Annotated in this window: 63 protein-coding genes (2 of these 63 only partly in view); 14 read left to right on the forward strand and 49 right to left on the reverse strand. The window is 45.1% G+C overall.

The features are described 5' to 3' along the window. Positions 1-343, reverse strand: the beginning of a protein-coding gene (locus QL234_RS16245; RefSeq protein WP_281558867.1) for a hypothetical protein. It extends 392 nt beyond the left edge of the window; only the first 343 of its 735 coding nucleotides appear in the window; its start codon is at positions 341-343; its stop codon lies off the left edge, out of view. Positions 344-594: 251 nt separating this feature from the next. On the opposite strand from QL234_RS16245, the gene QL234_RS16250 reads away from it, so the two are divergent. Next, positions 595-1,470, forward strand: a complete 876-nt coding sequence (locus QL234_RS16250; RefSeq protein ID WP_281558868.1) for a universal stress protein — start codon at positions 595-597, stop codon at positions 1,468-1,470. Positions 1,471-1,523: 53 nt separating this feature from the next. Here the strand turns inward: QL234_RS16250 and QL234_RS16255 are convergent, their stop codons facing one another. Continuing rightward, complete coding sequence (locus QL234_RS16255; protein WP_281558869.1) at positions 1,524-2,093, reverse strand: YSC84-related protein; 570 nt, start codon at positions 2,091-2,093, stop codon at positions 1,524-1,526. Between the two features lie 315 nt (positions 2,094-2,408). Here QL234_RS16255 and QL234_RS16260 point away from each other — a divergent pair, with 315 nt between their 5' ends. Continuing rightward, the gene (locus tag QL234_RS16260; RefSeq protein WP_281558870.1) at positions 2,409-3,947 is read left to right on the forward strand and encodes an outer membrane protein transport protein; all 1,539 of its coding nucleotides are present in this window, start codon (positions 2,409-2,411) and stop codon (positions 3,945-3,947) included. Positions 3,948-4,064: 117 nt separating this feature from the next. Here the strand turns inward: QL234_RS16260 and QL234_RS16265 are convergent, their stop codons facing one another. The 6 genes from QL234_RS16265 to QL234_RS16290 form a co-directional block, all read right to left on the reverse strand. Further along, positions 4,065-4,961: a transporter substrate-binding domain-containing protein gene (locus QL234_RS16265; protein WP_281558871.1), complete on the reverse strand. Its 897-nt coding sequence runs from the start codon at positions 4,959-4,961 to the stop codon at positions 4,065-4,067. Positions 4,962-5,069: 108 nt separating this feature from the next. Continuing rightward, on the reverse strand, positions 5,070-5,612 hold the full coding sequence (gene def, locus QL234_RS16270) for a peptide deformylase (protein WP_281558872.1): 543 nt from the start codon (positions 5,610-5,612) through the stop codon (positions 5,070-5,072). Between the two features lie 156 nt (positions 5,613-5,768). Further along, positions 5,769-7,871 carry a S9 family peptidase gene (locus QL234_RS16275; protein ID WP_281558873.1) on the reverse strand — a complete coding sequence of 701 codons (2,103 nt, stop codon included), beginning with the start codon at positions 7,869-7,871 and terminating at the stop codon, positions 5,769-5,771. Between the two features lie 102 nt (positions 7,872-7,973). Next, positions 7,974-8,354, reverse strand: coding sequence for a VOC family protein (locus QL234_RS16280; protein ID WP_281558874.1), 381 nt, complete (start codon positions 8,352-8,354; stop codon positions 7,974-7,976). A 58-nt stretch (positions 8,355-8,412) separates the two neighbouring features. Beyond that, positions 8,413-10,248, reverse strand: a complete 1,836-nt coding sequence (locus QL234_RS16285; RefSeq protein WP_281558875.1) for a protein kinase — start codon at positions 10,246-10,248, stop codon at positions 8,413-8,415. A 672-nt stretch (positions 10,249-10,920) separates the two neighbouring features. Further along, on the reverse strand, positions 10,921-11,493 hold the full coding sequence (locus tag QL234_RS16290) for a response regulator (protein ID WP_281558876.1): 573 nt from the start codon (positions 11,491-11,493) through the stop codon (positions 10,921-10,923). Between the two features lie 170 nt (positions 11,494-11,663). Between QL234_RS16290 and QL234_RS16295 the strand changes: the two genes are divergently transcribed. From QL234_RS16295 to QL234_RS16305, 3 genes are read left to right on the forward strand one after another with little or no spacing between them, the layout of a single operon-like run. Further along, complete coding sequence (locus QL234_RS16295) at positions 11,664-12,968, forward strand: HD domain-containing phosphohydrolase (protein WP_281558877.1); 1,305 nt, start codon at positions 11,664-11,666, stop codon at positions 12,966-12,968. A gap of 10 nt (positions 12,969-12,978) precedes the next feature. After that, positions 12,979-13,524: a heme NO-binding domain-containing protein gene (locus QL234_RS16300; protein WP_281558878.1), complete on the forward strand. Its 546-nt coding sequence runs from the start codon at positions 12,979-12,981 to the stop codon at positions 13,522-13,524. A 3-nt stretch (positions 13,525-13,527) separates the two neighbouring features. Then, positions 13,528-14,526, forward strand: coding sequence for an ATP-binding protein (locus QL234_RS16305; RefSeq protein WP_281558879.1), 999 nt, complete (start codon positions 13,528-13,530; stop codon positions 14,524-14,526). Between the two features lie 11 nt (positions 14,527-14,537). Here the strand turns inward: QL234_RS16305 and QL234_RS16310 are convergent, their stop codons facing one another. The 12 genes from QL234_RS16310 to QL234_RS16365 form a co-directional block, all read right to left on the reverse strand. Next, entirely contained in the window at positions 14,538-14,975 is a 438-nt protein-coding gene (locus tag QL234_RS16310) for a nucleoside deaminase (protein WP_281558880.1), read from the reverse strand. Positions 14,976-15,107: 132 nt separating this feature from the next. After that, a complete protein-coding gene (gene minE / locus QL234_RS16315) occupies positions 15,108-15,386 on the reverse strand; it encodes a cell division topological specificity factor MinE (protein ID WP_281558881.1) in 279 nt (92 codons plus the stop codon). Position 15,387: 1 nt separating this feature from the next. Continuing rightward, complete coding sequence (gene minD, locus QL234_RS16320; RefSeq protein ID WP_281558882.1) at positions 15,388-16,197, reverse strand: septum site-determining protein MinD; 810 nt, start codon at positions 16,195-16,197, stop codon at positions 15,388-15,390. 24 nt (positions 16,198-16,221) lie between these two features. After that, positions 16,222-16,974 (reverse strand): septum site-determining protein MinC, encoded by a 753-nt coding sequence (gene minC / locus QL234_RS16325; protein ID WP_281558883.1) that lies wholly within the window; start codon positions 16,972-16,974, stop codon positions 16,222-16,224. 434 nt (positions 16,975-17,408) lie between these two features. Then, positions 17,409-19,229 (reverse strand): alpha-amylase C-terminal beta-sheet domain-containing protein, encoded by a 1,821-nt coding sequence (locus QL234_RS16330; RefSeq protein ID WP_281558884.1) that lies wholly within the window; start codon positions 19,227-19,229, stop codon positions 17,409-17,411. Positions 19,230-19,465: 236 nt separating this feature from the next. Beyond that, a complete protein-coding gene (locus QL234_RS16335) occupies positions 19,466-20,245 on the reverse strand; it encodes a pentapeptide repeat-containing protein (protein WP_281558885.1) in 780 nt (259 codons plus the stop codon). A gap of 118 nt (positions 20,246-20,363) precedes the next feature. Then, on the reverse strand, positions 20,364-21,575 hold the full coding sequence (locus tag QL234_RS16340) for a hypothetical protein (protein ID WP_281558886.1): 1,212 nt from the start codon (positions 21,573-21,575) through the stop codon (positions 20,364-20,366). Positions 21,576-21,950: 375 nt separating this feature from the next. Then, positions 21,951-22,142 carry a DUF2892 domain-containing protein gene (locus QL234_RS16345; protein ID WP_044836230.1) on the reverse strand — a complete coding sequence of 64 codons (192 nt, stop codon included), beginning with the start codon at positions 22,140-22,142 and terminating at the stop codon, positions 21,951-21,953. Between the two features lie 260 nt (positions 22,143-22,402). Beyond that, on the reverse strand, positions 22,403-23,797 hold the full coding sequence (locus tag QL234_RS16350) for a GEVED domain-containing protein (protein ID WP_281558887.1): 1,395 nt from the start codon (positions 23,795-23,797) through the stop codon (positions 22,403-22,405). Between the two features lie 160 nt (positions 23,798-23,957). Beyond that, positions 23,958-24,239: a hypothetical protein gene (locus tag QL234_RS16355; protein WP_281558888.1), complete on the reverse strand. Its 282-nt coding sequence runs from the start codon at positions 24,237-24,239 to the stop codon at positions 23,958-23,960. Then, a complete protein-coding gene (locus QL234_RS16360) occupies positions 24,236-24,451 on the reverse strand; it encodes a hypothetical protein (protein ID WP_281558889.1) in 216 nt (71 codons plus the stop codon). Before QL234_RS16360 ends, QL234_RS16355 begins: the two co-directional genes overlap by 4 nt. Further along, the gene (locus QL234_RS16365; RefSeq protein WP_281558890.1) at positions 24,448-24,948 is read right to left on the reverse strand and encodes a hypothetical protein; all 501 of its coding nucleotides are present in this window, start codon (positions 24,946-24,948) and stop codon (positions 24,448-24,450) included. The genes QL234_RS16360 and QL234_RS16365 overlap by 4 nt, the downstream gene beginning before the upstream one ends. A 176-nt stretch (positions 24,949-25,124) precedes the next feature. Here QL234_RS16365 and QL234_RS16370 point away from each other — a divergent pair, with 176 nt between their 5' ends. Both QL234_RS16370 and QL234_RS16375 read left to right on the forward strand, forming a co-directional pair. After that, positions 25,125-25,622, forward strand: a complete 498-nt coding sequence (locus QL234_RS16370; protein ID WP_281558891.1) for a hypothetical protein — start codon at positions 25,125-25,127, stop codon at positions 25,620-25,622. Positions 25,623-26,079: 457 nt separating this feature from the next. Then, positions 26,080-26,694: a hypothetical protein gene (locus QL234_RS16375; protein WP_281558892.1), complete on the forward strand. Its 615-nt coding sequence runs from the start codon at positions 26,080-26,082 to the stop codon at positions 26,692-26,694. 282 nt (positions 26,695-26,976) lie between these two features. Here QL234_RS16375 and QL234_RS16380 read toward each other — a convergent pair whose 3' ends face one another. From QL234_RS16380 to QL234_RS16390, 3 genes are all read right to left on the reverse strand, one after another. Further along, positions 26,977-27,345: a DUF1428 domain-containing protein gene (locus QL234_RS16380; protein WP_281558893.1), complete on the reverse strand. Its 369-nt coding sequence runs from the start codon at positions 27,343-27,345 to the stop codon at positions 26,977-26,979. A gap of 154 nt (positions 27,346-27,499) precedes the next feature. Next, a complete protein-coding gene (puuE, locus tag QL234_RS16385; protein ID WP_281558894.1) occupies positions 27,500-28,402 on the reverse strand; it encodes an allantoinase PuuE in 903 nt (300 codons plus the stop codon). Between the two features lie 199 nt (positions 28,403-28,601). Next, positions 28,602-28,898, reverse strand: a complete 297-nt coding sequence (locus tag QL234_RS16390; protein ID WP_281558895.1) for a hypothetical protein — start codon at positions 28,896-28,898, stop codon at positions 28,602-28,604. Positions 28,899-29,361: 463 nt separating this feature from the next. On the opposite strand from QL234_RS16390, the gene QL234_RS16395 reads away from it, so the two are divergent. Further along, positions 29,362-30,942 (forward strand): hypothetical protein, encoded by a 1,581-nt coding sequence (locus QL234_RS16395; RefSeq protein ID WP_281558896.1) that lies wholly within the window; start codon positions 29,362-29,364, stop codon positions 30,940-30,942. Between the two features lie 281 nt (positions 30,943-31,223). Here the strand turns inward: QL234_RS16395 and QL234_RS16400 are convergent, their stop codons facing one another. From QL234_RS16400 to QL234_RS16470, 15 genes are all read right to left on the reverse strand, one after another. Next, positions 31,224-32,333, reverse strand: coding sequence for a hypothetical protein (locus tag QL234_RS16400; RefSeq protein WP_281558897.1), 1,110 nt, complete (start codon positions 32,331-32,333; stop codon positions 31,224-31,226). A 98-nt stretch (positions 32,334-32,431) separates the two neighbouring features. Next, on the reverse strand, positions 32,432-32,839 hold the full coding sequence (locus tag QL234_RS16405; protein WP_281558898.1) for a hypothetical protein: 408 nt from the start codon (positions 32,837-32,839) through the stop codon (positions 32,432-32,434). Between the two features lie 92 nt (positions 32,840-32,931). Further along, on the reverse strand, positions 32,932-33,213 hold the full coding sequence (locus tag QL234_RS16410) for a hypothetical protein (RefSeq protein WP_281558899.1): 282 nt from the start codon (positions 33,211-33,213) through the stop codon (positions 32,932-32,934). A gap of 333 nt (positions 33,214-33,546) precedes the next feature. Then, positions 33,547-34,470 (reverse strand): hypothetical protein, encoded by a 924-nt coding sequence (locus QL234_RS16415; RefSeq protein ID WP_281558900.1) that lies wholly within the window; start codon positions 34,468-34,470, stop codon positions 33,547-33,549. Positions 34,471-34,540: 70 nt separating this feature from the next. Beyond that, positions 34,541-35,299 carry a restriction endonuclease gene (locus QL234_RS16420; RefSeq protein WP_281558901.1) on the reverse strand — a complete coding sequence of 253 codons (759 nt, stop codon included), beginning with the start codon at positions 35,297-35,299 and terminating at the stop codon, positions 34,541-34,543. 437 nt (positions 35,300-35,736) lie between these two features. Continuing rightward, a complete protein-coding gene (locus QL234_RS16425; protein ID WP_281558902.1) occupies positions 35,737-36,477 on the reverse strand; it encodes a hypothetical protein in 741 nt (246 codons plus the stop codon). A gap of 269 nt (positions 36,478-36,746) precedes the next feature. Beyond that, positions 36,747-37,376 (reverse strand): hypothetical protein, encoded by a 630-nt coding sequence (locus QL234_RS16430; protein ID WP_281558903.1) that lies wholly within the window; start codon positions 37,374-37,376, stop codon positions 36,747-36,749. A gap of 35 nt (positions 37,377-37,411) precedes the next feature. Continuing rightward, the gene (locus QL234_RS16435; protein WP_281558904.1) at positions 37,412-37,726 is read right to left on the reverse strand and encodes a hypothetical protein; all 315 of its coding nucleotides are present in this window, start codon (positions 37,724-37,726) and stop codon (positions 37,412-37,414) included. Further along, positions 37,704-38,039, reverse strand: a complete 336-nt coding sequence (locus tag QL234_RS16440) for a helix-turn-helix domain-containing protein (RefSeq protein WP_281558905.1) — start codon at positions 38,037-38,039, stop codon at positions 37,704-37,706. The genes QL234_RS16435 and QL234_RS16440 overlap by 23 nt, the downstream gene beginning before the upstream one ends. 319 nt (positions 38,040-38,358) lie before the next feature. Then, positions 38,359-38,520, reverse strand: a complete 162-nt coding sequence (locus QL234_RS16445; protein WP_281558906.1) for a hypothetical protein — start codon at positions 38,518-38,520, stop codon at positions 38,359-38,361. Positions 38,521-38,640: 120 nt separating this feature from the next. Next, entirely contained in the window at positions 38,641-38,883 is a 243-nt protein-coding gene (locus QL234_RS16450; protein ID WP_281558907.1) for a hypothetical protein, read from the reverse strand. Then, a complete protein-coding gene (locus QL234_RS16455; protein ID WP_281558908.1) occupies positions 38,880-39,425 on the reverse strand; it encodes a type VI secretion system amidase effector protein Tae4 in 546 nt (181 codons plus the stop codon). Before QL234_RS16455 ends, QL234_RS16450 begins: the two co-directional genes overlap by 4 nt. A 299-nt stretch (positions 39,426-39,724) precedes the next feature. Then, the gene (locus tag QL234_RS16460; protein ID WP_281558909.1) at positions 39,725-40,204 is read right to left on the reverse strand and encodes a hypothetical protein; all 480 of its coding nucleotides are present in this window, start codon (positions 40,202-40,204) and stop codon (positions 39,725-39,727) included. 254 nt (positions 40,205-40,458) lie between these two features. Then, positions 40,459-40,938 (reverse strand): hypothetical protein, encoded by a 480-nt coding sequence (locus tag QL234_RS16465; RefSeq protein WP_281558910.1) that lies wholly within the window; start codon positions 40,936-40,938, stop codon positions 40,459-40,461. Between the two features lie 172 nt (positions 40,939-41,110). Next, a complete protein-coding gene (locus QL234_RS16470; RefSeq protein ID WP_281558911.1) occupies positions 41,111-41,725 on the reverse strand; it encodes a hypothetical protein in 615 nt (204 codons plus the stop codon). A gap of 499 nt (positions 41,726-42,224) precedes the next feature. Here QL234_RS16470 and QL234_RS16475 point away from each other — a divergent pair, with 499 nt between their 5' ends. Beyond that, the gene (locus QL234_RS16475) at positions 42,225-43,676 is read left to right on the forward strand and encodes a glycosyl hydrolase family 18 protein (protein WP_281558912.1); all 1,452 of its coding nucleotides are present in this window, start codon (positions 42,225-42,227) and stop codon (positions 43,674-43,676) included. A gap of 97 nt (positions 43,677-43,773) precedes the next feature. Here the strand turns inward: QL234_RS16475 and QL234_RS16480 are convergent, their stop codons facing one another. From QL234_RS16480 to QL234_RS16505, 6 genes are all read right to left on the reverse strand, one after another. Continuing rightward, a complete protein-coding gene (locus tag QL234_RS16480; RefSeq protein WP_281558913.1) occupies positions 43,774-44,373 on the reverse strand; it encodes a Crp/Fnr family transcriptional regulator in 600 nt (199 codons plus the stop codon). A gap of 239 nt (positions 44,374-44,612) precedes the next feature. Beyond that, on the reverse strand, positions 44,613-45,881 hold the full coding sequence (locus tag QL234_RS16485) for a hypothetical protein (RefSeq protein ID WP_281558914.1): 1,269 nt from the start codon (positions 45,879-45,881) through the stop codon (positions 44,613-44,615). 66 nt (positions 45,882-45,947) lie between these two features. After that, positions 45,948-46,154, reverse strand: a complete 207-nt coding sequence (locus QL234_RS16490) for a hypothetical protein (RefSeq protein ID WP_281558915.1) — start codon at positions 46,152-46,154, stop codon at positions 45,948-45,950. A gap of 366 nt (positions 46,155-46,520) precedes the next feature. Continuing rightward, positions 46,521-48,116 (reverse strand): dihydrolipoyllysine-residue acetyltransferase, encoded by a 1,596-nt coding sequence (locus tag QL234_RS16495; protein ID WP_281558916.1) that lies wholly within the window; start codon positions 48,114-48,116, stop codon positions 46,521-46,523. Between the two features lie 10 nt (positions 48,117-48,126). Continuing rightward, positions 48,127-49,104 carry an alpha-ketoacid dehydrogenase subunit beta gene (locus QL234_RS16500; protein ID WP_281558917.1) on the reverse strand — a complete coding sequence of 326 codons (978 nt, stop codon included), beginning with the start codon at positions 49,102-49,104 and terminating at the stop codon, positions 48,127-48,129. A 2-nt stretch (positions 49,105-49,106) separates the two neighbouring features. Continuing rightward, a complete protein-coding gene (locus tag QL234_RS16505; RefSeq protein ID WP_281558918.1) occupies positions 49,107-50,288 on the reverse strand; it encodes a thiamine pyrophosphate-dependent dehydrogenase E1 component subunit alpha in 1,182 nt (393 codons plus the stop codon). 477 nt (positions 50,289-50,765) lie between these two features. Here QL234_RS16505 and QL234_RS16510 point away from each other — a divergent pair, with 477 nt between their 5' ends. The 4 genes from QL234_RS16510 (at position 50,766) to QL234_RS16525 (ending at position 52,248) form a co-directional block, all read left to right on the forward strand. Beyond that, positions 50,766-51,014 carry a type II toxin-antitoxin system ParD family antitoxin gene (locus QL234_RS16510; RefSeq protein ID WP_044836260.1) on the forward strand — a complete coding sequence of 83 codons (249 nt, stop codon included), beginning with the start codon at positions 50,766-50,768 and terminating at the stop codon, positions 51,012-51,014. Then, positions 51,014-51,319 carry a type II toxin-antitoxin system RelE/ParE family toxin gene (locus QL234_RS16515; protein ID WP_281558919.1) on the forward strand — a complete coding sequence of 102 codons (306 nt, stop codon included), beginning with the start codon at positions 51,014-51,016 and terminating at the stop codon, positions 51,317-51,319. The genes QL234_RS16510 and QL234_RS16515 overlap by 1 nt, the downstream gene beginning before the upstream one ends. A gap of 142 nt (positions 51,320-51,461) precedes the next feature. Then, positions 51,462-51,950: an energy transducer TonB gene (locus tag QL234_RS16520; protein WP_281558920.1), complete on the forward strand. Its 489-nt coding sequence runs from the start codon at positions 51,462-51,464 to the stop codon at positions 51,948-51,950. 115 nt (positions 51,951-52,065) lie between these two features. Further along, the gene (locus tag QL234_RS16525; protein WP_281558921.1) at positions 52,066-52,248 is read left to right on the forward strand and encodes a hypothetical protein; all 183 of its coding nucleotides are present in this window, start codon (positions 52,066-52,068) and stop codon (positions 52,246-52,248) included. Between the two features lie 148 nt (positions 52,249-52,396). Here the strand turns inward: QL234_RS16525 and QL234_RS16530 are convergent, their stop codons facing one another. From QL234_RS16530 to QL234_RS16550, 5 genes are all read right to left on the reverse strand, one after another. Next, positions 52,397-53,767, reverse strand: coding sequence for a cytochrome c peroxidase (locus QL234_RS16530; RefSeq protein ID WP_281558922.1), 1,371 nt, complete (start codon positions 53,765-53,767; stop codon positions 52,397-52,399). Between the two features lie 278 nt (positions 53,768-54,045). Further along, complete coding sequence (locus QL234_RS16535) at positions 54,046-55,059, reverse strand: AraC family transcriptional regulator (RefSeq protein WP_281558923.1); 1,014 nt, start codon at positions 55,057-55,059, stop codon at positions 54,046-54,048. A 214-nt stretch (positions 55,060-55,273) separates the two neighbouring features. After that, entirely contained in the window at positions 55,274-56,350 is a 1,077-nt protein-coding gene (gene astE, locus QL234_RS16540) for a succinylglutamate desuccinylase (protein ID WP_281558924.1), read from the reverse strand. A gap of 118 nt (positions 56,351-56,468) precedes the next feature. Next, positions 56,469-56,906 (reverse strand): SRPBCC domain-containing protein, encoded by a 438-nt coding sequence (locus QL234_RS16545; protein WP_281558925.1) that lies wholly within the window; start codon positions 56,904-56,906, stop codon positions 56,469-56,471. Beyond that, positions 56,903-57,256 (reverse strand): metalloregulator ArsR/SmtB family transcription factor, encoded by a 354-nt coding sequence (locus QL234_RS16550; RefSeq protein ID WP_281558926.1) that lies wholly within the window; start codon positions 57,254-57,256, stop codon positions 56,903-56,905. The genes QL234_RS16545 and QL234_RS16550 overlap by 4 nt, the downstream gene beginning before the upstream one ends. Positions 57,257-57,424: 168 nt before the next feature. Here QL234_RS16550 and QL234_RS16555 point away from each other — a divergent pair, with 168 nt between their 5' ends. Continuing rightward, positions 57,425-57,671: the 5' portion of an SRPBCC domain-containing protein gene (locus QL234_RS16555; protein WP_281558927.1), read on the forward strand. Its footprint extends 185 nt past the window's final position; only the first 247 of its 432 coding nucleotides appear in the window; its start codon is at positions 57,425-57,427; its stop codon lies beyond the right edge, outside the window.

Below are 57,671 nucleotides of genomic sequence, written 5' to 3' on the forward strand. Positions count from 1 at the left end.
AGGCGCTAAAATTGGCATCAAAAGAATAGGCCGGCCCGGTCATAGGTTTGATCTGCTTTAAGGCTGTCAGTAATTTTTCCGGCTTTTCAATGGCTCTTGTTTCATTATTTACGGTCAGTTGACAATCACTATCGGCGCCGTAAGGAGGAAATTCTTTGGCAAATTCACTACAGCTGATCACGCCGTTAACCAGGTAAGCGGGACCGGTTTGCGTTTGTATTTCCCTTGCAGCATCTAAAATTTCACTGGCATCTACAGCACGGGTTTCATAGGAGAGGCCTTGTGCATAACTGGTCGTTGAAACCATTAGCGCCAAACTCAATGCTGATAAATAACTTCTCATTTTATATCCTTAAAAATTTATTAAATTCGCTTTGCAATATCAAAGCAATACCACTTCATACAAACTCTTTTTGTACAAACAAGGTTAATATAGCGTTAATTTATTATAAATTAATGACAATAAATGAAAAAAAGATGAATGTTTGATGTCGCTCAAGTTATCGGCCAAGGCAAAGTCACACTCGGGCAAGCGAATATTGAACTCGGAGACTATAATTACTAGCACATGAAACCATCTGAAAAGAGCCGGTAATGAAAAAAATTCTTGTTATTCTGGAGCAGGATCAAGAGGACCAATATGCCTTAGAAAGAGCGGTTTTAATGGCTGAAAAACTCAAGGCAAGGGTGCATGTCTTAATTTGTTGTTATCAGGAGTTAAGCTGGATCAATAATGTTTTCGGCATGATGGAAAACATCCATATCAAAGAGAAAATTATTGAACAAAAAGAGCTCTGGTGGCAAGACTATGCCAAGCCCTACATCAACACGGTATTGATCAGCCATGAAATCATTTGGAGCAAATATTTCGTTGATTCCATTTTAGAGCATTGCCAGACGCACGAATATGATTTTTATGTCAAAAGAGGCCACCGCAGTGAAACCCTCTTTTATACCCCCTCCGACTGGCTGTTGCTGCGAAAAAGCCAAATCCCTTCCTATATCGTGGTGGAAAAAGAACGTAAAAGCGCAGACGCTGTTTTACTGGCCCTGGATTTTCTTGCCAGCAGTACCGAGAAACAACAACTGAATAAAAAGCTGCTGGAGTTTGCCCGTGACTATGCCGATAAAATGGCGATAGAACTTCATTGCTGCTTTGCGATTTCCCCGCCTAAAGTGTTGTCCGATACCGGCTTTATCGACCCGGAAGAATATGCGCAAAAATCCACGGCACTGGCGAAAGAAACCGCCTCCGTTTTGCTTGAACCATACCAGATTGCCCAGCAGCACCAGCACATAAAAATTGGCTCTTCCGATAAGGTAATCACAGGCATTGCGCAGAAAATCAATGCCGGTGTGATCATTATCGGCAGCATGGGAAAAAGCGCGATGAGCGGCAAAGTGATCGGCAACACCTGTGAGCAGGTATTGCATATCAGTAAAAAAGACGTTTTGGTGCTGGGTTTATAAACCGGCCCCTGTTTTCTTTTATTGCCGGTTTAGCGGAGGAGCGGGTTCCAAGGTCAATTAAGGGCTTTATCCTGCCAGAACTTAATGCCCTTCACCGTCGCTTGCAAGGCTAAGCCGCTTTCGGTAAAAGAATATACCGTCACATCACCATAATGGGCTTCACCTTCCACCGATGCCCCTTTATCAGCGGCTTTGGCGGCAGCATCGGCATGGCCGCCAAAGCTCCAGCCACTGTTGATAAAATCATTTATCGCCTGGCTGTTATGAAAAACCAGCACCAGGCGGTAATCTTTCGCTCCCAATCCCAAGCCGACACCGCCTTCAGCCATATTCATATAGGTATAGTGACCGGTGCGGCGGTTTTTAACCACACCATAACCCGTGCCTGCCGACACCAATAATAAATTAATACTGGCGTTGCTAAACACCGCATATCCGGGGGCGGCATTAATTTGCGCCCGTGTATCGGGCTTTTTCGCAAACAGTTGCGTAAGTACGCTGTCTTTCATTTTGAGGATTTGCTGCTGTTTTTCCGCCTTAGAGCCGTCCCCCATAGAGGCACAACCGTTCAGGACTAAGGGTAAAGTTAAGATAATGACAGTCAGTATTCGTATTGAGGGCATAATGGTTTCCTTTTTCTTGTTAAGAAAAAGTCTAGACCAGAACATAAGACTTTAAAGATATTTGAACAGATATCACAGGAAAGACAGGTATATATTCTTGCTGCCCTACTTTAACGGTTATCCCCGACTCAAAAACCTGCCTGAGATGACAAAGCTAAGCTGCTGACTTTATTTTAAGCACTTGCTCATTATTTAAAACCTTTAAGGGCAAAATAACAGCGTTCACTTGCCCTGCCGCTATCTTCTTTTTACATATCCGACCAGTTTAGCTATATTGCCGCCACTTTAAGTATTTACTCTAAAAATAACGATAAAATGACCAATCACAAGATAAAAATTGCCTTAACAGCACTGGCAGTTTCCAGCACCTTAACCGCCGGGGTAAACGCCGCCGGTTATAAATTATATGAACAGTCCACCAGCGCTATGGGCAATGCCTATGCCGGGCGCGGCGCACAAATTACCGATGCCAGTGTCGGTTTTACCAATCCGGCCGCGCTGATCCATCTCAAGCAGGCACAATATTCTTTCGGTATCAATCTGATAGATGTTGACGGCAAGTACCGTAATGCCCGGGCCACCAGTGCAGCCGGTATGCCGGTAAGCGGCGGGCAAAGTGATAATATTGGCGGTATCAGTGCTATCCCCCACTTTCATTATTACCAACCACTGAGTGAAAAGCTGGGATTAGGTCTGTCCCTGGCGGTGCCTTTTGGCACCAAAAGCGATTATGACGATGACTTTGTCGGCCGTTATTTTGCCCAAAAAACCGAATTAGATGTCGTCGCACTGCAAGGGGCACTCAGTTATCAGTTGACGGAGAAATTATCCATCGGCGGCGCCTTAGCCCTTAATTACGCCAAAGGGACTTTAAGCAAATATAAAGATCACGGCGGCTTATGCGAGCTCGGTGCAAATATCAATAATACCTATGCCCAGCTCAGCGGCGGCGCCTTTAGCGATGTTGCCCAAGACGCTTATTGTGACAGTGTTTACCAGGTAAAAGGCGACGATATTCAGCCGGGTTATACCTTAGGTTTGCATTACGCCATCACAGATCAACTTAAACTTGCCCTGAGCTATCATTCTGAGGTTGACTATACCCTGAAAGGGGATTCAAGCATTTATAATACCCCGCTCAGTGGCGAGTTTGTCCCTTATAGCCAAAACCCGGAGCAATACTGGACAGTGCCGACCATTGCCGGTGTAGTCAACGGGCAAAAGTTACCGGCGATAGATTTAACCACAGGAAAACAGGCGATCAATGCACCGAAAAAAGAAGCGTCCAAGCTGAAATTGCATACCCCGCAAAGCGTAGTGTTCAGCCTGGACCATCAGTTTACTCAAGCGTTATCCTTCCAGTTTAGTGCCACCTGGACCGAGTGGAGCCAGTTCACCGATATCACCATAATGTCGGATGTTGATGAGATAAGCGATAAAACCATCAGCACCAGCACCCAGATGCCGGAGAACTTAAACAGTGAAGGTTATATCGGCTACATCCCCGAGTACTGGCATAATACCTGGGCTTATGCCCTGGGAGCGACCTACCGGTATAGTGATGAGCTCACCTTAAAAGCCGGTTTCGCCCGCGACTTTTCACCGGTGGACAGCAAATACCGCAGCGCCCGCATTCCGTCCGATGACAGAAGCTGGCTCACCTTAGGTGTACATTATCAATCCCAGAAAAAATGGAGTGCCGACTTTGCCGCCGGTATGATGTTTATGGATGACTCTTCGGTGTTGGATCATGAATATAACGCCCAGGATAACCGTATTTATCAGTCCGAATATCAGGCGGATTATTCTATCAAGGCTTATGTGCTTTCTATGCAGTTGAATTACTTTTTATAAGCAAACACTTTTTTAGCTCCGGCCTGCCTGATAGCTAATGGTTAACAAAAATCCCCGGCTTTGCGCCGGGTATTTTTTCCCGTTCACACGGGTGCGCCAACGCTAAAAACAAGCCGGCTATAACATCAGACCATGGCGCTGTAGCCAGTTATCCACCAGCTGTTGATAACTGCCATCACGTTTGCTTTCAAGCAGTATCTGCTCAAAACGCCTGGCAATCCCCATTAACCCCGGATAGTTGGACATCTTGGCAAAAGGCATAGGATAACCTTTAGAAAACAAAACATTATCATAGTAGCTTATGCTGTCTTGCAGACCTAGGGTGTTGATCAGATACAGGCCTATGGATTTGTCATTGATCACCACATCCATACGCTCAAACTCGATCATTTTAAACAGCAATTCAGGTGTCCGGACACCATATAGCTGTTGATGGTAATCCCGGTTATCGGGTATATAACTGGCAGCCCCGTTTTGGTAGGGAAAGGCGGACCAGAAGCTTTTATGGTAGGAATAGCCGTTGACGATACCAATTTTTGCCCCAAGCTTTTGCATTTCGGCGTAACTGCCCAGCAGCGGCCGCTTTTTCGACTTTTTAACAAAAAACACATATTCGCTGACCCAGAGATCCTGCTGCGGATACCACAAATAGGGTTTTCTCGGGGCTTTGCGTGAAGCCGACATAATCGCCTCCGCCTGCCCTTTTTTAATGGTATTCCAGGCGCTGGACCAGGGCTGCTCGACAAATTTGACCGGTATTTTCATCTTGGCAAAAATATATTTGACGATATCGACATTAATGCCATCCACCTGCCCGGTTTGTTCGTTGAAAAACTGCCAGGGGGGAAACGGGTGAGACAATACCAGCAGTTCAGGATGCGCCGGGGTCTGCAGTGCCGGCTCCGAAGTGGCAGAATAAGCCCGGCAGGAAATGACAAACAATAAAATCAACAATATCAAAATAGCAAATATACGCTGATTATTGCGGCTCATGGCGCCTCGATAAAAAGTCATGTAAAACAGCTACAACATGGAAGTAACTTTACTACCATTTTAGCAGGTCAATACCTGGCTGTTTCACTCAAGGCCATAAAGGGCCCCCAGCAAATATCAGATAAATGATCACCTGTTTGCCTTTAACCGGGAAAAATACACCTCTTCGGCCACCACATCCGCCATTGACTCTACCCGGTCGAGCCAGGTTTTTCCCGTGAGGTGATCATATTCGTGTTGAAAAATACGTGCCAAAAAACCCTGCCAGCTAAGGCGGTGCTCTGTCCCCTGTTCATCCTGATAACTAAAAGTCACTTGCCTGTGCCTGGGCACCAGGCCCCTTAATTTCGGCACACTGAGACAACCTTCCCAGTCTTTTTCCATTTCGGGCGAACAGGAGATGATTTTCGGATTGATCATCACCACAGGCAACATGTCCGGCGCATCCGGATAGCGCTCATTCGCTTTTGAGGCGATGATCATAACCGCCCTTGGGTCAAACACCTGGGGAGCGGCAATGCCGATGCCACCGGCCGCCAGCATGGTCTGCTTTAATTTTGCAATAAAAGCGGCTAACTCCGCATCTGAAAAGTCCTCTACGGCTTGTGCGCTTTGGCGTAAAACCTCTTCACCCAGCAGGGCTATTTTCATGGCTTGTTTGTCGCTTGGCATAACATTTCCTTCTTTTGCTTTTGCTGCTTGCCACTATCCGGCAAGGTTCACCCTAATTCTTGTCTATAAAAAATGCCGGCAAACACAGCTTACCGGCATTTTCTCAGACATTTTAGCACGCTGCAATTAACCTGCTAACCTGCCACTTGCTTATCCTTATTCCTGGCTATGCTTGCTATCGGCATCACGGTACTTTTCAAACCAGGCAAGGATATGGCCGACTTTCTGGATAAAGTTACTGGGCCGGGCATAAATGCCATGGCTGGCTTTAGGAATACGCACCATAGCGGTATCGACTTTTTGTAACTTTAATGCCTGATAATATTGCTCGGTTTCACTCATGGGGGTGCGGTAGTCCTGCTCGCCCGTCATCAGCATGGTCGGAGTTTTAACATTGCCCACCAAAGATAACGGCGAATGCTTCCATAAATGCTCCACCTGCTCCCAGGGTTTGCCCGGCATCCAGTACTGGCTGAAATAGGGGTAATAATCTGCGGTCAGGCTAAAGCTGAGCCAGTTGATCACAGGTTTTACCACCACGGCGGCACGGAAACGGTCGGTTTTACCGACAATCCAGGACGTCAGTACGCCGCCGCCGGAGCCGCCGGTAACAAACAGCTCCTGTTCATCGATATAGCCCTGGTCAATCACACCGTCAACCACATCCATTAAATCGTTATAATCCTTGGAGGGGTAATCGTGATGGATCAAATTGGCAAAATCTTTGCCATAGGATGTACTGCCCCTGGGATTGGCCCATACCACGACATAACCTTTGGCAGCCATCAGTTGCAGCTCGGCGGCAAAGTTAGGACCATAGGCAGCATGGGGACCGCCGTGGATTTCCAATATCAGCGGATATTTTTTCTTGGCGTCAAAGCCCGGCGGCAAAGCGATCCAGGACTCGATATCGCGGCCGTCAACAGAAGATTTTACCGTCAAGGCTTGCACCTCGGCCAGAGATTTATGCCCCAGCAAGTCTTCATTTAAACGGGTCAATACCGTTTCATGGCCCTGGCGTTTTCTAAACACCAGATCCGACGGCCGGCTGCTATCCCCTTTGGTATACACTAAAGCGCCGTTTTTTCCGGCGCGGAAATTACCTGAGGTATAAGGGCGTCCAAGGAATAAACCGCCAAGTTCAATATCCAGCTCGCGCCGCTTACCGGACATATTGACATAACTGACCCGGCGCAGGCCATGGTCGTCATAGGAAAAATAAATGCCTTTGCCGTCCGTTGACCACTGAAGATCCTGGATATTACGGTCAAGTGTTTCCGTCAGGTTAACCGCGTTGCTGCCGTCTTTGTCCATCACGTACAGATCTAAATTCTGGCTGGACATTTTCGTGTCTTCAAAGCTCAAATAAGCGATTTTATCGCCTTTGGGATTAACCACAGGGCGGCTATCCGGACCCGAGCGGCTGGTGAGCGCCTTGATACTGCCGTCTTTTACCGACACCTGGTAAATATCCGACTCCAGCGGGCGGTATTCCCAGTCGTCGTGACGGTTGGCGGAGAAAATCAGCTGCTCGCTGTCTGCCGACCAGCTGATAGTGCCGTTATGGTGATAATCCCCCCCGGTAATTTCCCTGGGGGTACCGCCGTTTGCCGGCACTACATATAAATGGCTGTAGCCGGGTTTGCCATAACCTGCACCGTCATTGCGATAGATAGTACTGTCGATATATTTGGCTTTACCCGCCCATTTGGCTCCTTCAGGCTTTTCCGGCATGTCTTTGAATAAGGTCGTGCCCTTGCCTTTTTTAAACATGGAGAATGCCAGCCACTTACCATCCGGCGACCAGGAAATATCTCCCGGGGATTGCAATAAGTTGGTGATGCGCGCCGTTTGTCCGCTGTCGAGCCAACGCACATATAACTGGCTTTTACCTTCGACCGAAGAAATATAGGCCAGGCGCTTACCGTCGGGTGAAAACCTCGCCATACGGTAACTGGCTTTACCCGAGAGTAACGGCTTGTGGTTATTGCCGTTAATATCAACCTGCCACAGATTAGTGCGGGTACCGTCGGACATGATATCCATTGAGCGGCGCTCATAGATCAGGGTTTGGCCATCCGGGCTGAGCCTTGGCGAGGCGGCGTATTCAAGTTCAAAAATATCCTTATAATCGAGCATCTGCGCCTTGCCGGCTGCCGCCTGGTGCTCCGCCATGGCGCCAGTCGCCGTTAAGGTCATCACCGCCAGGGCCAGGCCTTTGAGCGAAGTGACCAGTGTTGTTTTATTATTGCTTGCCATTATTATTATTTTTCCTGCCAATGAAAGTGCATAAATTAAACACAAGTTAGCACAAGACAACAATGCCAAAATTGTAACGCATTGTTATGCCCTGTTTTTATACTATTTTTTATAGTAAAGGGCACAGGCAGCCCCGGCAGGATCCTTGATCACCACATAACGATCTGCTCCGCCCATCGACTTGATTTCGGTCAGCAACTCGCCCCCCTGTGCCACCACCTGCTTTGCCGCCTGCTCTATGTCTGCCACCAAAAAATAAGGTAACCAACTGGCCGGCAAATCCGCATTTACCCCGCGGGCATGGCAGATGCCGGTTACAGGCTCATTGGTTTCAGGATGGTTCATGGAATAATCGTTATACTCCCCCATGTCTACCGCTTCTGCCTGCCAGCCGATCACCTGCTGGTAAAAGTCTTTTACTTCAATGGCATTGCCCACGGTTAAGTCTATCCATGCCAGTTCACCGGTTTGTTTCTTGTTCATGTCTTGTTCCCGTTAATAATTGGTTCAACCTTAGGGTCTGTTTAACATATAACGGCGGTCAACTTTTAGCCACTGCCAATTTAGGATTTTTCGGATAAAATTTATCGGGTAAGACATTAATATGTTCAAAAAAGCGGGTATCTTTATAGGGCAATTTCATAAAGCCCGAGATCCCTATGCCGGTAATGGTAGGTAATAACTGCAGCAACTCCGCCAGGCACTGGGTGAATTCCTCAACCTTATCGTGATTAAGCAGCATCAGGTAACTGTGAATTTTAAGATGGGTAGGCAGCACCTCGAAAATGATACAGCCGGTGTGGTGAATAAGGTTCAGCCGCGCCAGCACCGCCATAATATCATCCGGCAGGTGCAGATATTCATCGGGATCTTTACCGTCTTCAAAATAGGAGTGCAAGCGGGTGACATCGTCCATTTCCGGTACCGGACTGACATCAAAGGGAATTCTTTGCTCAGGGGAGGCAATAAACATATCGGTTTCATGCTCGCGCTCAACATGCAAGGTATAACGGGCATTAAACAAACAGCTCTTGAACATACCGATATGGAAAATGCCCTGGGCCAGATGCACCATGTTATTGACCGCACTTTGAAAAGAGGCTTTAAGGGCCTGGTCGAACAGGGTCAGGTTGGAATCGATATAAACGCCGTCTTTTTCCCAGCGGATCGCAAGCCCCCCTACCACGGGGAAATTACCTAAGCGGCTTACCGCGGCAATAAAGGCTTTTTCGGTATCCCCCATGCCCATTAGAAAGTTTTTATAGTATTTTTCCAGCTGGACGTCATCAACATCACTTAAGCCTTCTTCTTCCGACGAGGCCCGTAAAAACGACTTACGCGAACCATAAACCACGGTATCTATGTCTTCGTCTGTGTGTTTCACCCAAACCGGCACCAGCGGCTCTTCGCTATATACCGTCGGCTCATCCGCCAATACCAGCTGTTTAAAATAATGCAGATGCGAGAAAAAATAATCCCCCGCCTGACGGCGCATTTTCGCGCAGTCGCTGAGCATGCCGTCAATCACCTTGGCCAATGCCTTGGGCAAACCGAGGGAGCTGGCGGGAATAACCTTGCTGCCATAACGGCACGACTGGCCGGAGGCCAGGGCATATAAGGTCGCCGCCAGACCCTGCTCGTCAAAACGCGGCGAAGACAACCCGCCTTCAAGCTGCTCCGGGCCGATAAAATAAACATCGCCGAGACGGGCATTGGAATTTTGCAAGTCGCTGCTCATCAAATCCATCACATTATTGGCGGTACTTTGCCCGAAGATATCCATCTGGGCAGTGACCGACGAGCCCCAGTCCACCAGGTAGACCTTGCCGTCGCTCTCGTCATAGACCACGTTTGAGGGTTTGATATCCCCGTGCACATAAGGTTTGCCGCCGTCATGGCTTTTACTGGTACGCAGATACAATAAAATCTCCGCCAGCTGAATGGCAATATTAACCACCAGCTCGGGACTGAGCGGTCCCAGCTTATGGGACAGGCGCTCCAGATCCAGTCCCGGCGCCCGGGACATCTGCAAAATCGATTGCCGCTTGATTTTATGAAAGTCGATCACCCGGGGGATTCTCGGATGGTTTAACTCCCCCTGGATATCGGCTTCATCCGCCAAACGGTCCTGGACATGCTGAGGCAGGGTGATGCGGGAAAACTTAAACACAAACGGCTTGCCTTCGCTGTTTTCACCGTTAAAGACAAAACCATAAGCCCCCTTGCCCAGCAAAGAAATATTCGCATACCCCAGTTGTTTAAGTTGTTGCTGACAAAGCTCCACCCATTGCTTTAACTTTTCCGCATCCTTGTGGCTTAACAGATAGATCGACTGCTCTTCGGCAATGTAAAAATGTTGGAGTTTTTTCGCTGTCATGCTTTTCCTGTACCCGGGGAACACCTGCTTAACCTGAACAGGTGCGCTAAAAAGATATTATATCCTGCAGATATCCAAGCAAATTACACATTTATCAGGGCAACAACAAGGGCTAAAACCGGATCCGCTAAAAAAATTTCCACATGTCATATTTTCTTCACACTGTTAGCTTATCCTGCCCCTGCTTTGAAATTTTACTTCATTGTTTCTATCCCTGGATTGCAGTGGCTTGAGGTAAAAATATTAAATAGGTCCTTTTTTAATATTTTTAGTGCACCCTTAAGTCACTGCCATTTGGACGCTATTTGTCGAAATGGACATATCGATACCCGCTCTGCCACTGGCAGAGCGTTTTTTTATTTGGCTGACAAACTTTTCTCTGCCAGCCACATTATCCCGGGAAGAATTAAAGAAAACCAAATCACTCACGTCGCCACTTTATAAAGATAATGTGCTGCCAGCCAGAGGATCGATGATAAAGCCCGGGTCTGCGTATTATTATTTGACAGCAATGATTCCGACAATATGCTGCTCGATGCGCGGCGATACCCGGAGTGATTATCAGGCTTTGCCCCCTCAGACGCGCTGGAGATTTTTCCCAAACCGTAACATTGAAAGCGGCATAGAACCGGTGCCGAAAATGCAGACGCTGGATGTGAAAACAAAAAAAGATCAATCGTTAACGGTTATATCCACTAAGCTGTTGGCCACTGCCAGCAACCTTTGATTATCAAAAGGTTTCGCTAATATCGCCCCGGCCCCCATAGCTTTAGCTTTTTGCAATTGTTCCTCGTTACAACCGGAAAGCACCAAAACAGGGATTTTGCTAAGTTCGGGATTATTCGTCAGCACCTCTAATACCGAAAAACCATCCATACCCGGCATCATTAAATCTAAGGTGATTAAATTCACTTTAGTATCGGCAAGCGCCAAACCGGCCTGAAACCCGTCCCTGGCATGAATAATATGCCAGCCATCACGGCGCATCACCCGGGTGATGGCATTGGCCATTTCTTCATCATCTTCAACCACCAGCACCCGTTTTTCCCGGGATAACAACTCTTGCGGCACCGGCATCTGGTTGCGAGTTAAAAAAGCCAGGAATTCTTCTTTTAATACCCGGTTATTACCCCTGCCCGGTAATTTATAACCCTTTAAATACCCTTGCTCAATCCAGCGAATCACAGTTCGTAAATGCACCCCGCAATATTTTGCAATCTGCCCGGTGGAAAAGGATTCGTTCATTTTTTTACCTGTTTTCTGTGATTACATGTCATTTAATCTATACTTTAAACATATGTCACATATGTCACATAAGCAATATTTTCACAATGTAAACATTTTCAATGCAAAACCGGCGGCGGATAATATAGTTAACCGCCTGATAATTAACATGATAATGAATAGGTGGTATTATGAGCAATGTTGTTTCCGCCCCTCAGCCTATGCTGTCCTTATTATTACTTGACGATGAGCAGGATATCCTCAATTCACTGCAACGCTTATTGCGTAAGGACTATCAGTTAATTTGCTTTACCCAGGCCCATGATGCCCTCGCCTACCTTGAAAGTAATAACGTCGACATCATACTGTCGGATATGAGAATGCAAAACATGAACGGCGCCGAATTTTTATGCTTGTCCCGTCAGGTACAACCCGATGCCATGCGCTTATTGATCACCGGTTATAGCGATATTGACTTAACCATTGCCGCCATTAACGACGGCGGGGTTTACAGCTATATCAATAAACCCTGGGAGAATGAAAAGCTGAAACTGACCTTGGCCAAGGCCGCCGAGCACTATTTATTAAAAAAAGAAAAACAGGCATTAAGCGAAAGCCTTGCCCGGGCCAACAACAGCTTACAAAGCTTAAACCAGTCGCTGGAAGTTAAAGTGACGCAACGGACCCAGGCACTGCAGCAGAGCAAACAAAAACTGCAGCAAAGCTTAGCCACGCAAAAAGATTTGCTGCATGATGTAATCGACATGATGGCAGCCACCATAGAATACCGCACCGGCTTTTCCGGCAGCCACAACAAACGCATTGCCCTGCAAAGCCGGGCTGTTGCCGCCCGAATGGGCATGGAAGAAGCACAGTGCCGCCGCATATATTTATGCGCCCTGCTGCATGAAATCGGCATTATAGGTTTAAGCGATGCGGCCCTGGCAAGCACGAATGTTACCGGGACACAGCTTGACGATGCCTTTATGGCACATCCTGTTATCGGCGCGGAGATAGTGGAAAAAATAAAGCGCCTGGCACCGTTAACCGAAAATATCCGCCATCAAAACGAGAACATCGACGGTAGCGGCCGCCCGGCTCACCTGTCCGGCAATGAAATTCCTGTCGGCGCACGCATTATCCGCATAGTCAAAGATTTTGATTTCCTGATCGCCGGTAAGCATAACAATAACAAACTGGCGGTGGCCAATGCCAAAAAACGTATGAATGAAAAAGCCGGCAGTGACTACGACAAAAGAATCCTGGAGCATTTTTTCACCCTGCTATCGCAAAGGCAGCAAGATGAAGAGTCGGAGATGCAATACAGCCTGGCCCTGGAAGAGTTAAAACCCGGCGATGTGTTATCAGAAGATCTGGTGCTGGAAAACGGCAACATTATGCTGACAACCGGGCAGGAAATTAACGAATCAATGATAGAAAAACTGCGCGAGTACGAACACAACTTTAATACCAAAATAACCCTTTTTACGGCATAGGAGAAAGACTGTGCAAGGTTCAATCTACACTGCCCTGGCCGATATGATAGTCGAGCAGATGGGAATAGAAAAATGGAATGACTTATTATCGCAGACCCGGCCCGCTTCGGGCGGGATTTATACCAGCGGCGAGCAATATGAAGACAGCGAGCTCGTGAATATCCTGGTATTGCTGGCTGAAGAAAAAAACATCCCGCTTGAAAAAGTGGTGGAAAATTTTGGCCGGTATTTATTTAAAAAGCTCTACGATACCAGCCCGGTTGATGTCTCCAAACTGGACAATTTAAAAGACTTCCTGCTGGCAATAGACCAGGTTATCCATGCCGAGGTAAAGCGACTTCATCCCAATGCCTACTTACCAAAATTTGAATACGAGCAAAACACGCCGAACACCCTGACCATGTATTACAGCTCCAAGCGCAAGCTCTGCCACGCCAGCGTCGGCTTGATATTAGGCGCGGCGAAACAATTTAATGAAGCCATTGAAATCACCCACCCCGAATGTATGCACCGGGGAGCATCGCGCTGTAAATTAATTATTCACTTTAAGGATTAAACAGTGAGCCAGACCAGCCCCTATAAAGAAGCGTATGAACGCGAGCGCCAGGCCAGATTGCTTGCCGAAAAACTGCTGGATGAAAAAACACGCCGTTTATATGAAAACTGCGCCACCCTGGAGCAAACCCTAAAGACCCTGGAAGATACCCAGGGGCAGCTTATCCAGGCAGAAAAACTGGTTTCGCTTGGCCAGCTCGCCGCCGGGGTCGCCCATGAAATCAATAATCCGGTGGGCTTTTCCCTGAGTAACCTGAGCACCTTAACAGACTATGTTCAATCCCTGCTCAGCCTGGATGCCCTGGTGCTGGACAACCTGCCCGCTTTGGCTGATCACCCGTTAAGCAAGCACTATCAGCAACTCAGGCAAGAGCAGGATATTGACTTTATCCGCGGCGATATCAGCCCGTTACTGGCAGAGACCACCGATGGGTTGCGCCGGGTAAGTGACATTGTTGCCAATCTCAGGCGGGTCAGTCATAGCGGCGAATTGGAAAAAGAACAGCAGGACATACACCAGCTTATTGAAGAGTCGATAAAAGTTGTCTGGAACGAATTAAAATACTGCCTGGAAGTGAAACGGGATTTTGCCCGGCTCCCTAAAGTGACCTGTCACGGCAGTGAAATTCACCAGGTATTGATCAATATGTTTTTAAATGCCGCCCACGCCTGCGAAGGCGGCGGTAGGCTGTTGATCAAAACCTCTTTAACGCAAATTAAGCACCGGGCCTATATCGCTATCGATATTTGCGATAACGGCAAGGGCATGTCAAAAGCCACCAGTAAAAAAATCTTCGACCCCTTTTTTACCACGAAAGCGGTCGGTAAAGGCACCGGACTCGGGCTGTCCATTGCTTTTGCCATTATTGAAAAACATCAGGGAAAAATCACCGTCAACAGCGATGAAGGCAAAGGGACCACCTTTACCATTTACTTACCGGTAGAGCCGCCAAACGCAAATACCCCGGGGACAGCCTCAACCCCTACAGCAACCAAGGGCTGAAGCTTGAGCGGTTACTCACCGATATCTTCATTCCATAACTGCGGGTTTTCTTTGATAAAATTCGCCATCATCTTGATAGTGTAATCATCTTGGACAATATCGAGTTTTACCCCGCGAGATTTCAGCAATTCCTCTTCCCCGGTGAAATTGACATTTTCAGCAATCACCACATGGGGAATACCGTAAAGTAAAATGGTGCCCGAGCACATGGCACAGGGTGAAAGCGTGGTATAGAGAGTAGAGTTTTGATAGACGGAGGCGCTTAATCGCCCGGCATTTTCCAGCGCATCCATTTCCCCGTGTAAAATCGTACTGCCTTTTTGTATTCTGCGGTTATGGCCGCGGCCGATGATTTTGCCATCATGCACCAATACCGAGCCGATAGGAATACCGCCTTCCTGCCAGCCATGCTCCGCTTCTTCAATTGCTGCTTTTAAAAATTCATCCATTGTTATTTCCCCTTAAAAGGTACATCTTTTATTCTTGTCGTAAAAGAAAGGCACTGACCCTGTAAAGTCAATGCCTTAATTATATCGCGCTTAAGAAAAATAGCTTAGCTCACGCCAAAGCTTGCTAGCGCGTTATTTGCTGCCGTTTTCATCCTGAAGCTCAATATTAAGCTCCAATACATTTAAATCACCGTCTTTTTTATCGACATTCACCGATAAGCTGTTTTCCGATACCGGGATATATTTGCGCAATACCGCCAGCAGGTCTTCCGTTAACTGGGGCAAATAGTCTGGCTGCTTGTTTCTTTGGTTGCGCTCGTGGGCCACAATGATCTGCAGCCTTTCTTTGGCTTTAGAGGCTGTGGAGACCTGTTTTTCCTTAGAGCGTAAAAAGTAATCCAGTAATGCCATATTAACCCCCGAATAAACGGCTGAAGATGCCTTTTTTCTGTTCGCTTAAAAACCTGAAGTCTACCGTTTCCCCCAGAATACGGTCCACCGCGTCCTGGTACGCCTGACCGGCATCACTTTCGGTATCGAAGATCACCGGCTCACCGGCATTGGACGCCTTAAGCACCGCCTGAGACTCGGGAATAACCCCCAACAGCGGAATAGCGAGAATCTCTTCAACATCTTCCACGCTCAGCATTTCCCCTTCACTGACACGTTTGGGAGAATAACGGGTTAATAACAAATGTTCTTTAATCGGCTCAAGCCCCTGCTCGGCACGGCGGGAGCGGCTGGATAACATGCCTAAAATGCGGTCTGAGTCACGCACGGAAGAAACTTCCGGGTTGGTGGTCACTATGGCTTCGTCGGCATAATAAAGCGCCATCATAGCACCGGCTTCGATACCCGCCGGGGAGTCACAGATAATATAATCAAAGCTTTCACCCAGCTCTTCCAGCACCTTACCGACGCTTTCTTTATTCAGAGCGTCTTTATCCCGGGTTTGCGAAGCGGGCAGGATAGATAAAGTATCAACGCGCTTATCCTTGATCAATGCCTGGTTCAGCGTTGCTTCACCATTGATGACATTGACAAAGTCATAAACCACGCGACGTTCACAGCCCATAATTAAGTCCAGATTACGCAGGCCGATGTCAAAGTCAATCACTACCACCTTATGACCCTTTAACGCCAACCCTACGCTGATGGCGGCACTGGAAGTTGTTTTACCAACCCCACCCTTTCCTGAAGTTACTACAATTACTCGTGCCATAAAACGCACTTCCTCTATCAAAAATTAAACGAGTTTTGACGACGCCAGTTCGGTGTCGGTCAAATATATATAGGCGGGATAACCCCAGTCCTGCTCCATTGATTCGCTCAGCCAATAGTTGCCGTTAATAGACACCAGCTCGGCTTCCAGGTTCTGGCAATAAATTTGCGCCTGGTGATGCCCTTTGGCACCGGCGATAGCCCGGCCGCGCAGGGCGCCATAAATATGAATATTACCGTCGGCGATCACTTCCGCCCCGGCAGACACCGAGCCGATGATCACCAGGTTCTGATCTTTTGCGTATAACTGCTGCCCCGAGCGTACCTGCCCGCGATGCACCTTGTCGCTGAACACACTGGTGTGGGGAACCTGTCCGGAACTCTCATCTGCTTTATCACTAAGCGCTGCATTACCGGCATCTGCCTTTTTTTCAACCTTGGCCGGGGCCGCTTTTCTCGGCGCCGTTTTTGCGGCATTGATAAAAGACAAACCAAGCTCGCGAATATGTTGTTTTTGCCCGGCAGCAACCACCCCGGTAAAACCGACAAAATTAAAGTTTAATAATTCCACCAGGTTTTTAATGGCCTGATAATCTATGTCGTTATCACTGTTAACCTGGTCGATATTAACCGCCAAAGGCACCAGATGAAAAAAGTCCGGCGCCTGGGCTATTTTGGCTTCGAGATCCCTGCAGATATCGCTAAGTTCAATGGTTTTCAGATGTAAAACAGAAAGGGTAAAACTTGTACCTTTAAATTCAACAGTGGCATCAGCCATAGAGGACAACTTCCTACATAAGTAAATTGGGATGTCTATATACATCTAAAAAAAATTTATCTTATAGCTTGTGCGGTGCAGAGGCAATGGCCCTGGGTGATATTTCATCGTAAATGACGATAAATTCAGCAAAGATTGCGATAAATCCTATTCTTGGGCTTTTGCCTGCCCGGGATTGCTTAGCGAAAATGAGTTCTTGGTTTACGCCTGATGCATATAAGTTGAAAGACACCCCCGTATAAATCCAGCTCTTTGGCTTCCTGCCTCCGCTGGATACATACTTCCTGTATTAACCCAGCTCTCTGGCTTGCTGCCTCCGCCGGATACATACCTCCTGTATTAAAAAGGGCTGATATGCTCAGCCCTTTTACACAGGTTAAAGTTTGCCCGGGGGAAAATAATGGCAGCATTACTTTACCCGGCCAGCCACAACACTAAAAATTATGAAACTCAGCGCCGGCTTCCCCCCGGCGAAACACATTAATTTTACCGCACTGGGCAAAGTGATTTCCGCTGGCATAGGGGGTGCCAGCCTGACTGACATCCGCTTCCCAGCCGGGGCCATTGCTGATATAAGTTTTCAGCTCAAACCAGCCGTTGACGGTTTTACTGCAATCCATTTGCACATCCAGCATCCAGTAATGGTCGCCGTAGTTGTTTAGCACCTCTTCACCGAAACCGTTTACCGCCACCGTCATTTTCGTGCCCCAGCTGTCCGGCCAGACATTGGTGGTCCAGTCGGCGGCGGTGCCTTCGGCGCCTGCGCCCTGCCCGTTTTCGATGCCGTACCAGTCAAGATAGTTGTCGTTGTTTTTCCAGGCCAGCGTAGTGGCATTGCGTAAATTATTATGGCTGATCGGCAGTGCACATAACTTGTTTGCTTCGGTACAGTTTAACCCCAGATTGGCCGCAGCATAACCATGGTCGATACCGCCACGGATAAACATATCCTGTCCCGACGCTGTTTCACCGTAAACAAACACCACGGTGCGCTCTTTTTCACTATTGTCCTCACCTAAGATCCACACCGCATAATCTGTGCCGCTGGCAGCCAATTGCCACTGACTGCCCGCAGGGCTCCAGTTATTGCCGCCTATCTTAACCGCCACCTTATCGTCTATGATCGCAGCGTATAAACCCGTTTCAGCCGCCTGAACCGACACGGTCGAAGTTGAAGTCAGTCCCTGCTGCTGCCTGATATCCGCCAGCACTTTAATGTCGTCATACAAATTCCAGTCAAAGGCATGGGCCCAGTAAATCGTCGGGATGCCCGGATGGGTAAGGATATAAGCATAACCCTGCATCACCTTGTCGCAGGGCACCGGCCAGTGCTCTTGCCCGCTGCCGCAACTTTCACTCGGGCCTGTGTCATGGTTATCAACAAAGGTCACCATTTTCTGTCCCCACCAGCCGATACCGCCGGCCGGAACGCCGTTGTTGGCCAAACGCCAGTATTCGTTACTGTCCAGGGCTTTGTTGAGCAAACCTTTAGTGGTGAAATCAAACACGCCGCATTCGCCGCTGGTGCCGTTAATATAATCCATCAACAGCTGGCGGTGGGCATCGACATTGTCATAATGCAGATCTGTCCACACTTCCCCGACGCAAAAATTAGAACCAAAGCCACGGGAATACATACCGGCATAATAGGGATCGTAACCTTTGGAATAATCGTAACGTATGCCCTCAAACCCCACGCCTTTTAAGCGGGTATTAAGCCAGGTCACAATATCCGCCTGCACGGTATTATTGACATGGTTGACATCCCGGGCGGCGGCATAACCGCCGCCGGTATCGCAATCGCCGGTGGCGCCGGGCCATTCATCATCACAGGTCACCGCCCAGCTGCCCCAGGTCGGGTTGGTAAAATCTGCCCAGTCTAACGTACCGACCCTGTGATTGATCACCACATCGGCTACCGCGCTGACACCTTTATTTTTTAAGGCGGAAATCGCCTGCGTTAACGCCTGCTCGCTGCCGTATTTTGAATCAAGCACATTAAGCTGGCGCGGCAAATAACCTTCATCCGAGGCCGCATCGGATGCCGGGGGAAACCAGACATGGCTTACCCCTAAACCGGCAACACTGTCCGCCTGGTTTTTTATGGTGTCATACCAGTTACTTTTATGGGAGTGCCAGTGAAAGCCCTGTAATAAAATTGCACTGCTTGCTTTGTCCTGCTCGGTTGCCGCCTGCGTCGCTGCACTGCTGGCGGCAGTCCCTACCGCTATGGCTAAAATCATTTTTCTTATCATGTTTTTATCGCCGTCCGTTGTCGTTAAATATAGTTGATTTTTATATTGATTCTTTGCCGCCAGAAGGCAGCTTAAATTAATATAGAGACAGGATAAAAAGATGAACACAAGCTGCATACGTATTCAGTTAAATTGTTTATTCATTCACCACAGGCGGGTTGTCCAAGCTGCTACTCAGACAATAAAATCAGTCATAACTGGCTGAAGAGGCTGGAAAAAGCCGGTTAACACCCGTGTCAATCGGCCTGGCTGCCATCGGGTAAGGTCGCACCGGCAAGGGATTTTGCCCGTGACAATTGTTCGGCCGTTACTTTGGCAGCGCGCAGATTGGCCTTACTCAAATCAGCCCCTTCAAGATTGGCGCCGCGTAAATCGGCATTGACCAATTTGGCCCCTTTTAAGCTGGCATGACTAAGATCAGCATCACGCAAGTCCGCGCCAACCAGATTGGTCTTATTCAGGAGTGAACCATGCAGATCCGCAGCAATCAGGTGCACCCGGGTTAAATAACCTTCGGATAAAAAGACCCGGCTAAGCACAGCACCGCTAAGATCCGCCCGGCTAAGCACAGTTTCATCAACCGACGCTTCCCCGAAGATGCCGCCCCCCAAAGTGATCACAGGAGCGGCGGCAGAGATCAGCCCGGCCTCATACAAAAAGCGCAGCAAATAGCCCTTGCGCCTGCCGTCAAGCTGACTGAGTACGGTTAAGGTACGGGCGCGGGCAAGACTGCGCACTTCATCCCGCCGGCCAGAAGTTTTTAAGCCGTGTGCCAACAACAGGTTCGACATTTTATCCAGGTACATTTGCAGGGCATTTTCCCGGGCCTGCTCCCTGGCGACATCAAGCTCAATTTCCGCCCGTTTGGCCGCCGCCTGGCGGCTACGCTCACTTTCGGCTAAATCAAACCAGAGCAAACCAAAGGTAAGTACGCCAGGGATAATCAGCAGCTCCAGCCAGTCCCACAGGGTTTTATCCCTCAAACCGGCAGAGGAGGTTTCTTTCACCCTAGTCATGGCAAGTCTCTCCTTTATTGGTCGTTAACTTGCGGGTAAGTAACAGCCGCTCATGTTACTGTCACTTACCTGATGCCGCTTAGCTGGTGCCAAGTGTTCAGACACTTACCCCACAGGATCAGGATAAGTCTTTGTTCGCAGCTTCAAATAACTTCACCAGGTATTCATTGTCGCTTTGAGGTAATACCGCATACATTTGCTTGTTAAAGACTAAGCATAATCCATTGATGTACATAAGCAGTAAATTCTTGCGAACATCCGTCATATCCTCCTCTGAACAGCAAGTGCGTATTTCCTCAGACAGTTTTCGCGCCTGCTCTCCCGAACTCACCACCAGAGAATAAGCCTTACATAACAACGAGCTGATGCCTAAAGTGGCAAAACCAATGGCTTTTTTAATGGCATCTTCTTCCACATGATGTTGCAGCTTGGCGGTATATTGCAGCATTTTGCTTATCAAGGCATCTTCCCCGGTTAGCTTCAATGAATTGAGCCAGTCCATCAGGTCGAGCAAGTTGATATTCTTACTGTTTAAACCGTCAAACACTTTTACCTGGGAAAAAGGCGTAATGTTGCTCGCCTTGATATGTCCGCCGCTCAGGGCTTTTAGCGGCACGACTTTATCCACCACGGTATTGATTTTATCAACATGCTCTATCATATAAGCGAAGATAGTGTCATCGAGGCCTTTGCTGGCCGAACTGTCCCCTTTAAACATGATATAACTCCACACCGCCTGCATGCTGGTGTTGTTTTGCGGCGGGCGAAGCGCCAGTATTTTAGCGGCGTTTATCTGTTCAACCAGTTCGAGTTGACGCTGGCATAATTCATCATTAAGGGAATCGATAAGGTTATAAATTTCATCTAAGTCAGCGTTCACTTTAAGCCACTCATTAAAGAGATCCTGAATATCATCTGAGCTCATTTCAACACTAAAAAGTGATGAAAAGCTCCTGGTAGGCTCCTTCACCAAAAACAAGCGTTCATAATTTCTTGAGTTTTGCCACTCTTCAACCTTTTCCTTCAACGCCAGATAGGTTTTATTGCTTTCCCCCAACTCCTGCCATTTACTCAACTCCAGCTTATAAAGCTCTTTCAGCCTTACGGCAACCGCTATCTCAGCTCCCTTTATCACCAGGTTGGCACTGCTATCCAGGTCAAGGGTCAACTTTCTGAAGGCTTCGGATTTAACGGTATCGGCATCATAGCCCCCCGGGGTGGCAATCAGCACATTTTCGAGAAATGTTTCCAGGTCGCCGATATATTTATCCCTCATTTTGTTAAAGAAATTTTTAAAGTCATCTTCATTTTGGATTTTGATATGAGACATGATTTTTCCTTTCGTCATGTTTAAGTTTCAGACACAGTGCCAACCAAAACTACGCTTGGGGATTAACATCCCTTCACACCACAAATGAAATGGATGGCATAACATTTACCCGGCAAGATTACTGTGAGAGAGAAGGGAAAACTCAGGTCAAACGCGGATTTTTCCTGACAATCTGGCTTATAGCATCAGCCAGGTAAAGCCGCGCCTGTAAACACATACGGTTAAGCAGATAACAAAATTTTCTTTATCAATTGAGCTTTGCAGCCAGTTGGCCGACTTCAGGGGATGGGCTGTTTTTATGCGTGACCTGCCGGGCAGTTACGCATAAAAACAGTTTTGGTTGGATAGCGGTCAATAATCACCGTAAAGTACGGCTTAACTTTTGAGCGGACAGCTGCTTAAACCGAAAATTTTATAAAGCGGGCAAAAACCCACGACACCGGTAACCAGCGGGATCAAACCGACATAACCCCAAAGGGTCTGCGGCCCGATAAAAACCATCGCCAATAAAAGCAGTCCAAGAATAATGCGCAGTGTACGGTCAATGAAACCTTCATTTTTGTTCATAATACTTAACCTGTTGTTTTGTTTAACTTCAGGGCTATTGTAAAAGCCTGAAAAATAAAACTCAGTGACATCGTCACATTAACAGCGAAAAAATGAATAATTGTCGCTTTTGCGCCGGGATAGCCTTAGCTGTTAGGGTTTGGCTCGCGGGGTTACCCTGGTGCTCACCACGCTTAAGCCATAACTAAAGAGGCTGGATTACCAAGCGCCAACAGCTGAAACAGCGTTGGCGCTAAAGTAAAAACAGCCTATTACAATACTTAGTGCTCCTGCCCTTTCGGATAACTAAAAGTCAACCCGGGTAATTTATCCAGATGTTTGTCAATGAAGTTCTGCTTGTCGGCTTCACTCAGGCTTTCATTGTTATTAATCAGGTCAATCACCTGCTCGGAAATATCAACTGGTTTAGCCGTATTGTCGAGACTACCCTTCACTTTCGCCTGCAATACCCCATTTACTGATGTCACATCTAAGACGTAATCTTGTGTTTCACCAAACGGGTAATAGCCACATGCCTGAACATCATCGACCGTTTCAACAACGCCGCTGTAATATAACGCATTAACCATACGCAGCCGCGTGGTGCCGATAGAGGCGAAGTCAGGCACGGGAATCGTCAAATTGTATAATTGATCACTGGCAACACTTGCCGCCGCCAGGACATACTCGGCCGGATCATCAAAATCTGTATCCTGATTCCAGTCAACATACACTTTAAACATGCGGCTGTAAGCCGTGGTACCGCAGGTGCCAAACTGTACCTGGATGGTATCGACATCAAGCCCCGGCGAGGTGATGGTAAAGAAATTGGTATTATCGGTATAGTTTGGACAGTTAGACGTGCCTACGTCATTGTAAATATTACTGTTATCTAACTTCACGTAAGCAATTTTACCGTAACCATTATTGCTGGCACCCGAGTCACAATATTCAGGCACAGCTGTCACAACAAATTGACTGGGAGAGCGTCCCGGATCGGTAGAACAAAGCTTATGGTAACCGTTAGCCTCTTTCACCTGGATATAGCCGGTACTGGCACCCGCTGGCACAAGGGCAATAATTTCATCCGGGCTCAGCACCGCCCGTGCAGCGGCAATACCGTCAATATAAACCGCTGTGGTACTGTTATCAAACAAGCTGCCGTTAATATGGACAATAGAGCCGGGGTGGCCGGAGGCAGGTGAAAAGCTGGTAATTTTCGGAGATCCCGCGATGACATCGTCAATATAACCATTAATATTGAAGCCGATATCATTAACATCATCGCCAACTTTAGCCAATATATAACCTCCGCTGTCGATAAAACAATCCAGCCCCTGGCTGGTTGTCGGTAAAGTCAATGTGGTTTGCACAACAGAGGAGCAATATGAACCGGGTTGAAAAACCGTAGCGCTATTACCGCCTAAATATTGACTGCTTCCCGTGACGGAAGGGGTCAGCGAATAATAGAAGCTGATCGGTATGGTTGATGTTGCATTGCGCAGCGCCCCCACTGAAGCACTAACAAGAAAAGACTCCCCCGGAGCAAGACTTGTTCCCATACCAAAAGAACAAACCCCCTCGTCCCAATAACTTGCCTGAGCAACAGCACTGCCGGTAGCCAGCACACCACCAAAGAGTATTTTTAACGCGAGCGAAAGTGTCGACTTTTTCATCGTTCATTTCCTTATGATAATTGTCAATGTTTGACAGATTAATGACTACAACCTTGTATGCCCGGGTAATCATAAAACAAAACCACAAGAATTGTACATATTTTGTACAGCAAAATATTAATGAACGGTATCGCACTCTCCCTCTTACTACATTTGCTTGTTATAAAAAACCTAAAGGTTCACAGGTAAGACCGTCGATAATAGCTCGCTTCAAAGCCGCCCTTTCAATAAAACTGTCGCCGGCAAGTTTCCTCGCGACCAGCTGACGGCTTAATACCGCGACCAGTTCATCATCTACCTGGGCCAGCTGCTCGCCATCAATGAGGCACATCTGCACAGATACCAGCCGGGCGGTGTCTAAGTGTTTTGAATACAGATGCCAATACCGCGCAACCGCAGCACTGACCACCAAAATTGCCGCCCACTTGTGCCAACGCTTCATTGCAGTTCCACCTTCAGTGCCTTTAATACCTGCTGCTTCTCGTCATTCGGCAAGGTATCTAACAGCTCAAGCAGACAATTCATGATCCTCAGCTCCTGTCTTTCATACTCAGCTTTTTTTGCCGGGCATCTCACCTTGGTTAATTGCAATACCGCACTGTCATGGGCGCCGTTTAATCCCATAATGGCGGTTACTGTTGGGCTGTACATCATGTATTTTTACTCTCAGGTTGATAATTCAAAAATTCAAAAAAAGCCGGATCGCCAATCCTGGTTCGCCTGGCTAATCGCTTTTTGACCGTTCTTTCCCATAACCACCGGGAAGACCACACATATTCCCTCTCCCCGTCAAGATCCAGCTCCCGGCAGCAGTATTTCAGCTCATGCAATATGCTTGCTACTTCCTGCTCGGGATCGCTGAAGCAATAACGTAATTCAGACCAGCGAAATACCGGGTAATCGGCGATAAAGTAGATCAGGGCTTCTCTCAATTCAGCGTTATAGCGGTCTATGCCAAATTCATAGAGCACAAGCGCCCGGGCTTCTAGCATGTGGTAAACGCTGATGCCGGATGCCCTGGATATGCCAAAGTTATTAAGCACCTTCTCAATAAAGTGGGCTGACAGCTCATCACCTTCGCTAAGGTTGTGCTTGACAATTCTGACCAGTGCAGCGGTTAATTTCTTTTCAATAAAAGCACTCCCTTGCATTACTTGCCTGCCGATGTTTCGGGTAGCGGTCCACCCGCTAGCGCCGGTTATGAGATGGCGCCAGTCTAGGCAGCTAAGTTCATAATTTCTTTATCATTAACATTAATGATAAAGCAATTGTGAACTTGATTATTTAAGATAAATTCACCGTCAGATAACAGGGAAGGCAGAGATAATTGAATAGTGATTTAGTCTTAAAAGTAGTCGGCATTGTTCGCCAGAAATTGAAAGAACAGGAGCTGCAACCTAAAGAAAACCAGCTCACTATTGAGCAGATTTTAAACCAGGCAGGCATTAGCGGCCTTGGCCCTCAACCAATGGCCGAATTCAGGGCCGAGATTTACCACAGCTTAGGATTAGGCTTATGCCAAGACGGAGAGCTCAGACAAGCCCTGCAAATGTTCACCTTTGACTATGACGTATTTCGCGTCAGCGAGCTCAGGTACTATTTTCCGGGTGATTTAGAGGCGGAAATATTCAGCAACCTGAATGAGCTGGGTTATGTACTTAAAACCCTGGTAGGAGAACAAGAACCGGTGTGGCGTCCCAAGTTTATGCAAAGGCAAACGGTGCAGAAAAAGCTGGCCGGGCGTAAGCGCATCGGCAGCGCAGAATATATCGCTTATCTGTCTTATAAACCAACGCCCCCCGTAAATAAGACAGTTAAGCATTAACGGCGGCTGTCCACCGCCAGCAGCAGGGAAGCATGCAGGGTTTAGGGTTTTGCACCTCCTTTTACTTAAACCCTGTAGGGCCAGTCATCAGGGACGATGGCTGAGGCTCTTTCGCCTAACTTCTTATTCTTCTTTTCAATTCATCATGAACACTTAATGACTTCCTACTCTGGCATGGTTTCATTTAGTCCATACGCTTAACCCTTAGGCTATCTTTTAGCATTTAAAAAGTGCTGTGGTGCCACATCTTTCATCTTGCGTATAGATGCGCAAGCTTTTAAATGTGCAAATTTGCTCGAACCTGATCTGCTGGAAAAGCTGAAATAACGTCAACTAGTTTTACACATTATTGCTGCCAGGATTTCGTCAGTTCCCTAAGTTTTTGATTAGAAACTGCTCCCTTACAGTGGCACGTCACTTGCCAAGGCTCCGCTGTTAATTTTAAAAGGAGAGTAGCATGTTACGCTTTTTTTTCATTTGCATTCTTTTTGTTCCTTCACTTGCTGGGGCTGAATTAATTACTAACGGAGACTTTTCTGCCGGTAATTCGGGATTTACGAGTTCATACACTTTTCTAGCATCGGGAGATATAACTGGAGCTGCAGAATATGCCATAGTTACAGACCCATCGTCTGCGCACCCGTTAGCATCATCTTACGGAGATAACACAGATGGCTTTGGCAATATGATGATGGTTAATGGTTCAACCACAACAGAGCTTGTTTGGGCCCAAACGGTCGGTGTAGACACAAACACGGCTTACGAGTTCTCCGCTTATGTATCCAGTTGGTTTCTAGACGTACCTCCAGCCCCGGCCAGCCTTGACTTCATTGTTAACGGTTCATCTGTCGGAACATTGGCTGCACCGGAGAGCCTTGGTCTCTGGCTTGAATTTTCGGTGTTAATCAATAGTGGAACTTCAACATCTTTTGATTTAGAGATCTATAACTTAAGCACCCTGTCTAGCGGCAATGATTTTGCACTTGATGATATTTCTTTAACTACATCTGTATCTGAACCATCTACCCTGTTGATGTTTCTGATGACTGTTTTTGCATTGAGGAGGAGGTAGGCGTTTAAGCTTAAGTTTAAAGCGGTCGCAGTTACTTTCTTAGATGGGATACTCCGACCGCCGGCATAACATAATCGACTGTTGGGGGGTTAACCTTTGAGCTCAAAAGTGCGTTCGAGACACCCAAAAACTAACGAGCATACAACCTCAGTTTTTTGCTATTGCCCGTTTTGGAATGTCTATTTCTGCGTTTGTGCTGACAAGCGCCCTGCTAGTGGCTCACTTCAGTAACGAAAAAATACCAAGTGCAAACACTTATTATGCGCTGCCCTGCTCAGATGATTAAACGAGCGGCAGGAACCCGCCATACACCATACGTTCAGCGTCAAAGATTGGCCTTGATGTATTCGTCAACGGACTGATCAAATCCGTCATCCTTGGATCGGCTGCCACTTTTTCATTTACCAGATCACGCGCCTCGCGAGATTCGAATGCCACCCAGCCAAAGATAACCACTTCATCCTCTTTTGCATTCGCAGCATCAGAGAAATACCGGGTGCCCGCTAGGTTTGCATCGTCACCAACGTATTCTGAGTAATCGAGTGCGCCATGTTCCTTCCAAATCTTTGCAACCTTTTCAGCAACTTCTCTATACGTCTGTAGCTGGTCGCGTGGCACCGGGAGAACGAAGCCGTCAATATAAGGTGTCACGTTATCCTCCAATCTTGTTAGTGAATTTCATGTTCAACTCTATGTATAACGCCGCTAATAGGCCCGGACATCCAGGTTGAACCTAGCCCAATGTTGAGCTACTGCCAGTTAAAGGCTGTCCGGCACAGCCAGTACTGGCTCGTTAAACCATTAGTTAAGCAGGAAAATGCTTTATCCAGTGCTTGGCAATATCTTCCCTGGTTGTCAGCCAAACCTTTTCATGGCTCAACACGTATTCAATAAAGCGCTGCAGTGCCGCCATACGAGCAGGCCGCCCAATCAGGCGACAGTGCAACCCTATTGATAACATTTTGGGCGCCACCTCGCCCTCGGCGTACAATACATCGAAAGCATCTTTGAGATACTGGTAAAATTGCTCACCGCTATTGAAACCTTGAGGCGTAGCAAAACGCATGTCGTTGGTATCTAACGTATAAGGCACTATTAAAAGTGGTTTGGAATAGAACCTGTCCCAATAAGGTAAATCATCGGCGTAAGAGTCTGCGCAATAGAGAATATCATCCCGCTCTGCAATCAGCTTTAAGGTATTGGGGCTTGTTCTGCCCGTGTACCAACCTGCCGGCTTGGCACCCGTTAACTCTTGATGCAGATTGATAGAGGTATTTATCAGTTCACGCTCCTGGTCTTCACTCATGTCTTGATAGTGAATCCAACGATGCGCATGACTGGCAATTTCCCAGTTTGACTCCAGCATGGCTGCCAGAGCATCGGGGTTGCGCTGCATTGCCATGGTGACGCCAAAAACCGTCACCGGAACCTGGTAACGCTCAAACAGGCGATGTAAGCGCCAGAATCCGGCACGACTGCCATATTCATACATAGACTCCATCGACATGTGACGATCATTATAAGGCTGAGCACCAATAATTTCTGACAGGAAAATCTCAGAATGATCATCACCATGAAGTACGCAATTTTCCCCTCCTTCTTCGTAATTTAAAACAAACTGAACGGCAACTTTGGCGCCTTCAGGCCATTGTGGGTTTGGAGGCGTTGCGCCATAGCCAATAAGATCTCTGGGGTAATTGTGTTGCATCTATATGAGCCTTGTATATTTAAATGAGGTTAAGTCTGAATAGAAATTCAAACGTCCAGCTGATGCCGCGCGTGAAGCACGCCTTGGACATCCAAACTTATCATTAAGCCATGAAAATAGTCTAGTTTTTTGCTATGCCAGTTGGTGGCGTGTCCTACTCTGCACATTCAATCCGATAATATTAACTTAGGTATACTACTTACCAAATAGAGGGGGAAACACCTGCCCCACATGTTTTACAGGCAAAAGAGACTCTGTAAAAAGATAATGGATTGATATACAAAGAAGCTTTGCCACACTTAATGCATTTAGCAGGAACAATTTTGTCAAATAACCACAGTGGAGAAAACCCCAAAGGCAAAAAGAAAATGAAAGCTCCCCAGCCTGTAACTTTAAGGCCATAGTTTACCGCTACCGGATGAAGCAGATAAAATACTAATAAAATTGAACCTAAAAATACAAAAACTCGAAATATTTCGAAGAATATTAGATTCATATACTCCTGCCTCTCCGTACTCCTAAAATCAGACTTAATAGCGAGCTTTTCTTATATTGTTTGCTCATTTACCAGACCTCTTAATTAAATGCACATAAGCATTCAATTGATTAAAACAAAAATAAAATTTGATGACGGCTATCATGCAAGGTGAATGTGCAATAAATGAGGATAAGAAAAAATGAGTGGCAAATTAATCACTCATCAGACCTGCCAGGCAATGGCTCCTGCTACAAAAGAATGACCGGCATTTTCTCTTCAGAAGAGACTCAACCAGGTTGGGTAGCCAAAAATTAATTTGTAGTGACGATAGTTATTGGCTAAATCAAACTTTTAAGAGTTCAAGTTTGTGAATGTTGTGGAAGCCAATCCAAACGTAAAGTTTTTCATCAAGTTAATATCAAGCTATATTATACCCACTTGAATTTTAAATAATTATCAAAAGAAATAAAGGGAATTAAAAATGATTTTCAAACGAGGTTATTTAGCGGTTTTGCTTAGCCTACTTACTATTACAGGATGTGGTGGTGGCAGTGGCAGCGAAAGTGACGATACTACGCAAGATCCACAAGCTGCGGTAATAAATGCTATTGATGTTACCGGAGCATGGGCCGAAGGAGAAACATTAACAGCCAGTGTAAACTGTACTGAATGCCTACCTTCAATGAATAAATATAAGTGGTCAATCGACGGTAACAACATATCTGATACCAACAGTTACCTGTTAACTTCCGCTGATTTAGATAAAAAAATACGTATTGATGCCTCTGCCAGTAATAGTGCCAATTTAATTGATAATGCCTATCAAACAATAGAGGCCGAATATAAAAGCCATGTCACCCACATTTACGCTAACGCCAGAGCTTTTGCTGCACTAAAAAGTGATGGTTCCGTTGTTACCTGGGGCGAAAGTTCTACAGGCGGTGATAGCGCGAATGTAGCACTTACAGATGTCAGTAAAATTTTTTCTAATGATGGCGGATTCGCTGCATTGAACAATGACGGCTCGGTAAGTAGCTGGGGGCTACTGCCGGCACCTGATAGCGTTAATCTCTTACTTACCGATGTTAAAGAAATTTATGCTACTGATTATGCTTTCGCAGCGCTTAAAGAGGATGGAACGGTAATAACCTGGGGCAGCGCTGACCATGGCGGTGACAGCAGCTCAGTGACTTTGGATGATGTAACGCGTATTTATGCTACTACTTCAGCTTTTGCTGCCTTAAAAGACAATGGTTCAGTTGTCACTTGGGGAGAAGATAACCGGGGAGGAAATAGCAGCGGAGTAAACCTGGAAAATGTTGAAGAAATTTACGCTACAAGTACCGCCTTTGCGGCACATAAAACCAATGGTTCGGTCATCACTTGGGGGGGAGATAATTTCGCTAATAGTGAGTCTGTAATTGTAGAAAATGTTAATGAAGTTTTCGTTAACTCATCTGCTTTTGCTTTCCTGAAAACCGATAACTCAGTAGAGACTTGGGGACATATTGACTATGGCGGTGTCAGTGACGATATTCCTTTAAATAATACCGCCAAAATTTTTTCTACCAATGCTGCATTCGCGGCGCTAAAAACAGATGGTTCGGTAGTAACATGGGGGAACGATAATAGCGGCGGTGACAGTAGTAATGTAACCCTGAATGATGTCACTACCATTTACGCTAACGCGTTTGCATTTGCAGCGCTGAAAGCAGACGGTACTGTTATCACCTGGGGGATAAGCACTCGTGGGGGCGATAGTTCCGCTGTAGATTTAACGAATATAGTAAAGGTATATTCAACATTAGATGCCTTTGCTGCGCTTAAAACAGACGCTTCAATTATAACCTGGGGGGAGACAAACTCAGGCAGTGACAGCAGTACAATTGACCCCAACAATATCGTAGATATTTATTCTACCAATAATGCTTTTGCTGCATTAAAGCAAGACGGGACTGTAGTTACCTGGGGGCATAGTGATTATGGTGGGAATAGCAGCATGGTAGCAGATAACCTGCTCCCGACTGTGGAAATTATTGTCAGTGACACTAACCTACCCTAGAACTTTAGGTATGCATATATTTGAATACATACATATCTCTCCTTGCGTTAGTTTACTTATCTTTATGTAAATTAATATTCATGGACTGCTGATCTTTCTTAGGAATGGTGCACCTCAATGTCAGATAGAATCTAACTATAGAAGGTATCCACTAATTGTGGGTAACTCCGAAGCCTAGCGCCCGCCTCAACTGCTGAGGCTACTATCACCTTTTGTGCGCTTTTTTTTGCATAAAAGGCGACAAGTGGCCGGAGGTCAGATTACAGGTACTTGTTAGGTATTTAGCTTTCTTTTATAACAACAAAGTCAATAAATTTACTAAGAAGATTCTCAGCATGAGGGGTTGGTATAATTTCATTGCTTTCATCTTTAATAAAACCATCTATTCCTTTTAAAAGCCTTAATATGGTATTTCTACGATAGAGGGCTCTAGAATAGTGAGGGGGGCTCCCATCATACTTATCCGGATACCTCTCTGGTCTTATCCAAGCAGGGGTAATACCTTTACGAGCAACTTTCTTTAGTTTTTCTTTGTCAGAAAGTGTTTCTTTCGCTTCAGCGATCGGAGCTAATCCTTCATCAATATAAGATTTAAACAAAAATTCATGTTTTTTTGTAATTTCCTCTTTAATGTATAACTTATATTGTTTAATAACTTTCCTACGTTTTCGTTTCGAGAAAAAATCTGAGGCAATAGAGATTGGAGCTAACACTAGAACTATTGAAAATAGGAAGCCAAAAAAGTAAATAGGTAAACGAGCTAGGTGCACAAAGGCCCCCCCAACAAATACATTACTCCAAAAAGAAGCCCCCTCTTCAGAATCTATATATTTTGATAGTCTAATCTCTCTTACCCCTGCTATCTTCCCAAAGATATTAAGCTCAACATCTGATCCAGCTGAATGTAAAGTTAATACCTTTATCGTATAACTCTCACCTTGTTCAAGAATAATCTGGGGAAGTAATATACTCTTTTCTTTATCAATACTAGGGAAAGCAGAGGACTTTAAATAATCATTGGTTGAGCTAATTTGTTCAGACTTTAGAAATTTTCCGTCTTTGATTGTTAAATTCAGAGGATATTTATCATCGTAATATCCATTTAGTATAGGAGCTCCACCATCATTCTTAACTCTCAAAAATAGAACTGATAAAGTTTGATTCAGGCTTTTTATATCTACGTCCCCATAAAATACCTTTAACTCATTTACATCTTCTTTAACATCAAGAACGTTAGTATCGTTTAAGACCTCAACAATAAGCTCAGGATTGTCGATACGGAAAAATTCCGTATAAATTGTCAGGCTACCAAAAATTGCAGCCAGCATGAATCCGAAAAACGACCATGCAAACCTCTTATCTAGGTTGTTGAAAGATGAAATAACGCTCATCTATGAATTACTCTCCTTTTTTATTTGCCTAACTCCTCACTCACCAGAATATAAGAGTGTAGCGAGTAAGGTTCTGTGTAGTGATTTGTTAGATAAATTTAGCTCTTTAGAACTTCTACTTCTTCAATTGAAATTAGCTTCAATTTTTCAAGCTGTACTGCAATAGCGAGCTTAGAACGTTCAAATTCTTTGGCAATTTCAGACATATTGCTATTTTCATTAAACATGTTTTCAATGGCACTCAATTCATCATCTGACCAAGGAAAATGCGATCTAGCGGGTTTACCTTCCTTGATATTTTTTTCTTTGAGTTCTACTTCTTGTTGTTTGGTCAAAACTCGTTTTTTTCGCTTTTTAGGTAGAGAGTTAAGAGCTATAAGCTCTGTAATCAAAGTAAAAAGAATTCTTTTCCCTTCCGCTGTATGTACTACGGAAAACGCAGGAAGTTCTTCTCCTGTGCTAGGGTTCACTCCCATTCCTAAAGCTTCTAATTCATCCGTTAACATTAATTTATGCCTATTTGCCTAATTTAGGGTAGCCGGAACACCATATAGGCTGTCCCTGCCGCGATAGCGACAATCGCAACGCCTTGTCAATCTTATGATTTTGCAATTAAAAAAACTAAAGCTGTTATAAGGATACCTACGATTATTCCAGCCCAAAATTTGTCAACTTTAATTTTATCTGCAATCTTCTCAATTGTTACATGAAGAACTTCAGGACTGTCTTTTAGACTAATGGCCTGGTGGTTACCTACCCATCCAGGGAGTTCTGCGGGAGTTATGTCAATAAGTATTGGTATGATAGTTTTTTTCTGGATTAATGAGGCTCCGATCTCTTGCTGGACAGCTTGAGATTCACAAGCGTTTTTGGAAGCCAAAAAAAGACCCAATCAGCCCTATTTAGTTTTTCAAATATGACATCGGTCCAATTGTTTCCTGGCTCAATAGATATACTAGCAAGAAATGTATCTATGCCAGCCATAGAAATTAAAGAATAAAGTTTTTGGGCTAAATCTTCATCCTTGGTTGAGTAACTTATAAATGCTGTGCTCAATTTGAACTCCTTGTTTCTTAGTCATGCTGCACCTCAATGTCAGATAGAATCTAACTATAGAAGGTTCCCACTATTGTGGGTAACTCTTCGCTATAACACCAAATAACAGGCTAAGTAGTAGTTGGCTAAAATGTGAAAAGTGGAACGCCGCCAACTTTTACGTGTCCTTGTTTATTTTCTTGTTAGCAATATCATTTATATTTAAATGATTGTTGCTACCTAAGTTGTATTTAATATTACTTATTGTACTGATTGGTATTTCTGTAACTGTTTTTTCATCCTTATCTAAACAAATTAAAGAGTTAGTTGTGCGTAGCAGTAAATAAAATGGCTTATCTATGTACTCATTCGATTGCTTATTGAACTCTATCGTTACTTCAGAACCTCCTCCATATCCAACGAGCCTAAGAAAATCAGAGTAATGATTTATACTAAATATGAAGTAAAATGAAAGTACATAAAAGCCTAATGCAGCACAAGCAGCAACCCACCAAATTGCAGCTTCCCTCCAAAGGGTTAAAAAGATGACAAAGATAAATACCCCACTAGTAATACCTACCATTAAAGGATTTGGTTCAACTCTCTTAGATATATAAAATTCGAGAAAATAAAACAGTAAACCAACAATAACGGACAATAGTAAACTTAGTTGCATAGCTTCCTTAGGTTTAAGGTTTCTAATCATATTGAGAATTTCAGTGGTTTGGGACTTGGGGATTCTTAGCTTAAAAAGAGCCACCATATCCAATGAAAGTAAATTAAACCCTTTGGAGGCATCCGAAAAGCCAGAGATAATTCTCGTAACTATTCTTGCAACCAACACCCTTGTAAGCATAAAAATAGCACTAGCTGACAAAGCCAAAAATAACCCTCCAGCAGTTACTGTGGCACTAAGGTACGGGATTCCTTCAAGAGGTGGTCTAATACCGATTTTTATTGCATACACATATGTCGCATACTCACTTACAAGACCTATGACACCTGGGCCTGCAACAACACCTATAACAACACCTATTATTAACTTTAAAGGTAAAGCTAAGCTCAAATATTTTTCAATTAAACTTTTAATATGGACCTCCATGTATTGCTAGCGCTTGGCACGCCAGAAAACTTGGCGCGCAACGACTAATTTTTCTAAGTGATGCCACTTGTTAGCTTTCTTTATATTCTTCTAGCCATTCAATGAGTTGATCCCTATCCGCTAGTGACAAATCTAAGTTTGTTGTTGCTTCATTCTCAACAAAATCACGAGCACCAGAAGTAAACGTTGACGTTGTAACTACAATACCAACATTCCCACCATTTCTTGAGTTTTTTACACCGTACAAAGATCTAATAACATCAACTCCAACTTTATTACCCTCTGCATAATGCTTACATTCAATTAGGTATTTAGTTTTTATACCAAGTTTATCTTTATGTAGCGCAATTACATCTTTACCGCCATCTCTCGTCCTTTTAGTAAGTTCAACTTCAAAGCCTTTAGACCTAAAAATTTCTGCTGTTACTTCTTCAAATTGACGAGGGTCTAACTCTGCTAGTAATTCCGGCTCAAATTTCAGTGCTGTTACCAGTTCAGGGATAGATTCATAAAGTTCAAATAAGTCTCTTGCAGAATAAATCTCACGAACATATTCTACATCAGGTTCATTTAAAGCTTTCGCACCACTGCATTTGTCGATAATGAAGTTTATAAAATTAACGGGGTATTCTGATACTTCAAATGTTAATTCAATATCATTTGAACATTCACAACACTCAAATGGATATGAAAGTTCAAATATATTTTCATTTCCCATGGAGCGTTCGCCACCACCAATACATTCACAGTTAAAGTCTTCTACGGGAATTGAATCCTTAAATGAACATTTAGAACATTCATACTCAATTTCACCAACAAATTGCCACATGACAAATCTCCTTGAGAAAGCTAACAGCTTATTACGTAGACACTTCAGTAATACACTAACCTTAAACGTTACTTAACTTATATACTTTCATTGTTTTAAAGCTGCTAACGAACTGGTTGATGTGTGTTACTGAGAAGGCTCAGTAACATGAAATACGTCAGGTGTCCCCACTATCCGGGACATAAGAGTATATCTAGGCCCAGAAGCCCGACAGGGTCAAGTCTTGTTTCTTGAGAAGCCCGACAGGGTCAAGTCTTGTTTCTTGCATAAAAAATTACTTGTGCAAAATTCAAGACCTGACACTAGAGTTCTATAGTTTCATTGACGACTAACCCTCCATGGGCTTACAACGCCTCACTAAGAGGCAATAAAGCTTGGCTTTGAACTGGAACACAATGACAAAAGCCAAGCTTTCCTTGTCCTGTCTGCATGACTTATCATGCAACAATACCCAGCAACTTCAATGACTTACCCAACACTTCTTTCGCTTTAAATGCGGTAGCCGTTGCTTTGTCTAGTTTTGTTAATGCAGTACCAAATTTTTCAACAATACCTTTATGATTAGTTGCTTGTAATTCATCTTTATTTGCAACTACACCTCCTAATGCAGTTTGAAAAGCATCGCGAATACCCTTAGCTCCATAAATTTCGTAATGAGCTACTGACCTGCGAATACCTTCAAGGGCTTCAAGTAAAAAAGTTTTAACTGCCACCTCAAAATTACTTGCTTTAACCTCATCATATAACTCTGTAATGAGTTGAGAGATATCTTTTAGCTCATTCTCACTCACTTCACCTTCATCGTAAAACTCAGATAACATATCAGAAGCAAAAGCAAGCCTAGTAATGGTATCATCAGAAATTAATGAGCATGTATTCTCAAATTGTCTATTCAATTCGTTAGGAAGAACAGTTAATTCAACATTTTCAAAATTTAACAGAAATAAATCTGGATTAGGAGAAAATGACGCTATTAGAACTCTAGATCTTCTTGCCAAATCAGATACATCTAACATAGCTCTTACTAACTCCATTTCAGAAGCCTCTTCCATATCTAATATTTTCCCCCAGGCCTCTCTCTTAGTAAGGCTTGAAGCAGTTGCATAATCATTTCTAAGTTCTTGCACTTGCTCAATAAGTTTCAATAGTCGACCGACAGGATTATTTTTATTTATCATAGACTCTCTCTGTGTTTTAAATTTATGCAACCTTGCCAATAGTTAGACATGAATCACTCTTAGCAAAATTAAGGCGCATACCAACGCCAGCCTTTGGGGATTTTAATTACCGTGTAGACACGAAGCGGCTGGCAATTAAAATTCCGATAACAAAGCCCGACAGGGTCAAGTCTTGTTTCTTGCATAAAAAATTACTTGTGCAAAATTCAAGACCTGACCCTAGAGTTTTTACTTGTTTAACGATATTAAAAACCTAAAGCCAAAACATATTAACTTATGATCATTTCTTCCTTTTTATATTCTTTCTGGCCTTCCCCAATAGTGATAGTCCAGAGGAACAAGAAAGTTAACCCCAGTAAGATACCTTTGAAGATCTCATATTGATAATACAGCCAGTTCCAGCCGCTAAACATCTTGGCAGTTTCAGCATTTACCCCAAATTCATCAAGATGCCTGATAAAATTTTCAAGCAGTGCCAGAAGATCCACAGCCATGAACAGCGCGAATACGCTGATTAAGGCAAATTCAGCCCTGTAAATGAATACGTGATCAGTTGGTTTGCCCTTTGCCTTCAATCTGTCTCGAGTGAAATGTACCCTATTTGAAACCAGCACGTATAAGACTAAATCAATTAAAAAGTGTGTACCAAATATGATGGTATTTACTGTCATTTTGCTCAAAGTTTCACTATTGGTTTTTATAACGAATGTGAACAGCAGAAACTGTAACAGATACACTGTTAACATGATGCCGCATAAGTGCCTCACGTTATCATTGTTTTTGTATTGCAGCATTATCAACAACAACGAACCGGCAATAAGTATATCGGTGTATAGTGGTACTGCAGTACTGGCGAAAAGAACTCCTGCAAGTATTAGAACTAGTTTGTATTTAACCATAGAGAATCACTTCCTTATATCTGACATGGTATTGGCTAGGGCTTTTCTATATCCTCTTCTTTAACAAAGCTGGAGGAAAACACTGCCTGGATATCTGCCACTGGCGCTGTAAAACTAATTGCCTTTGGGTCGTCACCTTTATGAGTACCAGAACCACCGGTTACATCCTTAAGCACACCCACTGCTAAAGCTTGGGCTTTGGGGTCGTCACCTTTGTGAATACCAGATCCGCCAGAAACCATTTTCAGGTCGGCAGGCCTTAATGTCTTGCCATTAGGCTTCATGCCTGTATCGATACCACTGCCACCCGTAACTTGTTTTAAATCTTTAGCTGCTAGTTTCTGGCTCATGCCCTGATTCCCCGTTAAGATGATTCTTCCTTGCTGACGCTCTAAGCTGATTAGGTTGCTTATCATCGACAAGCATTTTATACCTGTCGAATTCCTTTTTAAGTTCATCAAAGCGGCTAAAGATAGGTGAAAGGTTGATCTGGCAATAAGCTTGCAGAGCATAAGACTGGTTCATCCTTGGCTCACTTTTGCCCTTTTCCCAGCTCTCATAAGTAACCCGGCTAACACCGGCAACTTTGGCCATTTGTTCTGTGGTGCGGTTGGCAGAAAGCCTCATGCGCTTGAGGTCGGCCCCCGTGATTGGTCTAAACATAAAATATCCCTACTTATTCTTTTTATGTCCGTATCTATTCAGATGCGATAGGTAACCCGTACAGGGTTATGCAGAGGGGGATGATATAAGAAATGTGGATTTCAAGCAACATTACGTGATGAAGTAATATGCCGTCAGAGCCGTTAAAAATAGATGCGCTGCTATCGAAGGAGAAAACAGCTTCCAGGCTGATTGTCAGAGAACCGCATCTCCTATTTTAGTGGGCTTTAAACGCAACGATTCCACCATATTTAGATATGAGTGGCAAAACCAATAACGCCCTCGCCCACTTTTTAAAAATCTTAAGTTTGTAAATTGGTTAATCGATATCTGGAGCGTCGTCTGATACAAATAACATTCTAATCGGCCCCTCAGTGTTTTCGCCTAATTGTGAAGCTAACGATTCAATCGTCTCTATCGCCTCTTGACGGCCCATATAAACCATGTGACGCCCCTCACTTAATTTTTCTACTTCCGACATTTTTTATGCTTCCTTTGTTAATAAATGTGGTCGCATTATGCTACCTGCCTTAATCAACATTGTCAGGTAAAAAATTCAGAGGCTGTTCACTCTCTACTACGTGTTAAAAGCGGGGGAAGATCAGCGTCCGCTGGTTTTGCCTGTTAGGTATTTTTTATACAAAAAATTTCCGAAAAGTACACCTGCTATTAGTAAAACAGGCCACTCAATAAAAACTAAGATATCAAACATTTCCATTTCTGCATCATAGCCGCCTTCAAGATTTTTTAAATCCCATATCCACGCATTAAGAGGAATTAATAAAAAAGAACCGGCCATCACTACAATTACAGTCGTTATGATGATAGTGATTATTTTTTTCATAGGATCCTCCAAAACCATATTGATTTGGAATCTTCTAAATCAGACCAGCCAGGAACAAAAGAATGCAACCCCCAGCTTCCCATCCGTGCATGGATTCTTGCCCATGAACGCCAATCAGTTATTCTCCGGCCATTCCATAAATCTATATGGTCTCCACTTCTATTTCTAAAGCTCTCCTTTTTCCCATTAGTTGTCCTTTGCCAATAGTCTTTAAAGAAGATAATTCCCTTTTTACCATGCAATTCATCCGCAAATTCATCCGGGTTTACTTTTATAACCTTTTGGATTCCCGCAACAGGAAATTTATTAAGGCCATTGGCCAGTTCTTCAGCCCGAATCACATGACCTTGAGATTTATCATGGCCATGCCAACAGTGTGTCGCTCCTGGAATACTTGATGTTTTAACACCACATTTTGCCAGTGCTACTCCAACTCTAATCGCACACTGATTAGTGAAATTTTTTTCCCCATTAGTTGTACAAGGATTATCTTCATTGGTATTAGTTGGATGAGATTCCCATAGTTTTTCAAAACTGAACACAGCATATCCTCCATAATTTCTGCATTTATTGGCTAACTATAGGATATATCAACTAATTATGACTAGTAGAAAATTTTGAATGTCCTGTTTGGTTGAAAGAAAACAGTTCGTAAATTGATGACCAGAATCCCCGTGTATCACCGCCAAACAATTTCTCAGGCAACTTATTTGACACTGTACCTGTGGATTAGGTAATCCACGGGTACAGCTATTTTCTAAGCTGCTTAGACAGCGGTGAACAGTAAGCTAGCTTGCTCTAATAGTCTTTAATTATCCAAGCTCCATATCTATCCTTAAAACTAAACACTTTTCATTGCTTGAAGTAACTTTTTATCCCTTAAGGTGTAATAAGGAATGGTAAAGGTTGAATACTTTGAACGTCCATGAGCTCTTGAATAGTTAGTAATGGTAATGCCTGGTTCAAATTCCTTAAGACAGTTTGGGGTAAAGCGTACTTCAATATCTTCGCCATCAAAAACTTGGCCGTAATGTAATACATCGGCAGGCGCCCTTCCTTGACTAGGTTTTTTCCAAAACTTATTTTCGATAATATCCACCAACCAAGGAAGTGAAATCAATGGGATAATAAATTGTTTTAAGCTATAACCTGGTTCATCTTCGCTACCAAAGCCCATATCACGATATACACTTTTACGCAGAAATATGGCCTCATACTCATTTGTTACTAAGTAAACAATTGACCCTGGGTAAAATGCATCCAAAATTTCAATAATGACTTGGTGTCCTGCAGGTAAATTATTAGTATTTAAAAAAGACATAGTTTTCCTAAATTATTCCTTTGTCAGAAATACGAAAAATAGCGTCACGGGATGCTAATTTTCCAGAATTTCAGTAAATTATGGAAAAAGAAGTAGTAACAGTTTTGACGATATATAACTCACCGGGTTATTGTGAAAAATTCAATTAATACTGTTTTACCAATGCTGACGGCTAAGTCAAAAGTATGCCAAACAAACGGATACCCCTCATCGAGTGGTCTTTGATGATCCTGGTTCCATATTCATCCTTAAAATTAAATGCTTTTCATCGCTTGGAGTAACCTTTTATCTCTTAAAGTGTAATAAGGAATAGCAAGCTCTGAATACTTTGACCTCCCGTCCGGCCTAGATAAATTAAGAATGGTTATGCCCGGTTCAAACTCTTTTTGACAGTTAGGAGTAAAACGTATTTTTACCTCTTCAGCATCAAAAGTATTTTTGTAATGTAAAACTTCTGCTGGCACACCTCCCTGGCTAGACTTTCGCCAGAACTTATTTTCGATAATATCCACTAACCAAGGTATTGCACTGAGCGGCAGAGTAAATTGCTCTAAACTGTAACCCGGCTCATCCTCATCGAGGTAATCCCCAACCTTCCATGCTTCTTTTCTGAGAAAAATAGCTTCATGCTTATTAGTTATCAAAAAAAATAGCTCACCATTTTTAAAAGCATCAACTATCTCTACACTAGTTTGATATCCAACAGGGAGGCTTTGAGTATTTAAAAAAGACATAGTGTTTCCTATGTGATTGCTTTAGCAGGTACACGAATAATAGCGCCCTAATTTAGCTTCCTTTAAGCAGCATAGTATGACAGCCATATATAATGCGGATGGAGGGTTTTACTCTCACATCCTAAGATATAACTCTCATGATTTCGACGCTATTATTCATAATCTCACTAAGTTAGAAGGGGTTACCGCCGTTAATCATATAAATGGTGCTGCCGTAACGCCCACTACTACCATTAAAGTAATTTTCTAAAGTTGCAGTAATAGGTGCAGTATCAAAACAGCTGCTTGCGTCCCACTTTATCGTTCCAGTACCAAATGCGGCAACATTGGTCTGAATACCTATCAGGCCATAACTTTCAGCGGGCATCTGTGCACCAGAGCTTTTTAACGGATCGTTACTGGTTGAAAATATTCCAGCGAAAGCTCCGGGGTTTATATTAATTTTATCGCCGCTAGTTTCACTAAAGTATTTAGCCTGAAAGAAAAGGTTTACAGGTTGGTTTTGGTTGTTCACCACATAAATATGAGTGCCCCTGCTATTAGAGCTTGTCATTCTTATATGTGGGATGTTTGCAGAGCCAGAGTAGAAAACAGCAGTTTCTTCGGTAACAAAGGTATGAATTGCGGGGTCATACTTCACCAATTGCTGTTGCTCGTCATAAATATATTCCGTACCTGCACATTTGTCTGTATCGATCTGATATTTTCCTGTATCAACTTCAGATGCTAAAACACTTACGCCGGAAAGTGCTGCTACCATGCCTAATACAATATGTTTAACCTTCATCTTTCTTCCTTATTTTGATTAAGTTATTTAAAAATTCTCTGCAAAATGAACCAGCTTTTATTCAGCAAATACTCTCGGCAGCTAACCATACAAAGCTGAACATCCATAACAAGTATTATGCTGGTGGATTCAATTGCTAACCAGTTGTTTTTTCTCGGGTTGGCTTGTGATATCGAGTAAGCATTTCTGCTTATCCAGAAGGTATAGGGCCGAAGGCCAAGTCTTGCTCCCTCTATCGTCTATACAAGCACAAAAAACAAACAGGTAAACCGTTAATTATCCTGAACAGGCTAACAGCAAAAAATGACATTCCACACCATGCCCGGAGACCACTTTCAGTGGCAACAAAAATTGACAACGCTGTCTGTTATGTATACATATGTAGACAGCTAGCGGACTTTTTCCCGGAAAAACGCGGCTTTAAAAATGGAATCAATGAATACCCGGGTGATGCCAACCAAACGGTTCAAGCAAACCCGACAACTAAGGAAGGATAACAATGAAGCAATTAACTATTGCGGCAGGCATGGCGATATCGGCCTTATGGCCAAGCCTGTCGAGTGCAGATAACAACCCCTACGACTACTTTACCGGCAGTTATCAAAGTTTTAAGCAAACAAGCGGTAAAGTCATGGCGTCATATGTTGCCAACTGGGCAGATCCAAATGCTGTCGACAATATCAACGGCAATAACCTCACCCATATCTTATACGCTTTTCTTAACGGTTGCGGCCCGGGAGAAACCGACAGGGCCAAGGCGTTATGCACCCATAAGCAAGATTATGAATTGGCAGAAACCCCTACCAGCATAGATAAAACGTTTGCCGCAAAATTTTCAGCGCTGAAGTCAGCCTATCCTCATATCAAAATATTGCCTTCGGTCGGCGGCTGGGGCGGCTCGGGCACTTTTGCGCCTATGACAAAAACCAAAGCAAACCGTGCGGTATTTATTAACGACGTGGTTAACTACCTCAAGGCAAACCCTGTTTTTGACGGTATCGACATCGACTGGGAATGGCCGGGAACGCCGCAAGAAGGCGAACAGTATGCCGACCTGATGCATGAATTACGCAGTGCTTTTGAGGTACTGGGCAGTGAAACCGGCAGAGAGTACCAAATAACATCCGCTATCGGCTCGCACAAGAATAATGTTGCCAACATCAACTATGCCCGTGCCCAGGAGTTTATGGATTATATCTTTATCATGACCTATGACTTTTTCGGCGGTTGGTCGAAACAAAACATTGGCCATCATACAGCGCTGCAGGCTCATTCTGCCAATGGCAATAATGCCCATGGCGGCGCCGAGGGCGTAAAAAACCTGCTCGACGCCGGCGTACCCGCCAGTAAGCTGGTGCTGGGGGTTGCCATGTATGCCAGAGGCTGGGATGGCGTAAGCCCTAATTCAACCGGCTCTTTACTCGGAGGTACAGCCACAAGCGGCTTTCCTAAAAAAGTAAACACCTGGGATGAAGAAGGTGTCGCCACCTATAAAAGACTAGTTGCAGAAATAATAGGCAGTGAAGGCCAGGGAATTAACGGTTTTACCGTAACTTATAATGCCGAGTGCGACTGTCATTATGCCTACCGCGACAGTGACAGCGCTTTAGTCACCTTTGACCATCCCAAAGATGTTGCCAACAAAGCGCAATATGCCCTTGAACATGGCCTTGCCGGAGTTTTCTCCTGGGAATACAATCAGGACAACGGCGACATTTTAAGCGCCATGAACTTTGGTCTGGGCAATACCCTGCTTGTCCCCGATAACTCAGGCAATTGCGCCGGTGTGCCGCACTGGCGTGCCGATGTCATTTATAATCACGAGCAAGTGCAGCACAATAACGTGCTGTACCAGTCATACTGGTGGAACAAAGGGCGCAATCCCGCCGAAAACTCGGGCGAATGGCAAGCCTGGGCCAAAATAGCCGACTGCGACACTGACGGCCAGTAACCAGCTAAAACCAATAAAGTCGGCTGTTGACGGTCGACTTTTCCCAGCAACAACGAATGCCTGCCTGCACTTCATTCACACTGCTTACGGGCCTGTGTTAATTTTGTAAAACCTGGGCATTAACCACTTCAATTGCGCCCCGGTGTATTTTTATCGCATCCTGCTTCTCCAGCGCTTTAAGGTGGCGGCTGACCACTTCCCGGGCAGAGCCAATTTCGGTAGAGATTTCCTGATGGGTGACCCTAATGCGTTCTTGCCCCTTACTGTGTTTAAGCAGATATTGGTTCAAGCGATAACCGACGCTTTCCAGGGCAATAAACTCCAGTTGCGACATCAGATCCACCAGGCGGTGGCTGAAGTTTTCAAAGACAAAACGGCGAAAGTCAGGTGACCGGGCAACAAGTGTCTCAAAGTCACTGCGGGGGATCACCTTAGCCGTTACCTCGGTTTCGGTAATGGCTTCTGCCGGGTAATGGCTGTAGCCCATTAAACACGAGGTGGTCAGTACGCAAATCTCCCCCGGCTGTATCCGGTAAAGTACTAATTCTTTGCCTTCGTTTGAACGGGTATAGACTTTTACCATGCCGGAGGTCACAACGATATAGTTGCTGCATATCTGTCCCTGATCAAACACTTTATGGCGTGCGTTTAAGTGAACGGTGTCGTATTCATTCACTACGCAAGGTATCTTGTTCATAAAGAGTCCACGCTAACATTCATGAGATAAGTTGATAAATCTGGTGCTAAGCCATTAACTCGCCTGGCTTTAGCTATGGGTATGATAATTGAGAACAGGAATACAGTTATTATTTTTAATCAAAGTTAACGCCGCTATTCCCTGGTGGCACATCAGTAAAAGTGGGGGTACCCGTCCCTGGGTACATGCCTTAGTCATGTATAAGGCTTCATCCCTGTAATCAACAAGTCTGTAATGCCTTACATGCCTGAGCAGTTTTGGCCGTCACATAAGAATACGCCTTGTAAAGGTGTACCGCCGGTTTCCAGGGTGCGACTTACTTCCAGGGTATTTAAGTCAAGTTCAAAGAAAATACCGTTGTCGGTGGCAAAGGCATAAAAGTAGTTCATATCCGGTGAAACCAGGCTGGTATGAGACTGCAAAATAGTGCCGTTTTTCTGCGCGCCGCTTACGGTGACATTTTTGATCAGGCTGTGCGTGGTGGTATCAATCACAGAGACAAAAGTATCTTTGTGGTTGGTGATAATCGCCAGGTTTCTGTCCGGTGCAAAGGTGGTGTGCCCTGCCCCCAGGCCAACTTCAATGGTTTTCACTATGGTCATGGTTTCGGTATCAAGCACATATAAATTGCCTTCGGTGGAGCCGATATACATGTGCTGTCCGTCGGGGTGCATATTGGCGTGATGGCTGCCCATCACTTCTATCGAGTCTTGCGCCAGCGAGGTTTGGGCAAGTTCGGTTAATACGCCTTTTTGCATCTTGTATTTGATCACCAGCGGCGCATAGTTGTTTTGCGCCGAGCCTTCGGCCAGGGCATAAAAGATACGTTTTCTTTCCCCCTGCATCAGGTGATGTACCGCAGTAGGTGTTGCAATTGAGCTTAGCTCGGTCACCTTATATTCGCCGTTTCTTTTTAAACGCACCTTGTACACATGAATCGTACGGTTCGGGCGGTCAATCAGGGCAAACTTTCTCTTGGAGAACCAGAACGGATGTCCGGTCGCATTGCTGCCGCCATAATCGCCGTTGGCTTCATAAACAACATCTTCACCCACCGAGGCAATTACGGTGTCTGTGTCGATATCTATCAGGCTGGCCATAGGTTTGTCGGCGCCGGTGACCAGCTGCAAGCGCATATGGGCATTATAGGCTTCTGCCGAACGCGGGTAATGGGGCAACTCTACCAGGCCGATTTGTTCAAAGGTTTGCGAGTCGATGACATCCATAGAGTTGCTGCCGCGGGTTACCGCGTAAACCTTGTCCAAATCACCGGCTTTATCCACCGGGTAAGGATCCGCGCCGTAGGTGGCAGTGGCGCTTTTTAACGTCATGTTGTTCACATCAACCACCACCACGCGGTCTTCAAGCTTATCGCCATAATAGGCAACAATTTCAAAACCCTCTTCCTCCAACGGAACATCTGTTGCCGCAACACTTGATGTTACCGCAGCCGCGGATAAGCTTGCCGCCAATAACAACGAGTTAAAATATTTATGTTTACTTTTCATTAAGTTTTCCTTGTATGTGTACTGCTAAATAAAGATGGGGTGGTTAAAGGTGTTTAATAACCGCAGTTAAATATGCGCACCTAAAAAGAAATCGGCCTCATAGCCAGCGCCCTGCTCTGCCGCCTGGGGCTGATCCAGGTTTTGGTTCAGTTTGATAAAGTTATTGATAGCTTCTTCGAGCAAAAATGCCGTCGGGCTGTGTTTGGCCCTGGCCAGTTTTTCCAGTTGATGGTTAAGCTCAGGATTAAGTTGAATAGTCATGTTGCCAGACACAAGATTACCTCCGTATAAAAATTGTTGGTCAGCTCAGGGGCGGTTATAAACCGGACCGGATCATAAATGATAATAATAATCATTTTCAAGTTGTTTGATTACCATGAGAGTGTGCCGCTTCTGACACAAGACTTCTGTGACTAAGTCACATAAGGGAAAGCAATTAGTAAATGTAGGGTTATTATTTGATTGAGATCAAAAATAACAGACTGGCTGGAATTTTTCGCTCGGCTAAGCGACAAAAAGAGGATTCGACCGGTTATATGCTTCGCCGGTTTTCACATCCATATGATCACGTAAAACTGAATATTCCGAAAATAAAAAAACCCGCCGCAGCGGGTTTTCATCATCATTTATAGCAAGCGCTTAACTCATATGCACCAGCATATTGGTAGGCTCTTCCAGGAACGACTTCCACAAGTTATTGAAGCGGGCAATAGAGCCGCCGTCAATGATTCTGTGGTCGCCAGACCAGCTCACCTGCATAATGGCGCGGGCTTCTACTTCACCTTTATCATTAAAGCGTGGCAGGTTTTGTACTTTACCTAAGGCCACAATAGCCGCTTCCGGCTTATTGATAATAGGGGTAGCAACCGTACCGCCGATGGCGCCGATATTCGAGATGGTAATAGTACCGCCTTTTAAATCGTCGCTGGCAACGCGGCCGTCACGGGCATCTTGCGTTAACCGGCTGATGTCTTTGGCCAGGTCTAAAATAGACTTGGTTTGTACCTGCTTAACATTTGGTACCAGCAAGCCCACTTTAGAGTCAACCGCCATGCCGATGTTATGATCGCTGAAATAGCTGATCTCGGTGCAGTCGGCGTTAACTTGTGAGTTGATCACAGGGAACTGTTTTAATGCCAGCGACATCGCCTTCATAAAGAACGGCATCATAGTCAATTTGATGTCCTGCTTGGCGTATACTTCTTTCAGCTCGCCGCGCAGTTTGATCAAATTGGTCATATCGATTTCTTCACAATAGGTAAAGTGAGGAATGGTCGATACCGACTCAGTCATCGCCTTGGCCATCGCCGCCTTGATACCGCGGATAGGCTCAACTTTTACGCTACCTTCTACAGCCGCTGCCGGGCTGGTTACCGGTGCAGTTGTCGAAGCAGGAGCCGAAGCTGCACCGCCTTCTTTATAAGCAATAACATCGTCTTTATACACCCGGCCTTTTTTACCGCTGCCGGGAATTTCATGAATATTGACATTAAGCTCGCGGGCAATACGTCTAACCGCCGGGCTGGCAATCGCTTTACCGTTAACAATTTTCTTGGCTTCACCGTTACCACCAGCCGCCGCTTGCACTGGCGCAGGGGCTTGTGCAGCAACAGGTGCTGACGCTGTTGTTGCCGCAGGCGCAGCAGCAGGTTTTGCAGCGCCACCAGCCACTTCAATGGCAAACAAAGGAGAATGTACTTTTGCGATATCGCCTTTGTTATAGTAAAGCTTAACCACTTTACCGGCATGCATGGCGGGGATCTGTACCAGCGCCTTGTCTGTCATCACATCGGCAACCGCCTGATCTTCTTCAATGACATCGCCTTCGGCTACCAGCCATTCTACCAGCTCACATTCAACGATACCTTCACCGATATCCGGTAAGATAAAGTCTTCTACATTACTGGCACCATTTGCTGCTGCCTCAGGTGCAGGCGCCGGAGCGGCTTCCTGTACCGGCTCAGCTGCAACCGCAGGAGCCGCTTCGCCAGCGCCGCCTTCAGGCGTCATCGCAAATAAAGGTGCGTGTACCTTGGCAATGTCTCCTTTGCTGTAATACAGCTTGTCGACCTTGCCGGCATGCATCGCCGGAATTTGTACCAGGGCTTTATCTGTCATCACATCAGCGACCGGCTGATCTTCTTCGATAATATCCCCTTCATTTACCAGCCATTCAACCAGTTCACATTCAACGATACCTTCGCCGATATCGGGTAATATAAAATCAATGCTCATGCTGATAATCCTAGTAATTGATGCTGCGTTTGATCGCTTCGTATACTTTTAAGTGATCCGGAATATATTCCTTTTCCTGCGCCAGCGGATACGGGGTATCCAGGCCACAAACACGTTCAATAGGCGATTCTAAGTGTAAGAAACATTCCTGCTGAATGGTGGCGGCAATTTCACCGGCGAAACCACTGGTTACCGGGGCTTCGTGGCTGATCACTAAACGGCCGGTTTTAGTAACCGAGTTAGCAATGGTTTCTACGTCCCAAGGTAAAATAGAGCGAAGGTCAATCACTTCACAGGAAATGCCGTCGGCAGAAGCCATTTCTGCGGCTTTTTCCATGATTTCCATTTGTGCGCCCCAGGCAAGCAAGGTGATGTCGTCACCTGTGGTGACCACGTCTGCTTTACCTAATGGCAATTGATAATCTTCTTCCGGTACTTCACCGGTAGAAGCGCGGTATAAACGCTTAGGTTCAAAGAAAATCACCGGGTTGTCGTCGCGGATAGACGCCAGCAACAGACCTTTGGCCTGGTACGGGTTGCGGGGAACTACTACTTTCAGACCCGGGGTATGGGTGAAGTAGGCTTCCGGCGACTGGCTGTGGTATAAACCACCGGCAATACCGCCGCCGTAAGGGCTGCGGATTGTTAAGTTACCAACATCAAATTCGTTACCGCTGCGGTAACGGAACTTGGCGGATTCGTTGACGATTTGATCGAACGCCGGGAAAATATAATCGGCAAACTGGATTTCGGCAATCGGCACACTGCCCTGGGCCGCAAGACCGTTGGCAAAACCGATAATGCCCTGCTCGGTCAGCGGGGTATTGAAACACCGGTCTTTGCCGTACTTGTCCTGCAAACCGCTGGTAGCACGGAATACGCCGCCAAAATGACCAACGTCTTCACCAAAACAAAGGGCGCGATCATTATCCGCCATTGCAATATCAAGCGCATTATTAATTGCTTGTAATAAATTCATTTGCGCCATAATTATAATCTCCCTGAAGTGACAGGATAAGCATCAGGATATTTCTTGATGTGCTCAGCCAGCGCATCCAATTGATCTTGTAAATGCTTAGGTGGAACATCGTAAACGTCATTAACCATTTCTTGAAGTTCAGGCTTGTCAATTTTCTCAGCCACTTTTACCGCAGCCAATACTTCTTCACGTAAACCTTCAAACAAGGTTTCTTCCTGAGTTTCATCCCACCATTTTTGCGCCAGCATCCAGTTCTTCATACGTAGAATAGGATCATGGGCCTGCCATTTCGCTTCTTCTTCACGGGTACGGTAACCGGACGGGTCATCAGAGGTTGAATGCGCGCCCAGGCGGTAAGACATAGCTTCGATGATCACAGGTGCACTTTCTTTTAACGCATATTCACGCGCCAGCTGCACCGCTTTCATTACCGCCAGGATATCGTTACCGTCGATACGAATGGTTTTAATGCCGTAACCGACACCGCGCGAAGCGATACCGTTACCGACATATTGCTCGTCAGACGGAGTAGAAATGGCATAACCATTGTTGCGGCAGAAGAAAATAACCGGCGCTTTATGCACCGCCGCCATATTTAAACCGGCATGGAAGTCGCCCTCTGATGCGGCGCCTTCACCAAAATAACAAATAGTAACGGCATCTAACCCTTGTAATTTTTGACCATAGGCATAACCCGACGCTTGTGGAATTTGGGTGCCTAACGGAGAAGAAATGGTCATGTAATTAAGTTCGTTGCTGCCGTAGTGGATCGGCATCTGACGCCCTTTACCCAGATCTTTTTCATTGCTGAACATCTGGTTCATAAACTGCTCAGTGGAGAAACCACGGAACATTAAAGCGCCCTGCTCGCGGTACTGGGCCATGATCATGTCCTGATCTTTTAACGCCGCCGCACCGCCGACACTGGTGGCTTCTTCGCCCAGTGCCGCCATATAGAAGCTGACCCGTCCCTGACGCTGGGCCGCTACCATACGTTCATCCAATACCCGGTGAAAAGCCAAAGTTTTATATACCTTAGTGGCTAATTCCTGATCGATTTCGGGTAATTCTGCCCCCGGATACAGGGTGCCATCTTGTTGTAATACTTTGAGGATTGGAATTTCAACTGAATGACCGTCAATAAAAACAGGCTTGTGTACAACCGGCCCTTCGTTATATATCTCAGTGTTCATAACATTCTCTTTATTATAAGCCTTGCGGGGCAAGGTGAGTTATCCTTAAATCTAGCTGCTTGTAGTATAGTCCTTAGACAGCAGTCTTTAGCAGCACTCGAGTTATAGCTTGTTGTCATGTAATAATCGCCCAGCACTTTACCTTTACGTAAACTGATATTCAAGCATTAGCAAAGAAAAGCGCTAAGATTTACCGGCCAGTTTGAGCAGTTAAGTTTACAGTTTAAAGACACAGGTGATGACTTAGCTGATGAAAAACCTGATAAAAAGCAGAATAAACAACTGGATAAATTGCTAAAAAGTCACGAATGTCCCGGGCGAAGAAAATATCGGGCAAATGAATAAATATTAGCGAATAGCGATTAATTAACTTTCATAACCCCCCCGCCCTGTGGCTACCCTTTACTTCCCTGCATTGCCTTATTTTATTATCCAAGCTATATTCAAATTTGTTAAATATGAATAATTGAGGTAGATATGGCCACGACAAGTCTCAGCCTGGGCGAGCATTGGGAAGCCTTCATTAAAGATGAAATAGCCAGTGGCCGTTACGGCTCCGCCAGTGAAGTTGTTCGCGATGCATTGCGCACTATGGAAGAGCGTAAAACTAAGTTGGCCGCCCTAAGAGCACATTTGGCAACAGGGGCTCAACAAGCTGCCTCAGGGGACTTCGTTGATGACTTTTCTATGGATTCATTAATTGCCGATTTAGATAATAACGAGTAATGGCAAAATACCGGGTCACACCCCAAGCCCGTGATGCTCTAAAAAATATAGCTCGATATACGGAACAACAATGGGGGAAAAACCAACGAAACATTTACCTTAAAAACCTGGAAGCAGCCTTTAATACTCTTGCGGAAAACCCAAAGCTTGGCAAGCATAGAGCAGACATCCATGAAGGTTATTACAGCTTCGCACAAGGACAGCATGTTATCTTTTACCTTATCCATCACCAAGGCATAGATATCATAGGCATTCCCCATAAAAAAATGGACATTATCCATTATTTTCATTCCAGTAACTATTAACTGAAAATCAACCAGGCTCAGTATTACTATAGTTTTCTTACCTGACAGCATCGCTGATAAGCAGTTGAAATGCATTGTTTTATATGGATAATCATCCACCTTCAAGATTTAACTTTTTCCACCACTACAGGGACGTCCGCTTATGAAACCTCATGTTTTAACTTTTCTCGGCCTATTGGTTTTAACCGGCTGCAACACTACGCCAACCGGCCACACAGAGCTGCCACTAACAGAAGCCGAGCTGTTGACCGAGAAATGGCAGCAATTAAAACGGATTGAGCCTTTATATCCCCTTGAAAGCGCCAAGGCCGATAAAGATGGCTGTGTCACCTTAGCTTATGTGATCACCCCGGATAACCTGATTGAAGATATCCAGGTGTTAGAGGCAAGTAATCGCTATTTTGCCAGGGAGGCCAAAAAGGCCCTGAGTCGCTGGAACTGGTCACAGCTAAAAAAGGGCACCATAGCAAACCCGGTAAAAACCCGTACCCGTTTTGAATTTTGCATTGAGAAACAGGGTGAGAAACAATGTGATATCACAGCCTTAGTCAACAGCAAAAGCTGTAGCGGAACAGATGTCGTTCCCGTTGTTGGTAAAAAAACCGTAACAAGAACATATCCCGGTAAGTGACAAATAAATGTTATCATTTTAATCACCTACAATTAACAAAAGTTTTACACAGCAGGTGAAATATAGTAGCTTGGGGTTGGCATAATTAAGTGCCGCTATTTACAAGGAGAGATCTATGAAAATTAAATTAACTAAAAAGAAACTTAAAAATTTAACCAAAGATCAAAATGTATTGCCTGTAGCAGTGACGCAAAAAGTGGGCGGTGCAGGCTGGACCTGGACTTGGACTTGTGGTTGTCATCAATCAAATGGTCCATTTGCTTGTATTCCAGGCGATAACGACAATGCCGACGCATAAATAAGTCTTAACAGTAATGCTAAAGATACCGGCTAGTATGGTATCTTTAGCTCATCACATAAATGCCTGCCGGGTTCTGTCATAAAGCACCGGCGACATCACTTACCGCTATTGCCGCTACCTTTCTTAGTCTTAACAACAGCAAAAATTAATCCGCCAGCGTTAAACCACTGGGTAGCTTATCCGGCACCGAATCAAGCATGTTCAGTGACGACGGATCGGTAAGTGCCGATAAGAAAGCCATCAAATTGTCAATTTCATCATCATTTAACGGCTCACCCGTGACCGCCAGTCTGGGGGAGACTGTCGACCATAAGCTAAAGATTGTACTCAGATCATCCTGGAATGTTCCCACATGCTCAGGTTCAACCTGACTGTCGTCATAGCTGGCTAAAGAAGCCTTAGGATCAAGATGGTGGCGCACGGCATCTTCTAACTTGGCAAAGGCCCCGTTATGGAAATACGGCGCTTCCAATTCAATATTACGCAGCGAAGGAGTACGGAACTTAAAGTTATCCTCCGGGTTATTGGTAATGGCACCACGCCCTAAGTCTAATGGCGCCGCCTCTCCTCTGCCGGTGCCTACCTGGGGCGCAGCGATATTATGGAAGTCGAAATCGGTTTGCAAGCCGCCGCTGTGACAGCTGGCACAATTTGCCCGACCATAAAATAATAACGCACCCTTTTTAGCATTTACTGACAGGGCATTATTATCACCGGCTAAGTAGCGGTCAAAAGGCGAGTTTAAGGCGGTGAACTCATCGGTCATAAAGGCGCCCAAAGCTTCGGCGATATGGGTAATATCGATATCTTCGTCCTTAACGCCGGGAAAAGCAGCGGCGAGCAGGTCATTATAACCGTCATTATTAACAACCCGCGCGGTCACTAACGGCCAAATTTGGGCAAAATCGTCATTGGTGAGTCCGGCCATTTCATTCGGCTGGCCGAATACGTCTGGCTGACCGGGAAAGCCGCGCATCTCTTCATCAGGCGTTACCGGAATAATCGAAAATGCCGCCAGGGCATTACTGAAATTTTGCGGGGTATCGGCACCGGCGGGAGAGAAAAAGCCGGTGGCCGGGGTACCCCCTAAACGGCCATCCCAAAACATGGTATCCCAGCCAGCCACCCCGCGGTTCCATAAACTTAAGGTATTTCGCGGCAAGAACTGAAAGAATTCATCGCCATTTTTGCGCCTGCTCGGCCCTAAGCCTATCGCCCCCTGCCCCCGGGATTGGCTTTGGGCATCGGCAGAGCCAAGCACCGGGCTGTGGCAGGTAGAGCAGGACATATTGCGACGCCCGGAAATTTCTTTTTCAAAAAACAGGTTACGCCCTAACTCCACTAAAGCCGCCGGCTGGGTTGCCGGGGGAGTCACCGGAAAAACCTGGTGATGTTGCAGCTTTGCTCTTAAGTAATAATCAACATTGTAAACATTTGCCTGCGCTGCCCCCGAAACCGAAGCTCCCGTAAGCAGAGCAAACAATAGCGTCGATTTTTTTAATTTTGAAAACATCATATTCTTCTCCTGTAATGTCAATGGTGAGTGCCACCAATTCCTTGATGATCGATAGTTTTCAATCGAGAGACTTTTTAAACTCTGGTTATTTATAATTAGGTTCGAGAGAAAATCATCATATCCGGCCAAACAAAAGCGTTTGACTATAGATACTATCGGTGAGGCGGGCGGTTAAAAATAGACACCTTCAAGGCCAATAAGAGTCATTTTAGGTAATCAGGGGATTTTTTTGGCCAGTGCTGCAGATGCAACAGGACAGCAGGAGTTATCCCGGCCATTTACCTGAAGTCTTTAAAGGTTTTCCCGGTCCACATTTTAAATGCCCGGCGAAAATTCGATAAGTTGGTATAACCCATCTGCTCGCTGACTTGATAAATACGCAGCTTATCATTTTGTAATAAACTGATAGCTTTATCGGTTCGCACTTCATTGAGGATCTCTTTATAGGTGATATCCGATTCCTGCAGCTTACGGCGTAACGTCCGGGGCGAAAGCCCCATCAGCGCAGCAATATCGTTTTGACTCGCGCTCATATTTCCTTGCTGAATAATCGCTTTGCGTACCCGGCCGATAAAATCACAACCGGGTTTGGCAGAGAGTTTAAGGTCAAAGTATTCGGTGAGGTTTTGCAAACTGACGGGATCATTCGAAGCAATTGGATTATGCAGTGCTTGCTCATGGAAAACGATACCGTTGAACCTGGCAGCAAAACACACCCTGATATTGGGAAAAAGCGCCCTGCTCCAGCTTTTAGGACGGGGAAAACTAAAATGGATGGATTTTACCGCCGAGGTAAGATATCCGCCGGTGCCTTTTATCAGGGTAATATTGGCACTGATAAACATCAGGAACAAAAACGGGCCGACTTCACCAAACTCAGCCCCCTGCTCCACCTTTAAGATACATTCATTCTTTTTAAGACATTTGTTAAGCTCAAACAAACTATTTCTCAAAGAAAAATAGCGACTTAAAGTATCCAGTGCTTTATCTAATGTTGGCGAGCATTTAACGGCATAACCCATTAAACCAAAAGAGTGTTCGCCGATATAACGTCCCAGCTCATAACCCAGCATATCATTGCCGGTAAGCTCAATGGCATTGACCATAAATTGCTTTTGCACAGAGAAGGCCAGCTTACCGTCGGCATCATTGAGTATATCCCGCAGCTGAGGCAAGTTCCTCAATAACTCCTGCTCATGATAACCCTGCTGCAGCAGCCAGCGATACAAGATCGCAATATGTGTGGTAGGAAATTCAAGATCGTTAAAATAATGAAGTTGTCTGCCGGGCATATTCCATTATACCTAAAATAAGTTAAACCTGTTGTGAACTTATCTAGACATGGAAACAACAAAAATTATTTCAATAATTTTTTACCGATAGGTATAAAATATAAAAAAGAACAGCCTCTGTACTGCCAGACTTGTAATGCAGGAGAAAAAATACAGGGGGGAAAAGCAACTTGCCTGTTTAACATATAAGCATGCCAAACAGGCAATGAAGGCATTAGTCGATATCGGTGGGAATAACCGTTAATAGCGCCCGCTGACCAATGGCAACAGCAGCATTGGGGAAAATAATTGCCTCTCCGGCTTTTTTCACCCTGTGCTCGATATCACCGTCGGTTGCCAGCAGATAACCTTGTGGGAAGTCGGTAAAGTTCTCAACATCGTCGGCAAAATGCAGGGTAAAGTTTTCCTGCTCACGATTGATGGTCTGGTAAATTTCAAAAATACTGAAGTCTTCGCTGTTGTAGTCTTTTAACTGCAGATCTTCGCCGCTGATAAACCGGGTCAGGGTTTGCGTGACACCGGCAAAATTTGCCATATCGTTTTCACCAAAAGGTCTGACTTTTCCAAGTTCCACGGTAAAGGCATCGGCGCCAAATTCATTGGACGAGAAATAGCTGAAGGTGGTGGTCGGCGAATGGCTGAGTAAGATGGTATTAACACCGCAGGCAAGCATAAACTGCAGCTGCTCTTTTTTCCACGGCTGGCCGTGCCTGAACGGATAAACGGCAAACTTATCATTTTTTGAACCGCGAATAGCGGTATGCAAGTCATAGTGGTAACGCTGGCGCTCAGATGAGATGTCACTGCCTTGAGTGAAGAAATCCCGCACGGCATTTTCTAACGCCAGTGCCCGGTGACGCTCTTTGTTGATCAGCCCGGACGCATCCCCCTGGGGTAAAGAGTGGGCGCCGGAGAATAAACGGTTGAGGTTTTCTTCAACAAAACGTTTGCCGATATTAATCGCTGCCGGATTACCGAATAAAAACAAGACCCGCTCTTGCAGGTGTAGTTCACCTAAAATCAGCTGCTTGACTAAATCGGTACAAATCTCAATCGGCGCAGTTTCATTGCCGTGTACCGCACAGGATAAAACGATATCTTTACTGGAAACATGATCTAAAGGTTCAAAAACGATGATGCCGGTATCTAATACGCTGACCTTGCTTTTGGCCTGCGTTTTTTTGCAGCTCACTTCAAATGAAAAAGTACTGTCAATTGACCATTCATTTGCCCGGGTTAAGGCGAGAAAATCCCCGGTGGTTTGTAATTCTTGCTGTAACGATGACTTCATTCGGCATACTCTCCTGATCAAATAAGCGCATTAGTGTACCCGAAATTTTTGATAAAATCGTGTGTTATTCTTTTGTTGAAGGTTTGTTGAGGCCTTGAGCCGCCTGGGCTGTGAATAATTATTCCCTTTCATCGAATAGCTTTTCAAGATTCGCCAGACATGCCAGCCATCCCTGCTGATGAGCCGATCTCGATGCTTCATCGGGAAATAGGGTATGCCTGAGGATTAATTGTGCCCGGTTGGCAGAGAGCTCGCTAAAGCCCAGCTCCACCAGGCTGTCTTTGGCGATGGTTGAATTCCAGGACATCACAATCGCCGAATAGCGGGTAATTTCCTGGTAATGCCCCCAAATTGAGGCTTCAGAGCCGTCTTCAAAAAACATGGTGAGTGAATATTCACCGTTAACGGTAAAATTACTTCTCACCCTGGAGTCTTTATATTTTTGCGGAGCGGCGAAGAACCATTTTGACAACAGGCTCACCTGGGACCAGGCATCAAATAATTCCCTTTTAGAACAGTTAAAAACTTTTTTAATCACTAACTCACCGGCTTTCATGGTGATTTCCTTTTTTCATTGATAGTACTTTTTTTGCTAAGCACGAACGCTTCCAATTCATTTAAGCGGTTATGCCAGAAACTGGCCTGCATACTGATATAAGCGGACACTTCCTGCCAGATGTCAAAATTCATATGGCAATAAACGGTTCGCCCCTGCTTGGTTTTATAAATGATATCGGCATTTTCCAGCAGGGAAACATGCTTTGATATTGCCCCCAGCGTTAAGTCAAATAGCTCTGCCAGTTCACCGACAGACTTCTTACCCTCAGACAGCTGCTCCAGCATCGCCCGCCGCCGGCTGTCTGCCAGGGCAGAAAAAATCAGATCTAATCGTTTATTAGTTTCCATAATTGGAAAGTATAGCGAACAAAAAATGAAACAACAAAGAAATTTAACTTTAAAATTCAATATGATAATTAAATTTAAAAATAATCTGCATTCCGATACTAACCCGGTATATTTTCTCTACACTATGTACAGGTAAAGCTCATAAATACAGACATCAGGAGAAAGTTCATGAGTAATATCGCATTAAAAATAGGCGTCAAGGCCAGCCGGGAAAAAGCCATGGCAGCCCTCAATACTCTGGAAGGCTTGGCAGCATGGTGGACCTGGGATGTCAGCGGCGATCCCGGTGAAGGCGGCACTTTAGCTTTTCGTTTTCACGGCCAGGGCCCCGATATGAAAGTACTGTCAATGACAGATCATAGCGTACACTGGCAATGCATTGCCGGCCATGAGGAGTGGCTGGGTACAGAAATCA

It is taken from the genome of Thalassomonas sp. RHCl1 (genome assembly GCF_947387555.1).
Lineage (GTDB): Bacteria > Pseudomonadota > Gammaproteobacteria > Enterobacterales > Alteromonadaceae > Thalassomonas.

Coding starts and splice junctions, on each gene's coding strand:
- QL234_RS16330 (WP_281558884.1), bottom strand. CDS start 19,229: ATGATAAGAAAAATGATTTTAGCCATAGCGGTAGGGACTGCCGCCAGC.
- QL234_RS16345 (WP_044836230.1), bottom strand. CDS start 22,142: ATGAACAAAAATGAAGGTTTCATTGACCGTACACTGCGCATTATTCTT.
- QL234_RS16485 (WP_281558914.1), bottom strand. CDS start 45,881: ATGAAAAGTAAACATAAATATTTTAACTCGTTGTTATTGGCGGCAAGC.
- QL234_RS16390 (WP_281558895.1), bottom strand. CDS start 28,898: ATGAATCTAATATTCTTCGAAATATTTCGAGTTTTTGTATTTTTAGGT.
- QL234_RS16465 (WP_281558910.1), bottom strand. CDS start 40,938: ATGTCTTTTTTAAATACTCAAAGCCTCCCTGTTGGATATCAAACTAGT.
- QL234_RS16525 (WP_281558921.1), top strand. CDS start 52,066: ATGAAAATTAAATTAACTAAAAAGAAACTTAAAAATTTAACCAAAGAT.
- QL234_RS16360 (WP_281558889.1), bottom strand. CDS start 24,451: ATGATGTACAGCCCAACAGTAACCGCCATTATGGGATTAAACGGCGCC.
- QL234_RS16405 (WP_281558898.1), bottom strand. CDS start 32,839: ATGTTAACGGATGAATTAGAAGCTTTAGGAATGGGAGTGAACCCTAGC.
- QL234_RS16440 (WP_281558905.1), bottom strand. CDS start 38,039: ATGTTTAGACCAATCACGGGGGCCGACCTCAAGCGCATGAGGCTTTCT.
- QL234_RS16415 (WP_281558900.1), bottom strand. CDS start 34,470: ATGGAGGTCCATATTAAAAGTTTAATTGAAAAATATTTGAGCTTAGCT.
- QL234_RS16430 (WP_281558903.1), bottom strand. CDS start 37,376: ATGGTTAAATACAAACTAGTTCTAATACTTGCAGGAGTTCTTTTCGCC.
- astE (WP_281558924.1), bottom strand. CDS start 56,350: ATGAAGTCATCGTTACAGCAAGAATTACAAACCACCGGGGATTTTCTC.
- QL234_RS16530 (WP_281558922.1), bottom strand. CDS start 53,767: ATGATGTTTTCAAAATTAAAAAAATCGACGCTATTGTTTGCTCTGCTT.
- QL234_RS16395 (WP_281558896.1), top strand. CDS start 29,362: ATGATTTTCAAACGAGGTTATTTAGCGGTTTTGCTTAGCCTACTTACT.
- minD (WP_281558882.1), bottom strand. CDS start 16,197: ATGGCACGAGTAATTGTAGTAACTTCAGGAAAGGGTGGGGTTGGTAAA.
- QL234_RS16420 (WP_281558901.1), bottom strand. CDS start 35,299: ATGTGGCAATTTGTTGGTGAAATTGAGTATGAATGTTCTAAATGTTCA.
- QL234_RS16250 (WP_281558868.1), top strand. CDS start 595: ATGAAAAAAATTCTTGTTATTCTGGAGCAGGATCAAGAGGACCAATAT.
- QL234_RS16500 (WP_281558917.1), bottom strand. CDS start 49,104: ATGGCGCAAATGAATTTATTACAAGCAATTAATAATGCGCTTGATATT.
- QL234_RS16365 (WP_281558890.1), bottom strand. CDS start 24,948: ATGCAAGGGAGTGCTTTTATTGAAAAGAAATTAACCGCTGCACTGGTC.
- puuE (WP_281558894.1), bottom strand. CDS start 28,402: ATGCAACACAATTACCCCAGAGATCTTATTGGCTATGGCGCAACGCCT.
- QL234_RS16280 (WP_281558874.1), bottom strand. CDS start 8,354: ATGAACAAGAAACAAACCGGTGAACTGGCATGGATAGACTTAACCGTG.
- QL234_RS16510 (WP_044836260.1), top strand. CDS start 50,766: ATGGCCACGACAAGTCTCAGCCTGGGCGAGCATTGGGAAGCCTTCATT.
- minC (WP_281558883.1), bottom strand. CDS start 16,974: ATGGCTGATGCCACTGTTGAATTTAAAGGTACAAGTTTTACCCTTTCT.
- QL234_RS16520 (WP_281558920.1), top strand. CDS start 51,462: ATGAAACCTCATGTTTTAACTTTTCTCGGCCTATTGGTTTTAACCGGC.
- QL234_RS16460 (WP_281558909.1), bottom strand. CDS start 40,204: ATGTCTTTTTTAAATACTAATAATTTACCTGCAGGACACCAAGTCATT.
- QL234_RS16550 (WP_281558926.1), bottom strand. CDS start 57,256: ATGGAAACTAATAAACGATTAGATCTGATTTTTTCTGCCCTGGCAGAC.
- QL234_RS16285 (WP_281558875.1), bottom strand. CDS start 10,248: ATGACAGCGAAAAAACTCCAACATTTTTACATTGCCGAAGAGCAGTCG.
- minE (WP_281558881.1), bottom strand. CDS start 15,386: ATGGCATTACTGGATTACTTTTTACGCTCTAAGGAAAAACAGGTCTCC.
- QL234_RS16535 (WP_281558923.1), bottom strand. CDS start 55,059: ATGCCCGGCAGACAACTTCATTATTTTAACGATCTTGAATTTCCTACC.
- def (WP_281558872.1), bottom strand. CDS start 5,612: ATGCCAAGCGACAAACAAGCCATGAAAATAGCCCTGCTGGGTGAAGAG.
- QL234_RS16350 (WP_281558887.1), bottom strand. CDS start 23,797: ATGAAAAAGTCGACACTTTCGCTCGCGTTAAAAATACTCTTTGGTGGT.
- QL234_RS16475 (WP_281558912.1), top strand. CDS start 42,225: ATGAAGCAATTAACTATTGCGGCAGGCATGGCGATATCGGCCTTATGG.
- QL234_RS16355 (WP_281558888.1), bottom strand. CDS start 24,239: ATGAAGCGTTGGCACAAGTGGGCGGCAATTTTGGTGGTCAGTGCTGCG.
- QL234_RS16375 (WP_281558892.1), top strand. CDS start 26,080: ATGTTACGCTTTTTTTTCATTTGCATTCTTTTTGTTCCTTCACTTGCT.
- QL234_RS16515 (WP_281558919.1), top strand. CDS start 51,014: ATGGCAAAATACCGGGTCACACCCCAAGCCCGTGATGCTCTAAAAAAT.
- QL234_RS16295 (WP_281558877.1), top strand. CDS start 11,664: ATGAGCAATGTTGTTTCCGCCCCTCAGCCTATGCTGTCCTTATTATTA.
- QL234_RS16505 (WP_281558918.1), bottom strand. CDS start 50,288: ATGAACACTGAGATATATAACGAAGGGCCGGTTGTACACAAGCCTGTT.
- QL234_RS16310 (WP_281558880.1), bottom strand. CDS start 14,975: ATGGATGAATTTTTAAAAGCAGCAATTGAAGAAGCGGAGCATGGCTGG.
- QL234_RS16445 (WP_281558906.1), bottom strand. CDS start 38,520: ATGTCGGAAGTAGAAAAATTAAGTGAGGGGCGTCACATGGTTTATATG.
- QL234_RS16265 (WP_281558871.1), bottom strand. CDS start 4,961: ATGACTTTTTATCGAGGCGCCATGAGCCGCAATAATCAGCGTATATTT.
- QL234_RS16545 (WP_281558925.1), bottom strand. CDS start 56,906: ATGAAAGCCGGTGAGTTAGTGATTAAAAAAGTTTTTAACTGTTCTAAA.
- QL234_RS16450 (WP_281558907.1), bottom strand. CDS start 38,883: ATGAAAAAAATAATCACTATCATCATAACGACTGTAATTGTAGTGATG.
- QL234_RS16470 (WP_281558911.1), bottom strand. CDS start 41,725: ATGAAGGTTAAACATATTGTATTAGGCATGGTAGCAGCACTTTCCGGC.
- QL234_RS16340 (WP_281558886.1), bottom strand. CDS start 21,575: ATGTCTCATATCAAAATCCAAAATGAAGATGACTTTAAAAATTTCTTT.
- QL234_RS16255 (WP_281558869.1), bottom strand. CDS start 2,093: ATGCCCTCAATACGAATACTGACTGTCATTATCTTAACTTTACCCTTA.
- QL234_RS16335 (WP_281558885.1), bottom strand. CDS start 20,245: ATGACTAGGGTGAAAGAAACCTCCTCTGCCGGTTTGAGGGATAAAACC.
- QL234_RS16480 (WP_281558913.1), bottom strand. CDS start 44,373: ATGAACAAGATACCTTGCGTAGTGAATGAATACGACACCGTTCACTTA.
- QL234_RS16260 (WP_281558870.1), top strand. CDS start 2,409: ATGACCAATCACAAGATAAAAATTGCCTTAACAGCACTGGCAGTTTCC.
- QL234_RS16290 (WP_281558876.1), bottom strand. CDS start 11,493: ATGAACGAATCCTTTTCCACCGGGCAGATTGCAAAATATTGCGGGGTG.
- QL234_RS16275 (WP_281558873.1), bottom strand. CDS start 7,871: ATGGCAAGCAATAATAAAACAACACTGGTCACTTCGCTCAAAGGCCTG.
- QL234_RS16435 (WP_281558904.1), bottom strand. CDS start 37,726: ATGAGCCAGAAACTAGCAGCTAAAGATTTAAAACAAGTTACGGGTGGC.
- QL234_RS16400 (WP_281558897.1), bottom strand. CDS start 32,333: ATGAGCGTTATTTCATCTTTCAACAACCTAGATAAGAGGTTTGCATGG.
- QL234_RS16495 (WP_281558916.1), bottom strand. CDS start 48,116: ATGAGCATTGATTTTATATTACCCGATATCGGCGAAGGTATCGTTGAA.
- QL234_RS16425 (WP_281558902.1), bottom strand. CDS start 36,477: ATGATAAATAAAAATAATCCTGTCGGTCGACTATTGAAACTTATTGAG.